Source organism: Skermanella aerolata KACC 11604, assembly GCF_000936425.1.
Lineage (GTDB): Bacteria > Pseudomonadota > Alphaproteobacteria > Azospirillales > Azospirillaceae > Skermanella > Skermanella aerolata.
The window spans coordinates 112,763-170,433 of sequence record NZ_AVFK01000005.1 but is presented as its reverse complement, the minus strand read 5'-3'; the positions used below and the strand labels follow the sequence as shown (position 1 = coordinate 170,433).

47 protein-coding genes and 1 tRNA gene (2 of these 48 running past the window's edge) are annotated in these 57,671 nt (G+C 64.5%); 31 read left to right on the top strand and 17 right to left on the bottom strand.

The features are described 5' to 3' along the window. A protein-coding gene (locus N826_RS08865; protein ID WP_044427772.1) for a hypothetical protein crosses the window boundary here: on the top strand, positions 1-847 show its 3' portion. Its footprint begins 362 nt before the window's first position; the window shows 847 of its 1,209 coding nt (coding positions 363-1,209); its start codon lies beyond the left edge, outside the window; its stop codon occupies positions 845-847. A 22-nt stretch (positions 848-869) separates the two neighbouring features. On the opposite strand, the gene N826_RS08860 is transcribed toward N826_RS08865, so the two are convergent. Then, a complete protein-coding gene (locus N826_RS08860; protein WP_052830942.1) occupies positions 870-3,908 on the bottom strand; it encodes a PAS domain-containing protein in 3,039 nt (1,012 codons plus the stop codon). 248 nt (positions 3,909-4,156) lie between these two features. On the opposite strand from N826_RS08860, the gene N826_RS08855 reads away from it, so the two are divergent. The 7 genes from N826_RS08855 (at position 4,157) to N826_RS08825 (ending at position 11,793) form a co-directional block, all read left to right on the top strand. Continuing rightward, entirely contained in the window at positions 4,157-4,939 is a 783-nt protein-coding gene (locus tag N826_RS08855; RefSeq protein ID WP_244619566.1) for a histidine phosphatase family protein, read from the top strand. Next, entirely contained in the window at positions 4,936-5,823 is an 888-nt protein-coding gene (locus N826_RS08850) for an NAD(P)H-hydrate dehydratase (RefSeq protein WP_044427770.1), read from the top strand. The genes N826_RS08855 and N826_RS08850 overlap by 4 nt, the downstream gene beginning before the upstream one ends. Before the next feature lie 107 nt (positions 5,824-5,930). Beyond that, positions 5,931-6,809 carry a 50S ribosomal protein L11 methyltransferase gene (locus N826_RS08845; protein ID WP_044427769.1) on the top strand — a complete coding sequence of 293 codons (879 nt, stop codon included), beginning with the start codon at positions 5,931-5,933 and terminating at the stop codon, positions 6,807-6,809. Positions 6,810-6,925: 116 nt separating this feature from the next. Beyond that, the gene (locus N826_RS08840; RefSeq protein WP_244619567.1) at positions 6,926-8,974 is read left to right on the top strand and encodes an aminopeptidase P family protein; all 2,049 of its coding nucleotides are present in this window, start codon (positions 6,926-6,928) and stop codon (positions 8,972-8,974) included. Positions 8,975-9,338: 364 nt separating this feature from the next. Continuing rightward, positions 9,339-9,707, top strand: coding sequence for a chemotaxis response regulator CheY (locus N826_RS08835; RefSeq protein WP_044427767.1), 369 nt, complete (start codon positions 9,339-9,341; stop codon positions 9,705-9,707). Between the two features lie 33 nt (positions 9,708-9,740). After that, a complete protein-coding gene (locus tag N826_RS08830) occupies positions 9,741-10,886 on the top strand; it encodes a protein phosphatase CheZ (protein ID WP_044427765.1) in 1,146 nt (381 codons plus the stop codon). A 136-nt stretch (positions 10,887-11,022) separates the two neighbouring features. Then, positions 11,023-11,793, top strand: coding sequence for a protein phosphatase CheZ (locus tag N826_RS08825; RefSeq protein WP_244619568.1), 771 nt, complete (start codon positions 11,023-11,025; stop codon positions 11,791-11,793). Positions 11,794-11,893: 100 nt separating this feature from the next. On the opposite strand, the gene urtE is transcribed toward N826_RS08825, so the two are convergent. From urtE to N826_RS08795, 6 genes are all read right to left on the bottom strand, one after another. After that, positions 11,894-12,589: an urea ABC transporter ATP-binding subunit UrtE gene (gene urtE / locus N826_RS08820; RefSeq protein WP_044427762.1), complete on the bottom strand. Its 696-nt coding sequence runs from the start codon at positions 12,587-12,589 to the stop codon at positions 11,894-11,896. A gap of 6 nt (positions 12,590-12,595) precedes the next feature. Next, the gene (gene urtD / locus N826_RS08815; protein WP_084720598.1) at positions 12,596-13,417 is read right to left on the bottom strand and encodes an urea ABC transporter ATP-binding protein UrtD; all 822 of its coding nucleotides are present in this window, start codon (positions 13,415-13,417) and stop codon (positions 12,596-12,598) included. Beyond that, positions 13,392-14,549: an urea ABC transporter permease subunit UrtC gene (urtC, locus tag N826_RS08810; RefSeq protein ID WP_052830941.1), complete on the bottom strand. Its 1,158-nt coding sequence runs from the start codon at positions 14,547-14,549 to the stop codon at positions 13,392-13,394. Before urtC ends, urtD begins: the two co-directional genes overlap by 26 nt. Positions 14,550-14,553: 4 nt before the next feature. Continuing rightward, the gene (urtB, locus tag N826_RS08805; RefSeq protein WP_244619569.1) at positions 14,554-16,272 is read right to left on the bottom strand and encodes an urea ABC transporter permease subunit UrtB; all 1,719 of its coding nucleotides are present in this window, start codon (positions 16,270-16,272) and stop codon (positions 14,554-14,556) included. 83 nt (positions 16,273-16,355) lie between these two features. After that, positions 16,356-17,654 (bottom strand): urea ABC transporter substrate-binding protein, encoded by a 1,299-nt coding sequence (urtA, locus tag N826_RS08800; protein ID WP_186818085.1) that lies wholly within the window; start codon positions 17,652-17,654, stop codon positions 16,356-16,358. 211 nt (positions 17,655-17,865) lie between these two features. Then, entirely contained in the window at positions 17,866-18,294 is a 429-nt protein-coding gene (locus tag N826_RS08795) for a CBS domain-containing protein (RefSeq protein ID WP_044427955.1), read from the bottom strand. A 260-nt stretch (positions 18,295-18,554) separates the two neighbouring features. Here N826_RS08795 and N826_RS08790 point away from each other — a divergent pair, with 260 nt between their 5' ends. From N826_RS08790 to N826_RS08750, 9 genes are all read left to right on the top strand, one after another. After that, a complete protein-coding gene (locus tag N826_RS08790; RefSeq protein ID WP_244619570.1) occupies positions 18,555-19,160 on the top strand; it encodes a MotA/TolQ/ExbB proton channel family protein in 606 nt (201 codons plus the stop codon). Next, positions 19,153-19,758: a hypothetical protein gene (locus N826_RS08785; protein ID WP_044427757.1), complete on the top strand. Its 606-nt coding sequence runs from the start codon at positions 19,153-19,155 to the stop codon at positions 19,756-19,758. The genes N826_RS08790 and N826_RS08785 overlap by 8 nt, the downstream gene beginning before the upstream one ends. A gap of 97 nt (positions 19,759-19,855) precedes the next feature. Then, the gene (locus N826_RS08780) at positions 19,856-20,365 is read left to right on the top strand and encodes a hypothetical protein (protein ID WP_044427754.1); all 510 of its coding nucleotides are present in this window, start codon (positions 19,856-19,858) and stop codon (positions 20,363-20,365) included. A 161-nt stretch (positions 20,366-20,526) separates the two neighbouring features. After that, a complete protein-coding gene (locus N826_RS08775; protein WP_169789307.1) occupies positions 20,527-22,098 on the top strand; it encodes an ATP-binding response regulator in 1,572 nt (523 codons plus the stop codon). A 136-nt stretch (positions 22,099-22,234) separates the two neighbouring features. After that, positions 22,235-23,827, top strand: coding sequence for an ABC transporter substrate-binding protein (locus N826_RS08770; protein WP_044427752.1), 1,593 nt, complete (start codon positions 22,235-22,237; stop codon positions 23,825-23,827). Between the two features lie 125 nt (positions 23,828-23,952). After that, positions 23,953-24,966 carry an ABC transporter permease subunit gene (locus N826_RS08765; protein ID WP_044427751.1) on the top strand — a complete coding sequence of 338 codons (1,014 nt, stop codon included), beginning with the start codon at positions 23,953-23,955 and terminating at the stop codon, positions 24,964-24,966. Positions 24,967-24,968: 2 nt separating this feature from the next. Next, a complete protein-coding gene (gene dppC, locus N826_RS08760) occupies positions 24,969-25,886 on the top strand; it encodes a dipeptide ABC transporter permease DppC (RefSeq protein ID WP_044427748.1) in 918 nt (305 codons plus the stop codon). Between the two features lie 39 nt (positions 25,887-25,925). Beyond that, the gene (locus tag N826_RS08755) at positions 25,926-26,906 is read left to right on the top strand and encodes an ABC transporter ATP-binding protein (RefSeq protein ID WP_044427746.1); all 981 of its coding nucleotides are present in this window, start codon (positions 25,926-25,928) and stop codon (positions 26,904-26,906) included. Further along, entirely contained in the window at positions 26,903-27,919 is a 1,017-nt protein-coding gene (locus N826_RS08750; RefSeq protein ID WP_044427744.1) for a peptide ABC transporter ATP-binding protein, read from the top strand. The genes N826_RS08755 and N826_RS08750 overlap by 4 nt, the downstream gene beginning before the upstream one ends. A gap of 17 nt (positions 27,920-27,936) precedes the next feature. Here the strand turns inward: N826_RS08750 and N826_RS08745 are convergent, their stop codons facing one another. Then, entirely contained in the window at positions 27,937-28,281 is a 345-nt protein-coding gene (locus N826_RS08745) for a hypothetical protein (protein WP_044427743.1), read from the bottom strand. A 188-nt stretch (positions 28,282-28,469) separates the two neighbouring features. Here N826_RS08745 and glmS point away from each other — a divergent pair, with 188 nt between their 5' ends. Next, positions 28,470-30,299 carry a glutamine--fructose-6-phosphate transaminase (isomerizing) gene (gene glmS / locus N826_RS08740; protein ID WP_044427742.1) on the top strand — a complete coding sequence of 610 codons (1,830 nt, stop codon included), beginning with the start codon at positions 28,470-28,472 and terminating at the stop codon, positions 30,297-30,299. Between the two features lie 109 nt (positions 30,300-30,408). Here the strand turns inward: glmS and N826_RS08735 are convergent, their stop codons facing one another. Beyond that, positions 30,409-31,581, bottom strand: a complete 1,173-nt coding sequence (locus tag N826_RS08735) for a porin (protein WP_044427741.1) — start codon at positions 31,579-31,581, stop codon at positions 30,409-30,411. A gap of 289 nt (positions 31,582-31,870) precedes the next feature. Further along, a complete protein-coding gene (locus N826_RS08730) occupies positions 31,871-32,851 on the bottom strand; it encodes a S1C family serine protease (RefSeq protein ID WP_044427740.1) in 981 nt (326 codons plus the stop codon). 369 nt (positions 32,852-33,220) lie between these two features. On the opposite strand from N826_RS08730, the gene N826_RS08725 reads away from it, so the two are divergent. Both N826_RS08725 and N826_RS08720 read left to right on the top strand, forming a co-directional pair. Continuing rightward, positions 33,221-34,960, top strand: a complete 1,740-nt coding sequence (locus N826_RS08725; protein ID WP_052830939.1) for a multicopper oxidase family protein — start codon at positions 33,221-33,223, stop codon at positions 34,958-34,960. A gap of 45 nt (positions 34,961-35,005) precedes the next feature. Next, complete coding sequence (locus N826_RS08720) at positions 35,006-35,629, top strand: SCO family protein (RefSeq protein ID WP_052830938.1); 624 nt, start codon at positions 35,006-35,008, stop codon at positions 35,627-35,629. An 18-nt stretch (positions 35,630-35,647) separates the two neighbouring features. On the opposite strand, the gene N826_RS08715 is transcribed toward N826_RS08720, so the two are convergent. The 7 genes from N826_RS08715 to N826_RS08685 form a co-directional block, all read right to left on the bottom strand. Continuing rightward, positions 35,648-36,349, bottom strand: coding sequence for a hypothetical protein (locus N826_RS08715; RefSeq protein ID WP_044427739.1), 702 nt, complete (start codon positions 36,347-36,349; stop codon positions 35,648-35,650). 24 nt (positions 36,350-36,373) lie between these two features. After that, positions 36,374-37,045, bottom strand: coding sequence for a glutathione S-transferase family protein (locus tag N826_RS08710; protein ID WP_044427736.1), 672 nt, complete (start codon positions 37,043-37,045; stop codon positions 36,374-36,376). Positions 37,046-37,117: 72 nt separating this feature from the next. Next, complete coding sequence (locus N826_RS39760) at positions 37,118-40,042, bottom strand: PAS domain S-box protein (protein ID WP_052830937.1); 2,925 nt, start codon at positions 40,040-40,042, stop codon at positions 37,118-37,120. A 116-nt stretch (positions 40,043-40,158) separates the two neighbouring features. Further along, entirely contained in the window at positions 40,159-40,599 is a 441-nt protein-coding gene (locus N826_RS08700) for a GNAT family N-acetyltransferase (RefSeq protein ID WP_052830936.1), read from the bottom strand. A 248-nt stretch (positions 40,600-40,847) separates the two neighbouring features. After that, the gene (gene gltB / locus N826_RS08695) at positions 40,848-45,386 is read right to left on the bottom strand and encodes a glutamate synthase large subunit (protein WP_044427733.1); all 4,539 of its coding nucleotides are present in this window, start codon (positions 45,384-45,386) and stop codon (positions 40,848-40,850) included. Positions 45,387-45,614: 228 nt separating this feature from the next. After that, on the bottom strand, positions 45,615-47,072 hold the full coding sequence (locus N826_RS08690) for an NAD(P)-dependent oxidoreductase (RefSeq protein ID WP_044427730.1): 1,458 nt from the start codon (positions 47,070-47,072) through the stop codon (positions 45,615-45,617). Positions 47,073-47,493: 421 nt separating this feature from the next. Continuing rightward, positions 47,494-48,459 carry a complex I NDUFA9 subunit family protein gene (locus tag N826_RS08685; protein ID WP_044427727.1) on the bottom strand — a complete coding sequence of 322 codons (966 nt, stop codon included), beginning with the start codon at positions 48,457-48,459 and terminating at the stop codon, positions 47,494-47,496. Between the two features lie 218 nt (positions 48,460-48,677). Here N826_RS08685 and N826_RS08680 point away from each other — a divergent pair. From N826_RS08680 to hisD, 11 genes are all read left to right on the top strand, one after another. After that, positions 48,678-48,764, top strand: a tRNA-Leu gene (locus N826_RS08680). 93 nt (positions 48,765-48,857) lie between these two features. After that, positions 48,858-49,469: a ribonuclease D gene (locus N826_RS08675; RefSeq protein WP_044427724.1), complete on the top strand. Its 612-nt coding sequence runs from the start codon at positions 48,858-48,860 to the stop codon at positions 49,467-49,469. A gap of 307 nt (positions 49,470-49,776) precedes the next feature. Continuing rightward, positions 49,777-50,736 (top strand): KpsF/GutQ family sugar-phosphate isomerase, encoded by a 960-nt coding sequence (locus N826_RS08670; RefSeq protein WP_044427946.1) that lies wholly within the window; start codon positions 49,777-49,779, stop codon positions 50,734-50,736. Positions 50,737-50,740: 4 nt separating this feature from the next. Further along, positions 50,741-51,565: an LPS export ABC transporter periplasmic protein LptC gene (lptC, locus tag N826_RS39755; RefSeq protein WP_052830935.1), complete on the top strand. Its 825-nt coding sequence runs from the start codon at positions 50,741-50,743 to the stop codon at positions 51,563-51,565. Continuing rightward, positions 51,562-52,461, top strand: coding sequence for an LptA/OstA family protein (locus N826_RS08660; RefSeq protein ID WP_044427721.1), 900 nt, complete (start codon positions 51,562-51,564; stop codon positions 52,459-52,461). Before lptC ends, N826_RS08660 begins: the two co-directional genes overlap by 4 nt. A gap of 20 nt (positions 52,462-52,481) precedes the next feature. Then, complete coding sequence (gene lptB, locus N826_RS08655; protein WP_044427718.1) at positions 52,482-53,276, top strand: LPS export ABC transporter ATP-binding protein; 795 nt, start codon at positions 52,482-52,484, stop codon at positions 53,274-53,276. 16 nt (positions 53,277-53,292) lie between these two features. After that, positions 53,293-54,900, top strand: coding sequence for an RNA polymerase factor sigma-54 (gene rpoN, locus N826_RS08650; RefSeq protein WP_044427716.1), 1,608 nt, complete (start codon positions 53,293-53,295; stop codon positions 54,898-54,900). A 63-nt stretch (positions 54,901-54,963) separates the two neighbouring features. Next, positions 54,964-55,734 (top strand): ribosome hibernation-promoting factor, HPF/YfiA family, encoded by a 771-nt coding sequence (gene hpf, locus N826_RS08645; protein WP_308518241.1) that lies wholly within the window; start codon positions 54,964-54,966, stop codon positions 55,732-55,734. Positions 55,735-55,756: 22 nt separating this feature from the next. Further along, the gene (ptsN, locus tag N826_RS08640) at positions 55,757-56,215 is read left to right on the top strand and encodes a PTS IIA-like nitrogen regulatory protein PtsN (protein WP_044427711.1); all 459 of its coding nucleotides are present in this window, start codon (positions 55,757-55,759) and stop codon (positions 56,213-56,215) included. Between the two features lie 248 nt (positions 56,216-56,463). After that, entirely contained in the window at positions 56,464-57,123 is a 660-nt protein-coding gene (gene hisG / locus N826_RS08635; RefSeq protein WP_044427943.1) for an ATP phosphoribosyltransferase, read from the top strand. Then, a protein-coding gene (gene hisD / locus N826_RS08630) for a histidinol dehydrogenase (protein WP_044427708.1) crosses the window boundary here: on the top strand, positions 57,113-57,671 show its 5' end (the start). 743 nt of this gene lie beyond the right edge of the window; only the first 559 of its 1,302 coding nucleotides appear in the window; its start codon is at positions 57,113-57,115; its stop codon lies beyond the right edge, outside the window. The genes hisG and hisD overlap by 11 nt, the downstream gene beginning before the upstream one ends.

Genomic DNA, 57,671 nt, shown 5'->3' with positions numbered 1-57,671 from the left:
CGAGTTGCTGCACAACTGGACATATCTGCGGAAGCTGTCCGAGTCCGGCAACATGATGAGCACGGCGGCCAGCCAAGTCGCGATGGCCCAGGCGAACGAATTCAACATGCCGGCCAAGGACCGCATCCGCCACATCGAGGGCCTGATTCACAAGGGCATGACGAGGGCCAGGGACTTCTATGCCGAGCGCCGCCGGCTGCCGCGTTTCGACAAGGCCAATCTCGACCATGTCAGCAGCCGCATCCATGCCCGTGTCGGACCCGACGACTATGCCTTCACGATGCTCTGCCTGCTGGGCCAGTACCTGATGGGCTACGGATCGGTCGGCGGCAAGATGGAGATGCTGCTGCATATGATCACGGAGGACATGGACCCCGAACTGGTATCCCTTTTCGAAGGCGTGATCGCCGATGCGCTGGTAACTCCCGAGATGGTCAAGGACCTGCTGGGCTCCCACGCCAACCTGGCGGAATCGCTCTGCGCGCTGGCCGATTTCCTCCATGGCCGCAGCGATCCGGCGCGGCTCAACCCCAACTTGGCCAAGGTCGGGGACCTGATCCAGCGCGGTGCGGGCGAGGGCTGCCGGACCGTGCTGGTGGAACGCCTGCTGTTCGAACTGAAGCGCGACCACCCGCTCGACCGCAAATGCCCCGAAGCGGACGGCGCGCTGCTCGACAGCGTCGTCGAACATCTGCGCGGCCCCGACGGCAAGCTCCTGGGGGGCAGCGTTGCGGAGGCCGCCATCGCCAGCCGCATGGTGCGCCATCGGCAAGCCTTCCTCCGCGACCTGGGAATGGTCGAGGCGGCGGATCAGTTGCCGGGTAAGTGGAAACCCGCGAGCGTCTGACCAACCTAACCCGCGGCCCGACCTAACCCGCGGCACCCTCCAGCATGGTGCGGATCTTCGTCAGCAAGGTCTTCACCGCAAAGGGCTTGCTGATCAGTTGGGTGCGGGGGCCGAGCGGCTCGTCGCCGAGCGCCGCGTTGTGGGCATATCCGGTCAGGAACAGCACGCTGAGGTCGGGCCGCAAGGCGCGTGCGGCTTCCGCGAGTTGCCGGCCGTTCATGCCGGGTAGTCCGACATCGGTCGCCAGCAGGTCGACCTTCATGTCGGATTCCAGTATCAGCATGGCACCCTGGGCGTCGTGCGCTTCGATCACCCGGTAGCCCTTGTCCTCCAGCGTCTGCACCATCAGCATACGGACAAGACCCTCGTCCTCTACCACCAGGATGGTTTCGCCCTCGTTGGCGGCGGCCGGCTCCGGCAGCGCGGGCCCGGCATCCGCCGTCTCCGGGGTGCCGTGGTGGCGGGGAAGGTACAGCTTGACGGTCGTGCCATGCCCTTCTTCCGAATAGATCGCGACATGGCCGCCGGACTGGCGGGCGAAACCATAGAGCTGGCTGAGGCCCAAGCCGGTTCCCTGGCCGATCGGCTTGGTCGTGTAGAACGGTTCGAACGCCCGGCTCAGGACGTCGTGCGGCATGCCGGAACCGGTATCCGTGACCGACAGCAGCACGTATTGCCCCGGTTGAAGTCCCAGCTGCCCGCTGACATAGGCATCATCCAGATGGCTGTTGGCCGTCTCGATGGTCAGCTTGCCGCCCGACGGCATGGCGTCGCGGGCGTTGATCGCAAGGTTGAGCAGGCCGTTCTCGACCTGGTTGGCGTCCGCCCAGGTGCGCCAGAGACCGCCGGCCAGGACGGCTTCGACCTGGATCGCCTCGCCGACCGAGCGCTGGAGCAACTCCTGCATGCCGCCGACGAGCGCGTTGAGGTTCAGGCTGGTCGGGGCCAGCGGCTGGCGCCGGGCGAAGGCCAGCAGGCGCTGCGTCAGGGTCGCCGCCCGGTCGCCTGCCTGCATCGCGAACCTGATGTGGCGCACAAGGTCCTCCTGACCGGCGAGCTTGTCGCCCAGGATGTCCAGGTTGCCGAGGATCGCCTGAAGAAGGTTGTTGAAGTCATGGGCGACGCCGCCGGTGAGCTGACCCACCGCTTCCATCTTCTGCGCTTGCCTCAGGGCTTCCTGGGCCTGCTCGCGTTCCGCCACCGCCGACCGGACGCGTTCCTCCAGAGCGGCGTTCAGCAACCGCAGCTCATCCTCCGCCGCCTTCTGGCCGTCGATATCGACGGTGGCGCCGAACCAGCCGGTCACCTTGCCGGCCGGCGGGTTCTCCGGCGACGAACCGTTCCGCTGGTAAAGCGGGTTGGCCCGGGCCACGAACCACCGGTAGCCGCCGTCGCGTCCGCGCAATCGCAGTTCGACGTCGTAGAACTGGCCGCGCTCCCGCGCTTCGCTCCAGGTCGTGCGGACATGGTCGCGGTCTTCCGGGTGAATGGCGTCCCACCACCCCGACGGGAGGGCGTCGGCGGCGGTCTGGCCGGTGTAGTCGTACCAGCCGTCGCTCAGGTAGCTCAGCGATCCGTCCGGGTTGCCGAGCCAGACGGCGGTCGGCGCCAGATCCACCAGCATGCGGAAACGCCGCTCGCCCTGCTTCAGCTCATCCTCCGCCCGGGCGTGCTCGACGGCGGCCCAGGTGCGGTCGGCGATCTCGCGGATGAAGACCAGCTCGTCCGGCGCCCATTCACGCGGACGCTTGTCCTGGACCCAGAGAATGGCCGTTATCCGGCCCGCCTCCGCTATGGGAGCGCAGGCGAAGGAACGGGTCCCCTTGAGGCCGTATGATCCGGAATTCGCTGCGGTGCGCGGGTCCGACGTCACATCCGTCACCGCCACCACCTGACCGGCCTTCAGGTCGTCGGCGAAGTCGCGCCAGAAGTCTCCGCTCTCCGGGAGCGCGTTGCCGTGGGAATGGATCGTGGTGACACGATTCTCGCCCTCACCCTCGTCCCCGCCTTCGCTGATTTCTCCGTACCCGACATAGGGTGCGTTCAGCGTCTCCGCCAGGATATCGGCCGCCGCACGGGTAATCTCGGAAAGCTCCGTCAGGTCGCGCAGGCGGTCGCCGAACTCGAGCAGGGCCTCGTGCCGGCGTTCCGTCCGCTTGCGGTCGGTGATTTCCAGGAAGAGCACCGCCACCCGCTCGTCGCCGGCTTTCCGCGCCCGCGCTTCGTACCAGCGGTCGTCCAGGGCCGGGATGAACACCTCGAAGCGTTTCGGTTCGCCGGTGGCGATGACGCGTTCATAGTGCTCGATCAATTCGACCGGAATGTCCGGGATCACGTCGAGAACAGTGCGTCCCACGGCGTCGGATGCGGGAATGCCGGTAAGGGCGCCGAAGGCGGGGTTGACCTCGATGAAGCGGAAGTCGCGCATCCGGCCGTCGGCGTCGCGCAGCGCCTCCCCGACATAGAAGCCTTCCTGCATGCGTTCGAACAACCCGCGCCAGCGCGCCTCGCTGTCGCGCAGCCGGCGTTCGCCTTCGACCTGGCCCGTCGTTTCGGAGCAGGCGCAGAACATCCCGGCGACGCCGCCCGACTCGTCCCGGACGGGACTGTAGGAGAAGGTGAACCAGGTTTCCTCGGGATAGCCGTTGCGCAGCATCACGAGCGGCAGATCCTTGTGGAAGGTCGCTTCACCGGCCAGGGCGCGGTCCACCAGAGGACTGATCTCGGTCCAGATCTCCGACCATATCTCGGCGAAGGGCTGGCCGAGCGCCCTGGGGTGCTTGGCCCCGAAAATCGGCAGGTAGGCGTCGTTGTACAGGAATGCCAGATCCGGTCCCCAGGCGATGAACATCGGGAACTTGGAATTAAGCAGAAGGCTTACGACCGTGCGCAGGGATTGCGGCCAGGCTTCCGGGTGTCCGAGCGGCGAATCCGCCCAGTCGTACGAGCGCATCAGCGCACCCATGACGCCGCCGCCCGACAGGAAACCGGCGTCGGGTCGGTTGTCAGCTCCGCCATCCGGGTCGAAAGACGCGGACGGCTTGTCGCGGCGCTCCGTCAACGTGCCGGACTCCCCCCAGAAACCGGACGGATGGCCATGGACCTGGATCTCTCGTGCTTGGATATCGCATGTATCGACACGTGAATTGTCGAACGGGGATGTAAATCGGTGAACGTGCTGATTGTCGGCATGGTTCAGACCATATGGCCCGGCGCCCTTATAACGCAACGGAGGGGTCTTCGGCTTTTGGGAATAGGTCAGAACTGAAACGATTGCCGCTCCCGGTGGTTGATTGCGGGTCAGGCAATATGGGGACGGCCCTTACCATGCAGCAGCGCTGGCCAGAGAGACTTTGGATTATCCGCCATGGCGAAAGCTCCGGCAATGTGGCGCGGGAGGCGGCCGACGCCGCCGGACTGGGACGGATCGACATAGAGGAACGCGACGTCGACGTGCCGCTCAGCGCGCTGGGCGAGGAACAGGCGCAGGCACTGGGCGACTGGTTCGCGGAGATGCCGGAGGACCAACGGCCCGAGGTGGTGCTGACATCCCCTTATGTCCGCGCCCGGAAGACGGCCGAGATCGTCCAGGCCGGCGGTGGGCTGCATGTGGACGTGGCGGACTTCCTGATCGACGAGCGGCTGCGCGAGAAGGAGTTCGGCGTGCTCGACCGCCTGACCCGGCGCGGCATCGAGCAGGAATTTCCGGATCAGGCCGAGTTCCGCCGGCTGCTCGGCAAGTTCTACCATCGTCCGCCCGCCGGCGAGAGCTGGTGCGACGTCATCCTGCGCCTGCGAAGCGCCCTGGACACCATCAGCCTCCATCATTGCGGACGGCGGGTGGTGATCGTCAGCCATCAGGTCGTCGTCCTGTGCCTGCGCTACCTGCTGGAAAACATGACCGAAGAACAGATCCTCGCGATCGACCGGGAAGGCGACGTCGCCAACTGCTCGGTCACCGAATACGGCTTCAACCCCGACATAGGGAAGATCGGCGGCATGGAACTGCGCCGTTACAACTTCGTGGCGCCGCTGCGGGAAGCCGGTGCGCCCGTGACGGCCGAACCCGATGAAAACGTGGCCGCCCGATGATGGATGCCACCAGGATCACCCCGGAACTGCTGCGTGCGATGCCGCTGCCGCAGCCGGCCGGTTCCACCGACAAGAACGCCAGGGGCAGCGTCCTGATCGTCGCCGGCAGCGTCGAGGTGCCGGGTGCGGCGCTGCTCGCCGGCACGGCCGCGCTGCGGGCGGGGGCGGGCAAGCTCCAGATCGCCACCTGCTCCAGCATCGCGCCGCATTTGGGGCTGGCGGTGCCGGAAGCCCTGGTGCTGGGTCTGCCGGAGACTTCCGCTGGCGGTGTAGACCCAGATGCGGCCGAATTGCTGTGCGAGAGAGCCAAACGAAGCGACGCGGTCCTGCTGGGACCCGGCATGATGGACAAGGAAGCGGTGGCGGAACTGACGACCGGCATGGTGAAGGATCTGTCGGGGCCAGCGCTCGTTCTCGATGCCGAAGCGCTGGTCTGCCTGGACACCCTGCGGGACCCCCTGTGCGAGCGAGAGGGCCGGACGATCATCACGCCCCATGCCGGTGAGATGGCGAGCCTTCTGGAGATCGAGCGTGAGGCCGTCGAGGCCGATCCCTTTGCCGTCGCGAACGAGGTTGCCCGGCGCTTCCGGATGGTGGTCGCGCTGAAGGGTGCGACCACGTATATCGCGGCTCCCGACGGCGAGTGCTGGTTTTACGAGAGCGGCAATGTCGGGCTGGCGACATCCGGTTCCGGCGATACTCTCGCGGGTGTCGTGACCGGACTGGTGGCGCGCGGCGCCAGCCCGGCGCAGGCGGCGGTCTGGGGCGTCTACCTGCACGGACAGGCCGGCAACCGGCTTGCGCGCAGTCTGGGGCCGATGGGGTTCCTCGCCCGCGAGTTGCTGGCGGAAATCCCCGGCGTCATGGCGGAACTGGCGCATTGAAGTGGGCAGCAAGGCGGGGGGCGGCCTTGCACATACCGCTTCCTTGCTTAGATCGGTCCGATCGCCCATAAACGCCGCTTGCCCCCAACCCTGCGGCGTTCACTGTCATGTCCTCCATTCCCGATCTCTGGCGCATCGCGCTCATCGTGCCCGAAGCGCTGGTGGAGTTCTTCTCCGATGCGGTGGCCGACCATGTCGTGTCGGTTTCGACCTTCGAGATCGAGGAGGGCGGCAACTGGCTGGTCGAGGCGATCTCCCATGGCGAGCCGGACCGGGCGTGGCTGACCTCGCGGGTGGCCGTCCTGGCCGAGGCCGTCGGGATCGCGGAGCCGGAGATCACGTTCGAGCCGGTACCGAAGCTCGACTGGCTGACCAAATCCTACCAGAGTTTCCCGCCGATCCGCGCCGGCCGATGCTTCATCCACGGTTCCCACTTCGAGGGCAAGGTGCCGGCGTCCTCGATCGGTCTGCTGGTCGATGCCGCGACGGCATTCGGTTCGGGCGAACACGCGACGACCTTCGGCTGTCTCGTGGCGCTCGACCGGCTGTCCAAGCGCTTTCCGGTCAGGCGGGCGCTGGACATGGGCTGCGGGTCGGGCATCCTGGCGCTGGCCATCGCCAAGCTCTGGCACGCTCCTGTCGTGGCCTCCGACATCGATGCCGAATCGGTGCGGGTGGCCCGGCTGAACGCCCGTCGCAACAAGGTGGCGGGCTTGGTACATGCGGTCGGCGGCGTGGGCTACAAGGTGGCAGCGGTCCGGCGGGGCCGTCCCTACGACCTGATCGCCAGCAACATCCTGGCGCGGCCGCTGGCGCGGATGGCGCCCGACCTTCGCAAGGCGTTGCGGCCCGGTGGCTACGTCGTCCTGTCGGGGCTGCTCGACCGGCACGAGAACTGGGTGCTGGCGGCGCACCGGGCGCAGGGGCTTCGTCTGGTCGGCCGGATCCCGGTCGGGGAATGGCGGACGCTGGTCCTCCGCGGCTGACCGCCCAGCCTTCGAAAACGCCGGTTTACCGCCCTTTGACGCTTGCGCGCGCCTTGGGCGGGTTCTAGCCTTGTCCTCTTCCGCGTTCTTCCGCAACCACAGAAGAGGTTCCACCCGTGGACGGTATCGGCGAGGGTTCGAACGGGTATGGCGGTGACGACGCCCTGGATAGGCTGCTGGACGAAGCGGGGCTGAACCGGTCGGTCGCAGAGATCCGCGCGCTGGTCGAAGGCGTCAACGCCGCTCCAAGGGGAACCGATCCCGATGCATGGTTGGGCCTGTTCGACCGGCAACGGCTGACCGATCCCCTGCGGCTGCAACTGAAGGCCCTTCGCGACGAGTTGGCCCGGGCCGCCGATGCCAAGGACGCTCCGGACCATGCCGCGCGCCTCGCGGCGCTGCGGGCGGAATTGAGCAGGCGCGGGCTTGCCGGGTTCGTGGTGCCCAGATCCGACGAGCATCAGGGGGAGTACGTTCCGGCCCGTGCCGACCGCTTGGCCTGGATCTCCGGTTTCACCGGCTCCGCCGGGCTCGCCATCGTCATGCTGGATCAGGCCGCCATTTTCGTAGACGGCCGCTACACCCTTCAGGTCCAGGCGGAAGTATCGGCATCGCAATTCCAATACAAGCACCTGACGGACGATCCCCATGCCGAATGGGCCGCATCCGTGCTGCCCCAGGGCGGGCGGCTGGGTTACGATCCGTGGCTCCATACCGTCGGCTGGGTCGAACGGATGCGCTCGGTCCTCGCCAGGACGGGAGCGGACTTGCAGGCCTGTCCCGACAACCCGATAGACGCTGTCTGGCCGGACCAGCCGCCGACGCCGCTGGCTCCCGTGGTGCCGCACGACCTTCGCTATGCCGGAAAGCCCGCTTCGGAGAAGCTGGGCGACGTCGCGGCGTCGCTGCGGAGTGAAGGGCAGGCCGCCGTGGTCCTGACCCAGCCCGACAGCATCGCGTGGCTGCTCAATATCCGGGGTGCGGACGTGCCCCATACGCCGCTGCCCCTTTCCTTCGCGATCGTCGACGACGAAGGGAAAGCCGATCTTTTCATTGACCGGCGGAAGCTGGTGCCGGGGCTGGACGAGCACTTGGGCAACCGCGTATCGATTCGCGATCCCGGCGAACTCGGTGCGGCACTGGATGCGCTCGGCGCCGATCCCGCCGTCAAGGTGCGGGTCGATCCCGCGACGTCGGCCGCCTGGATATTCGACCGCCTGTTGCTGGCCAAGGCCAAGGTCGAACGCGGCGCCGATCCCACGGCCCTGCCCAAGGCGCGCAAGAACGAGGTCGAACTGGAAGGCACCCGCGCGGCGCACCTGCGCGATGCCGTGGCGGTCGCCCGCTTCCTGGCCTGGCTGTCGCGGACGGCGCCCGACGGCAACCTGGGAGAGATCGAGGCCGCCGCCCGCCTGAAGGAGTTGCGGCGCGAAGGAGACCTGTTCCGCGATCTCAGCTTCGAGACGATCTCCGGCGCCGGCCCGAACGGCGCGATCGTGCATTACAGGGTGTCGGAGAAGACCGAGCGACGACTTGCGCCGGGCAGCCTCTATCTGATCGACAGCGGCGCGCAGTATCTTGACGGTACGACTGACATAACCCGGACGGTGGCCGTCGGCGTTCCGACGGCGGAGATGCGGGAGCACTTCACGTTGGTGCTGAAGGGCCATATCGCCCTTGCCACGGCCCGCTTTCCCAGGGGCACGACCGGGTCCCAGCTAGACTGCCTCGCCAGGATGGCGCTCTGGCAGAAGGGCTTGGACTACGACCATGGCACGGGCCACGGCGTCGGCACCTATCTGAGCGTCCACGAGGGGCCGCAGCGGATCTCCAAGGTCGCGAATACCGTAGCGCTGGAACCGGGCATGATCGTTTCGAACGAGCCGGGATACTACCGGACCGGCGCCTATGGCATTCGGATCGAGAACCTGATCGCGGTGCGGGAGTGTCCGGACCTGCCGAAAGCCGAGCGGCCGATGCTGTCTTTCGAGACGCTGACCTTGGCGCCGATCGATCTGGCGCTGGTCGAGCCCGCCCTGCTGTCGCCATCCGAAATAGCATGGCTGAACGCTTATCATGCGTGGGTGCGGGACAGCCTTTCTGGGCGGCTGGACTCCGAGACCGAACAGTGGTTGCTGGTAGCGACGGACTCTATCACGTCATGATTGTTTCGGCCCCTTAGATACCTTCCAGGTCGCGACTAATCTAAGAACATGAAGGCCGCGGCAATTGCGCCGTGCCCTCTGCTATGCCAATTTCCCCGGTATGGTGGCCTGCTTGGTCCGCATTAGGAGAATGGGCATAGCGGGCTGGACATAAACGCAATATTTACGCTCCACCCGCATGGTTGAAACGTCGCAGCCGGCCGAAGCCGTCGGGCCGGGTGCTGCGAAGGTTCTTTCTTGAACAGTAATGCGGCGCCTTGGATCGGCGGTAATCCAGGCGTTGCTGGTGGATCGGCTGGGTTGCGGCGACTGAACGGATCGCGTCGGCACGGCCCTCGTCAACGGATGTATTTTGGAGCACACGATGAAGATCCTTGTGGTCGATGATTACGCAACCATGCGACGTATTGTTCGCAACCTGCTGACGCAGATCGGCTTCAGCGATATCGAGGAAGCGGGCGACGGCGTGACCGCGCTTGCCAAGCTACGCGAGAGCAAGTTCGGTCTGGTGATCTCCGACTGGAACATGGAACCGATGACGGGCCTTCAGCTTCTCAAGGAAATCCGCGCCGACAACAAGCTCAACGCCACGCCCTTCATCATGGTCACCGCCGAGAGCAAGACCGAGAACGTGGTCGCCGCCAAGGAAGCCGGCGTCAACAACTACATCGTGAAGCCGTTCAACGCCGACACGCTGAAGCAGAAGATCACGTCGGTCATCGGCGCGTTCTAAGGTCTGATGGGACAGATCTGACGGGACAGAACAGTGGACAAGCTGGCGCCGCTCACCGAAGACGAGTTCGAGCATATCGAGGACACCGTGGCGCGCACCGCCAAGGGGCGCGCCTTCCTCCGCCGCTATGCCCAGCGCGCGCAGGGCGGCGTCGCCGACGATGTCCGCATCATGCTCGACCAGATGCGCGCCCTCCTGAGCCAGAACTCTCAGGCTGGCGGCACTTCGTCACATATCGAGGTATTGCGGCGCGAGTTGCTGGAAATGGCCGGCTCGATCGAGAAGGCCCGGCGGGAGGTGGCGGCGCTCCAGCCACCCGATGCCGGCAACGACCGCATCATGACGGCCACCAGCGAACTCGACGCCATCGTCTCGTCCACTGAACGGGCTTCTTTCGATATCCTGAACTCCGCCGAGCGGTTGATGGACCTCGGGTCCAAGCTCCGCAAGGGCGGTGCCGACCCCGATCTGTGTTCCGAGATCGAGTCGGAGGTGTCGAATATCTTCACCGCCTGCTCGTTCCAGGACCTGACCGGCCAGCGCACCAGCAAGGTGGTCAACGCGCTGCGCTACATCGAGCAGCGCGTCACGGCGATGATAGCCATCTGGGGTGTCGAGGGTGTCAAGCCCAACACCGACGTCCCCGATGCCTTCGTCGACAAGAGGCCGGATGCCCATCTCCTGAACGGACCGGCATTGGAAGGGCACGGCGTCAGCCAGTCCGACGTGGACGCGCTTTTCGCCGACCCGCCCGAGCCGCCCGCCCCGCCGCCGAAGCCCAAGGTCGCGGCCGCGCCACCGCCTCCCGCTCCGACGCCGCAGCCGGCTTGGACACCTCCTCCGGCGCCGGTGGCTCCGCCCGTGCAGGCCGCGGCTCCGCTTCCTCCGGTCAAGGCCATGAAGAAAGCGGCGGCAAAGCCCAAGCCTGCGGTTGTGAAGCCTGCTCCCCCTCCGCCGGCTCCTCCGCCCCCAGCGCCGCCACCGCCTCCGCTTGTGGCGGTACCGCCACCGCCGCCACCGCCTCCGCCGCCGGTACCCAAGCCGGCGCCTCCTCCTCCTCCTCCTCCTCCTCCTGCACCGCCCCCGCCACCGGCGCCGCCGCCACCCCCTCCGCCGGCTGCGGCTCCGGCGCCAAAGGCGGCGCTCGATCAGTCAGCAATCGATGCCTTGTTCGGATGATCGCCCGAACAGGATTATCGGCGGCGCGATTCAAGTGATTTTAACACAATATGTCTATTTTTGACCGCGCAGTGAGGGAAAACAACCGACCGGGGCCTCCCGTCCATGGTCGAAGCAACGGCGAGAGCGACAGCGAATGACGGTCAAGACACCCATGCAAGGTGCGCGTAAGCCATTCATGGCCGAGTTGCAGAAGGCTCGCCGGGGCACGGCGCCCGGCGCCGGCTCTGCCGAGCCCTCGGGCCTGCTGGCACTCGCGGCACCCGAGCCGGCCGCCCAACTGGCGCCTGTTTCGGTCGAAGTCGATCACACGCCCGTCCTGCGCGCCGTGGCGGAACTGCATGCCAAGTTCGACCGCTTCATGAGCCATGACCGCAGCGACATCGATCAGATCCAGATCGAGATCGCCGATATCTCCGGCCGCATCAAGGCGACCAAAGCGGAAATGGCTGCACTGCGCCATCCGCTCGCCAGCGAGGACAGGTTCCAGCAGGCATCGGAGGAACTGGGGGCCGTGGTCAATGCGACCGAGGCCGCGACCAACACGATCATCACTTGCACCGAGGAAATCGAAGAGATCATCCACGAGCTGCGTGCCCAGTTGCCGGAGGGCTACCAGTCCAGCCGCGTCAACGACATGAACGAAGCAGTCGTGAAGATCTTCGAGGCCTGCAACTTCCAGGACTTAACCGGCCAGCGCATCACCAAGGTCGTCCGCGCGCTTTCCTTCATCGAGGAACGGGTGGAGGCGATGATGGGCGTCTGGAACAAGCGCGAGTTCGAGACGATGCCGCTGCCTCCCGGCATGGCCGCCAAGGACGGCGACTTGGATCTGCACGGCCCGAACAAGGTCGATAAGGACAAGGGCATGATCAGCCAGGCGGATATCGACGCGCTGTTCGGGTAAGGTTTTGCGGGGGCTATTTCCTTGTCTTTCTTCCCCCTCTCCCCCCAAGAGGGTGGAGAGGGGATTAAGCGAAGAGGGGACTAAGGAAAGAGGACCGCTGTTATACCGTCAGAAACTTCCTGACATCCGCCTCCACCATGCCGGCCTTCGGGCCGGCCAGCACGACTTCTCCCCGATCCATCACGGCGAAGTGGTCGGCGAGGTCGCGGGCGAACTCGAAATACTGTTCGACCAGCAGGATCGCCATGTCGCCCCGGTCGCCGAGCTTGCGGATCACCGCTTCGATCAGCTTGATGATGGAAGGCTGGATGCCCTCCGTCGGCTCGTCCAGGATGATCAGCCTGGGGCGTGTCACCAGGGCGCGGGCAATGGCGAGCTGTTGCTGCTGACCGCCTGAAAGGTCGCCGCCGCGACGGTGCAGCATGCTCTTCAGCACCGGGAACAGCTCGAAGATTTCATCCCCGATCCTGCGGTCCTTGCGGGGCAGGGGAGCGAAGCCGGTCTGGAGGTTTTCCAGCACCGACAGGCGCGGGAAGATCTCCCGGCCTTGCGGCACATAAGCGATGCCGCGCCTTGCGCGCTCGTGCGGGGACAGCTTGGAGATATCCTGACCTTCCCACAGGATGCGGCCGTGGCGGATCGGCTCCAGGCCCAGGACGGCGCGCAGCAGGCTGGTCTTGCCGACGCCGTTGCGCCCCAGGAGGCAGGTGACGCCCCCTTTCGGCGCATCCAGGCCGACGCGCCGCAGGATGTGGCTGGCGCCGTAGTAGAGATCGACGTTCTCGACGGTGAGCATGGTTCTTCAGCGCCCCAGATAGACTTCGATGACCCGGTGGTCGGCCTGGACAGTGTCGATGGAGCCCTCGGCCAGGACCGAGCCCTCGTGCAGGACGGTCACCTTGGCTCCCAATGCCCGCACAAACTCCATGTCGTGCTCGACCACGACGATGGAACGGTCTCGGGCGATTTCGAGTAGCAGGCTGGCCGTCGTCTCGGTTTCAAAGTCGGTCATGCCGGCGACCGGCTCGTCCAACAGCAGGAGCTGGCCTTCCTGCATCAGCAGCATGCCGATTTCCAGCCACTGCTTCTGCCCATGGCTCAACGCGCCCGCTTTCTCCTTGCGGCGGTCGCCCAGGCCGATCACACCGAGGATCTCATCGATCCGCTTGGCCTGTTGCCCGGTCAGGTGGAAGAACAGCGTGGCGAAGGTGCCGCGCTCGGTCTTCAGCGCCAACTCAAGGTTCTCGAACACGGTCAGATGCTCGAACACCGTCGGCTTCTGGAACTTGCGGCCAATGCCGAGATTGGCGATCTTCGCCTCGTCCAGCTTGGTCAGATCGACTTCGGCGTTGAACAGCACGTCGCCTTTGTCGGGCTTGGTCTTGCCTGTGATCACGTCCATCATCGTCGTCTTGCCGGCGCCGTTGGGGCCGATGATGGTCCGCATCTCTCCCTTGTTGATGACGAGGGACAGGTTGTTCAACGCCTTGAAGCCGTCGAAGCTGACCGAGACGCCGTCGAGGTACAGGATGGAGCCGGCGGGCTGGCGAGCCGTCCGGATCGGCGTCGCCTGGACCGGCGGTTCGAGTTCGGCCGTGTCAGGCGCGGTGCTTGCTCGCAGCATTGCCGACCTCCTCTGGTGCGGGTGTGGCTTTCCGGGCGATCCGGGCGCGCATCTGCGCCGCGAAGCCGACGATGCCCTGGGGCAGGAAGAGCGTGCAGACGATGAACAGGGCGCCCAGGAAGAACAGCCAGAACTCCGGCGCCGCCCCGGTGAAGAAGCTCTTGGCGCCGTTGACCGTGAAGGCCCCGATGATCGCGCCGAACAGCGTGCCACGCCCACCTACCGCGACCCAAACCGCGATTTCGATCGAGTTGCCGGGCGACATTTCCGACGGGTTGATGATGCCGACCTGCGGCACGTACAAGGCGCCCGCGATGCCGGCCAGGATTGCCGACACCGTGAAGACGAACAGCTTGGCGTTGGTCACCGAGTAGCCCAGGAACCGGACCCGGCTTTCGGCGTCCCGGATCGCCATCAGGACCCGGCCCAGCTTGGACGTGACGATGAACCGGCTAATCAGGTAACCGAGAGCCAGCACCACGGCGGAAGCGACGTACAAGCCGATGCGGGTTCCCTGCGCCTGGATATTGAAGCCCAGGATTTCCTTGAAATCGGTCAGGCCGTTGTTGCCGCCGAAGCCCATCTCGTTGCGGAAGAAGGCCAGCATAAGGGCGAAGACCATCGCCTGCGTGATGATCGAGAAATAGACGCCGGTGATGCGGGAGCGGAAGGCCAGCCAGCCCAGGACGTAGGCCAGCAGGGCTGGGACCGCCATCACCATCAGCGCCGCGAACCAGAACTGGTCGAAGCCCCACCAGTACCACGGCAGTTCGGTCCAGTTGAGGAAGACCATGAAGTCGGGTAGGTCGGGATTGCCATAGACTCCGCGCGTCCCGATCTGGCGCATCAGGTACATGCCCATGCAGTAGCCGCCCAGGGCGAAGAACGCGCCGTGGCCGAGGCTCAAGGCCCCCGCATAGCCCCAGATCAGGTCGAGGCTAAGCGCCAGCAGCGCGAAGCACAGGTACTTGCCGAGCAGGCTCAGCATGTATGTCGGAACGTGGAACGGACTTTCCGGCGGCAGCGTCAGGTTGAGTACCGGGACCAGGACGATGGTCAGAACCAGCAGGATCAGGAAGACCTGCCAGCCCCTGCGGGACTCCAGGCTTGCGAGGCGGGACATCAGCAGCATGGTATCAAGCCTCCGCGGCCCGGCCCTTGAGCGCGAACAATCCGCGTGGCCGCTTCTGGATGAACAGGATGATGAAAACCAGGATCAGGATCTTGCCGAGCATCGCGCCGGCATAGGGTTCCAGGAACTTGTTGAAGATGCCGAGCGTCATCGCTCCGGCCAGCACGCCCCACAGGCTGCCGACCCCGCCGAACACCACGACCATGAAGCTGTCGACGATATAGCCCTGGCCCAGATTGGGGCTGACGTTGCCGACCTGGCTGAGCGCCACGCCCGCGACGCCGGCAATACCGGAGCCGAGGCCGAAAGTCATCGCATCGACCCAGCCGGTACGGATGCCCATGGCGGACGCCATGCTGCGGTTCTGCGTTACGGCACGCATCTGAAGACCGAACGGGGTGTAGCGCAGCAGGGCAGCCAGACCCGCCAGCACCATGATCGCGAAGACGATGATGGCGATGCGGTTATAGGTCAGGACCATGCCGGGCATCGCCTCGACGGCGCCGGTCATCCAGCCGGGGTTGGAGACTTCCTTGTTGGGAGCGCCGAAGATCGCGCGGACCAGTTGCTGAAGCATCAGGCTGATGCCCCAGGTCGCCAGCAGGGTTTCCAGCGGACGGCCGTAGAGGAAGCGGATGATGCCGCGCTCCATCGCGACGCCGACGGCGCCGGCGACCAGGAAGGCGGCGGGGATCGATATTATCAGGTAGAGGCCGAAGAACTCCGCCGGGATGTATTCGCGGAAGGCCTGCTGGACGACGACGGTGGTATAGGCGCCCAGCATGATCATCTCGCCATGCGCCATGTTGATGACGCCCATCACTCCGAAGGTGATGGCAAGGCCAATGGCGGCCAGCAGCAGGACGGAGCCCAGGCTGATGCCCTGGAACAGGTTCAGCGCCAGTTCGGTCAGCATCAGCCGGGTGTCGATGCGTCCGAGCAGTTCGGTCGCGGCTGCGCGGATCTGCGGATCGGGTTCGGCGAAGGTGCCGTCGGGCTTGGTCAGGGTAAGCGGTGTTACCAGCGCCCGGACCTCGGGGGTCAGGCGGCTCGACAGGTCCTTGATGGCGGTCAGGCGCTCGCCGGGGTCGGCGCTGCTCAGGCTCAGCTTGGCCAGCGTCAGGGTCAGGGCGGCGCGGACGTCCTCGACCTGCTCGCGGGCAAGGGCATCACGGAGTAGCGGGACGGTATCGGGGCTTTCCGAGCGGACCATGGTCTCGGCGGCGGCGAGACGCTTGGCCGGATCGGGGTCGCCGATCTGGAGCCGGCCGACCGCCGCGCCGACGGCTGTTCTGATCGCGTTGTTCGCGTTGATGCGCGTCAGGTCGCGGCTGGTGGCCGGTCCCAGCGCCTCGCCGGTCGCGGCGTCGGTCAGGGTGATGTCCCGCCCGCCGCTGCCGGTCACCAGCCGGCCGTCGGCCTTGCGGGTATAGAGCTGGTTGTCGGCCATCGCTTCCAATACCGGAATGGCGCGGCTGTCGCCCAGCCTCCCCAGCGCCTCGATCGCGGCCGCCTTCTCGGCGAACCCCGGCGACGCCAGACCCGCGATCGCGTCGGTATACGCGTCGGCCCTCGCGGTCGAGGCCGCGAAGGCGCCCAGCGTGATGCCGCAGACGACGAGGCCGGCAATCATGAACGCGGCCATGAAGGTGGCCATGAAAGCGGCGCGGAGGCTGTGCCAAACGCGTCCGGCATTCGATGGGCTGGAATGTGACTCGGTCAAAGCGCTTATCCCCCGGCACGACCCGGTTACGACCACGCCCTTCCCACGGCGTCAGCCACGGGAAGGGCGGAGGTGATGTACTGTTACTTCGCGTAGGCGCCGAACTTCGGCTCGGTGCAGTTGCCGCAGACCCAGGGGAAGGTCCAGTCGGCGGTCAGCTTTGCGGACTCGGGGATGTAGGGGCTCCAGGCGGCGCCCTTGATCGCGTCGTCGGTCTGCGACACGACCGAGAACTGGCCGTCGGACTGGATCTCGCCGATCATGACGGGCTTCGACAGGTGATGGTTGGTGTTCATCACGACGTCGTAGCCGCTGGGGCTGCGCACCTTCTGGCCGTACATGGCTTGGCGGACGGCGTTGACGTCGGTCGTGCCGGCCTGGAGGACGGCCTGGGTCCACATCTTGAAGCCGATGTAGTGGGCTTCCATCGGGTCGTTGGTGACGCGCTTGTCGTTCTTGGTGAAGGCGTGCCACTGCTTGATGAAGGCGGCGTTCTCGGGAGTGTCGACCGACATGAAGTAGTTCCAGGCGGCAAGGTGGCCGACCAGATTGGACGTGTCGATGCCGGCCAGTTCTTCCTCGCCGACCGAGAAGGCCACGACCGGGATGTCGGTCGCCTTTATGCCCTGGTTCGCCAGTTCCTTATAGAACGGCACGTTGGCGTCGCCGTTGATGGTGGAGACGACGGCGGTCTTCTTGCCGGCGGATGCGAACTTCTTGATATCGGCGACGATGGTCTGCCAGTCGGAATGACCGAACGGCGTATAGTTGATCAGGATGTCGTCCTTGGGCACGCCCTTGGAGATCAGATAGGCTTCCAGGATCTTGTTGGTCGTGCGCGGATAGACGTAATCGGTGCCGGCCAGCACCCAGCGCTTGACCGATCCGCCTTCAGGGCCCATCAGGTATTCGACCGCCGGGATCGCCTGCTGGTTGGGAGCGGCGCCGGTGTAGAAGACGTTGCGGGAGGATTCCTCGCCTTCGTACTGCACGGGATAGAACAGCAGGCTGTTGGTCTCTTCGAAGACCGGCAGGACCGACTTGCGGCTGACCGAGGTCCAGCAGCCGAACACCGCCACGACCTTGTCCTTCTGGACCAGTTCGCGCGCCTTTTCGGCGAACAGCGGCCAGTTGGACGCGGGATCGACCACGACGGCCTCGACCGGCCGGCCGAGCAGTCCGCCTTTCTTGTTGAGGTCGTCCACCATCATCATGATGGTGTCTTTCAGCGTCGTCTCGCTGATCGCCATGGTGCCGGAGAGCGAGTGAAGCACCCCGACCTTGATTGGTTCGGCTGCCTGTGCGGCGCCGGCCAGCAACGCTGAAACGGCCACCGCGCAACCCATCGCGGCGGCCCTGATCCTGCCACTTATACGTACCATGCTCTCAGCCTCTTGGTTTTTTAGTTTGTTCCAAGCTGCTGAGAGCAAATTCGAGGCCAATGCATTTTTAGGGCGGGCAACAGCTTGCTGCCTTGCTGCCCGCCTTATCATTCCGAGGTATGCCTCGAATGAAGCGCCTAAATTACAAGCATCAGGTCAAATTTCGGGCATTTCGCCCGAAATCGTATGCAAATTGGCCTATGCTGTCTCGTTAGGTGTTGGATGGTGAACTGGATATGTCCTGCACCGTCTGGCCGACGATATCGTCGTCGCCGGTCCTGGCCGCCAGATCGCCGAGTGAAACGATGCCGACCAGCCGCTTTTCGCTGTTCAGCACGGGCAGGCGGCGGATATCGTTGTTGGCCATCAACTCGGCGGCTTCGCTGCTGTCCTGGTCCTCGAAGCAGTAGACCAGCCCCTCACCCATCGCTTCGCGAACGCGCACCACCTTGGGATCGTGGCCTTCGGCGACCGCGCGGATCGTGATGTCGCGATCCGTCAGCGTGCCGACCAAGCGGTCGTCCTGGCCTACCGGCAGGAAGCCGGTATCGGCGTCGCGCATCTTCCGCGCGGCGTCGCGGAGCAGCGTGTCGGGATGGACAAGTTCGATGTCCGTGGTCATCAGGTCCCGGATCTTCATCGTCTTCTCCATTCGTGTATCGGATGGTTGTCCCGGACAGGCGTCTCCGGCGACGCCGTCCGGTCTTGCGCGCTCCCAACCGGAGGTTCCGCCCGATAGTTCCCAGGAACTTTCATCCATCCATTCCGTTGCTGGTGTGACGGCCCAGGTCTGTACTTTCGATCGGACGGACTAGTCGCGGCGCCTGAACCGCTTAAAACAAAGTCCGCAACCCGAGTGACCCCGTCGTGCCTCAATTCCAATCATGGAGGGGGTTGCGCATGCACCACTGGTTATTGTGGAGCCGATTCGTCGCTTTGAACATGGTCGGCGTCGCCGGACTTTTCCTTGTATGGGTAAACGGTTGGGTAAACCGGATCCTGGTCGCCGACAGCAGCGGCATCAGCGTCCTGATCTTCGCGATCTTCCTCGTGGGCCTGATCGCCAGCGGATGGCGCATCAACAAGGTCACGCAGGAACTGGACAACCTCAGGAACGGCAAAGGTTCGCTGGAAGAGGGCGGCAGGCTGTCCGCTTACCGCCGTGCCCTGGAAACCGGCGGAAGCAGCGCCACCCGCGCGCTGGAACTGCGGCTGTTTTCCCGGATCGCCTTCATCCGTCACTTGGCCAACGTACTGGTCCTGCTGGGTCTTGTCGGCACCGTCGTGGGGTTCATCGTGGCGCTGGCGAACGTCAACGCACAGAGCGCCGGCGACGTCAACGCCATCGGCGGCATCGTCGGCTCGCTGATCGAAGGCATGGGCATAGCGCTCTACACGACCCTGGTCGGCTCGGTGCTCAACCTGTGGCTCGCGGCGAACTATCAGCTCCTCGCCACCGGTACAGCCAATCTCGCCGCAGCACTGATCGACGCCGGCCATGCATGATCCATGGGACAGCGGCGACGACAGCGGCACGGTCTTCCGGGACGTGATCCTCCTGGCACTGGCGGGCTTCGTCTTCATCACGGTGCTGCTGCTGCCGCACATCAACCCGAAAGCCAAACAGGGGGAGGGCTCGACCGATCCTCCCGGCAACGTGATCGCCGAGATGCGCTGGGACGACAAGCTGCGCACCGACGTGGATCTTTGGGTGCAGGCGCCCGGCGACGTGCCGGTCGGCTACTCCAACAAGAGCGGGCTGATCTTCAACCTTCTGCGCGACGATCTCGGCAGTCACGCAGATCCGACCGATGTCAATTTCGAGACATCCTTCAGCCGCGGCATTCCTCCTGGCGAATACACGGTTAACGTCCATCTGTTCCGGAACCTCGAAAACACTTACCCTATCAATGTGCGGGTCGTGGTGCGGGTGAAGACCGACAACGAGGCCGGAGCCCGGCCGATCGCGGCGACCACGGTAAGACTTGACCGGGAGGGGCAGGAACTAACCGCTTTCCGGTTCAGTTTGACCGAGAAAGGCGAACTCGTACCAAATAGTATGAACAGCGTGTTCAAACCGCTGCGATCGGCAAAGACTTACTGAAGAGAAAGACTGTTTTAAGAAAAAACGTACCTAAACAAAACTCATGGGGCATTCGTTGAGACGCTGAACCGACACTCGACCTCGTCAGGAACCCGACATGGAAAACTTGACTTACCTGTTCGTCTTCGTCGCGTCCGTCAGTCTGATGCTTGTTCTGGTGGCATTGCGCTGGACCCACTCCCGCCTTGCCAGGGCCTTGATCCTCGCACTCTTCGCCTTGCTGCTTCCTGCCGCCTATGCCGCTCCCGCATCGCTGCTGGGACGCGCCAAGCCGGTCAGCCTGGAATGGCTCGGCGCCCACGTGCAGGAGGCTTCGATCCTGAGCGCATCCTATGTCGAGGGTGAAGCGATCTACCTGACCCTTCAGTGGGGGCAGGTCCCCAACCTCTACCGCATTCCCTGGGACCGCAACACCGCCGAGCAGCTTCAGCAGGCGATGCGCGATGCTCAGCGCGACGGCAGCACCGCCATGATGCGCCTGCCATTCGAGCCGAGCTGGGACCGGAGCGAACCGCGCTTCTATGCCCTGCCTCAACCGAAGATGCCGGACAAGCCGGCGCCGGACGGAAACGGGATCGAGTATAAGCGGCCTGGTCAAGCCGCCTGACCTCCGCCCGGACCTGTCGAGTGTCTGGACCTAAAGTATAGCGTCCCTCAACCGTATGGGCATATTCCGGTGCTGCTCCCAACGATGATGCGTGTTAGGCTAAATCGGGTAGGATCGGCAACAAAGATAGTTTCCCGGATATGCAAATGGATAATGGGGGCGTGGCAAAGACCGGTAAGGCTTTCCACCATTCCCTTGTCGGCTTCGTCGAACTGGCTGCGCAGGTGATGAATGCGCGGGCGGCGGTACTTTGGATAGCCGGCAACGACTCTGCCGGTGTCGCGGCCGCTACCGGTTTAGGCATGGATGGAGCGGACGAGGATATCCAGACCTTGGGCCGCTCCATCGCCGATTGGGACAGGCTGCTGGACGAAGACGCCGCGGACGATCAGGTATCGGGACAGGACTTGGCGGGATACCGGGTTCTGGCCGGCGTGCCGGTCGCCGATCCGGACGGCGAGCGGCTGGGCAGCCTGTGGGTCTTCGGGCCGTCCTTCGGGAAGTCGGACGACGACGGGCGGATCGCCGATGCGCGGGAGAGCATAAGCCGGATCGCCGGACTGATCGGCACCGACATCGCCAGCCGCGTCGCATCGGACGGACAGCTGGCGGCGGCGCGTGCCGAAGCGGAGCGTGCGACGCGGTCGAAATCCCGGTTCCTGTCTGCCGCCAACCATGATCTGCGCCAGCCCTTCCAGGCGATCCACCTGTTCCTCCACCTGCTGCAATCCAAGGTCAGCGATCCGTCGCAGCAGTCGCTGGTAACCCGCATCCAGGAAGCGGTTCAGTCGGGCGAAACGCTTCTCACGTCTTTGCTGGAACTGTCGTCGCTGGAGGCCGGCAACGTCCGTCCGGCTGTCGTCCAGGTGCCGGTGAACGACGTACTGGAGAAATTGATCCGCGAGTTCGACGGACCCGCCGTCGCAAAGGGACTGCGCCTGCGCTTCATGCAGTGCGGCGCCGTCGTCACGACCGATCCCGCACTGCTGGAGCGGATGCTGCGCCACCTTATCGGCAACGCGATCCGCTTCACCGCCAAGGGCAGTGTCATGGTCGGCTGCCGGCGGCGCGGCAACCGGATCAGGATAGAGGTGTGGGACACCGGCTATGGCATCCCGGAAGACCGGCAGGCCGCCATCTTCGAGGAATTCACCCAGATCCCCGGTCCGGGATCGCGCGATCGGGGCCGTGGCCTGGGGTTGGGACTTGCCATCGTCGAGCGGATCGCCAACCTGCTCGGCCACTCCATCGCAGTGCGGTCCGTTCCCGGCAGGGGATCGGTATTTTCAGTGACGTTGCCGGCACACCGGGAAGTCTCTGAAGCGAACGGCAATTCCGCGGCACCCGTTTCGGTCCTCGTGATCGAAGACGATCCCGTGCAGCTGATGGCGATCCGGTCCGTTCTCGAAAGCTGGGATTGCCGCGTGCTGAGCGCGTCCAGCGGGGCGCGCGCGCTGGCATCGATAGGCATGAAGGATCAGCCCGCTCCCGATCTGGTGATGGCGGAACTTCGCCTGAACGGCGGGCATTCGGGCTTGGAGGTATTGGCGGAAATCCGGCGCCAGATGGTAGCGGAGGTGCCGGCGATCCTGATGACGTCCGACAGTGCCCGTGAACGTACGGCGGAGCTGACGGGAGCCGACGTGTCCGTGCTGGTCAAGCCTTTCGGTCCGGAGCACCTCCGCAACGCGATGGAAGCGATGCTGGCGCGGCCGATCGGGGCAAGACGGTAAATTACTATTTGAAACTATCGCCGGACATTGACAGTTAAGCTCCCGGTAAGGTTATTCTACGGCTTGTGGCGTTTCGGCGCGTCTTAAATGATGGCCAAAAGAGCTGACAAGAAAAGACCCTTACAGGAGGCTTATAATGCATCATGCACTGCGCGGGGCTGCTTTCGGGCTGGCTATCGCGGCGGGCTTCGCTTCACCGCTCGCGGCTAAGACACTCGTTTATTGCTCCGAGGGCAGCCCGGAGGGTTTCAATCCTGCTTTTTTCACCGCAGGAACGACTTTTGATGCCACGTCCCGGCAGGTGTTCGACAAGCTGGTCCAGTTCGAGCGCGGGACGACCAAGATCGTGCCGGGCTTGGCGGAGTCCTGGAGCGTGTCGGAGGAAGGTCTGGAATACACCTTCAAGCTGCGGAAGGGCGTCAAGTTCCACACATCGAAGACCTTCAAGCCGACCCGCGACTTCAACGCTCAGGACATCATCTTCACGTTCGAGCGCCAATGGAAGAGCGACAACCCGTATCACACCGTTTCCGGCGGCGCGTACGAGTATTTCAACAGCATGGACATGCCCAAGCTGCTGAAAAGCATCGAGGCGGTGGACGACTATACCGTCAAGATCACCCTGAACGAGCCGGAAGCGCCTTTCCTCGCCAACCTCGCGATGGACTTCATGTCGGTCCAGTCGGCCGAGTACGCCGACCAGATGGCAAAGGCCGGCACCCAGACCAAGGTGGACCAGGAGCCGATCGGAACGGGACCTTTCCAGTTCGTCGGCTACCAGAAGGACGCCGTCATCCGCTACCGGGCCAACGAAGCCTATTGGGGCGGCAAGGCTCCGATCGACACCCTCGTCTTCTCGATCACGCCGGACGCTTCGGTCCGCTACGCCAAGCTGAAGGCGGGCGAGTGCCACGTGATGGCCTATCCGAACCCGGCTGATCTGGCGGCGATGAAGACCGACCCGACGATCAACCTGATGTCGCAGGAAGGCCTGAACGTCGGCTACCTCGCCTTCAACACCGAGAAGGCTCCCTTCACCGACGTCAAGGTCCGTCAGGCCCTGAGCATGGCGGTCAACCGCGACGCCATCATCGAGGCGGTCTACCAGGGCGCCGGCAAGAAGGCCAAGAACCCGATCCCGCCGACGATCTGGTCGTATAACGACAAGGTCGAGGACACCAAGTACGATCCGGAAGCGGCCCGCAAGCTGCTGGCGGATGCCGGCTTCCCGAACGGATTCGAGACCGACCTGTGGGCGATGCCGGTCCAGCGTCCCTACAACCCCAACGCCCGCCGCATGGCCGAAATGGTCCAGGCCGACTGGGCCAAGATCGGTGTGAAGGTGAAGATCGTCAGCTACGAGTGGGGCGAGTACCTGCGCCGCACCAAGGACGGCGAACACCAGACCATGCTGATGGGCTGGACGGGCGACAACGGCGATCCTGATAACTTCCTGTACGTCCTGCTCGGCTGCGAAGCCGTCGGCAGCGCCAACCGTGCCCGCTTCTGCTACCAGCCGTTCAACGAGTTGCTGATCAAGGCGAAGCGGACGCCCGACGTGGCCGAGCGCACCAAGTTCTACGAACAGGCCCAGGTCGTGTTCAAGGAGCAGGCGCCCTGGCTGACGGTGGCTCACTCCGTCGTCTACGAGCCGATCCGGAAAGAGGTCAAGAATTACAAGATCGATCCGTTCGGCGGCCATATCTTCTACGGCGTGGACATCAACTAGCAGCAACTAGCAACGTTCAAGAGATGTTGTTGGGCCACGGCCCAACCTACGGGCATCCGCTTTGTAGGTTGGGTCGTGGCCCAACAACTTGACGCCCCGGCTTTTCCGTAACCTAAAAGCTGACCATGTTCCGTTTTTTCCTGACCCGGTTCAGCCTGATCATTCCGACATTCATCGGCGTGACACTGCTGACCTTCGCGCTGATCCGGCTGGTCCCCGGCGACCCGGTCGAACTGATGGCCGGCGAGCGCGGCATTTCTCCGGAACGCCATGCCGAGTTGCGGGCCGCCATGGGGCTGGATAAGCCCCTGCTGGTCCAGTACGGCGACTACATCCTCAACGTGGTCCAAGGGGATCTCGGCAACTCCGTCGTGACCAGGACTCCGGTGCTGGACGAGTTCATGACGCTGTTCCCGGCGACCATCGAACTGTCGGTCTGCGCGATCCTGTTCGCCATGATCGTTGGATTGCCGCTCGGCATCCTGGCGGCCGTCAAGCGCGGCTCGATCTTCGACCACAGCCTGATGGGCATCAGCTTGACCGGCTATTCGATGCCGATCTTCTGGTGGGCGCTGCTGCTGATCCTGCTGTTCTCTGTCAACCTTGGCTGGACGCCGGTCTCGGGCCGCATCTCAGTCATGTACTGGGTCGAGCCGGTCACCAACTTCATGCTGATCGACGCCCTGCTGTCGGACGAGGAGGGGGCCTTCAGCTCGGCGCTGTCGCACCTGATCCTGCCCGCGATCGTGCTCGGCACCGTCCCGCTCGCCGTGATCGCACGCATGACGCGCTCGTCGATGCTTGAGGTGCTGGGGGAGGACTACATCCGTACCGCCCGTGCCAAGGGGCTGGCTCCCCTCCGGGTCGTGGCCCAGCACGCGCTGCGCAACGCGCTGATCCCCGTCGTGACCGTCATCGGCCTTCAGGTCGGCGTCCTATTCGCCGGCGCCATCCTGACCGAGACCATCTTCGCGTGGCCGGGCATCGGCAAGTGGCTGATCGAATCCGTCGCTCGCCGTGACTATCCCGTGCTTCAGGGCGGTGTCCTGCTGGTCGCCGCCGTCATCATGATCGTCAACCTGCTGGTCGACCTGACCTATGGCGTTCTCAATCCGCGCATCCGCCATGGGGGGCACTGACCATGACCGTCGAATCCCAGATCGACGCCACGCCACGGGAACCTCTCCCCACAGCCCGGCCGCCCTCCGCCTTCGGTGAGTTCTGGCACTACTTCGCCCAGAACAAGGGCGCAGTCGCCGGGTTGGTGGTGATCCTGATCGTCACCTTCGCGGCTGTCTTCGCCGACCTGATCGCACCCTATTCGCCGAACGAGCAGTTCCGCGACGCGATCCTCCAGCCGCCGTTCTGGGCGGAAGGCGGCTCGTTCCAGTACCTGATGGGGACAGACGACGTCGGCCGGGACATCCTGTCGCGCATCATCCACGGCGCCCGCCTGTCGCTGCTGATCGGCGCCATCGTCGTCACCCTGTCGCTGGCGGTCGGCGTCGTCCTGGGGCTGATCGCGGGCTTCGCGCGCGGTGTTACCGATGTCCTGATCATGCGCCTGTGCGACATCATGCTGGCGCTGCCGTCGCTGCTGCTCGCCATCGTCATCGTCGCCGTCCTGGGTCCCAGCCTCACCAACGCGATGATAGCGATCTCGCTGGTCGTGCTGCCGCACTACACCCGCCTGACCCGCGCCGCCGTCATCACCGAACTGTCCAAGGACTACGTGGTGGCGAGCAAGGTGAGCGGCGCCGGCGTGCTGCGCCTGATGTTCATCACAGTGCTGCCCAACTGCACGGCGCCGCTGATCGTGCAGGCGACGCTGGGCTTCTCCACCGCGATCCTGGACGCGGCGGCTTTGGGCTTCCTCGGCCTCGGCGCCCAGCCGCCGACGCCCGAATGGGGCACCATGCTGGCTTCGGCGCGGGAGTTCGTCAGCCGGGCGTGGTGGGTCGTGACCTTCCCCGGCCTAGCGATCCTGATCACGGTGCTGGCTTTCAACCTGCTGGGCGACGGGCTGCGCGACGCGCTGGACCCCAAGCTGAAGCGATGAGTTCGTTCAACGGAACCCGATACCTGATGAAGGGCTGTCATGCCTTTGCTTGATATCCGCAACCTTTCCGTCGAGTTTTCGACCCGCGCCGGCAAGTTCCGCGCGGTCGACGGGATCGACCTGACGGTGGACGAGGGCGAAGTCCTCGGCATCGTCGGCGAGTCCGGCTCCGGAAAGAGTGTGACCTCGCTGGCCGTCATGGGCCTGATCGCCAACAACGGCCGCGTCGTCGCCGACAAGATGGAGTTCGACGGGCGGGACCTGCGCACCCTGACCGAGCGGCAGCGCCGCAATCTGACCGGCAAGGACGTGGCCATGGTGTTCCAGGAACCCATGACCAGCCTCAATCCGTGCTTCACCATCGGCTTCCAGATCATGGAAAGCCTGAAGGTGCATGAGAAGCTGGGCCGGTCCGACCGCCGCCGCCGCGCCATCGAACTGCTCGAGAAAGTCGGCATCCCGGCGCCCGAAAGCCGGCTGTCGTCGTTCCCGCACCAGCTTTCCGGCGGCATGAACCAGCGCGTCATGATCGCCATGGCGATCTCCTGCAACCCGCGCCTGCTGATCGCCGACGAGCCGACGACCGCTCTCGACGTGACGATCCAGAAGCAGATCCTGGACCTTCTGCTGGACCTCCAGAAGGAGCGCGGCATGGCGCTGATCCTGATCACCCACGATATGGGCGTGGTCGCGGAAACCGCCCGCCGCGTCTCCGTCATGTATGCGGGGCAGGTGGTCGAGACGCGCTCCGCCCGCGACCTGTTCACCCATCCGCAGCATCCCTATACCGGAGCGCTGCTCGACGCGCTGCCGGAGCGGGCGCTGGGCAAGCGCCGACTGCCGACCATACCCGGCGTCGTCCCCGGCATATCGGACCGTCCCAACGGCTGCCTGTTCAACCCGCGCTGCCGGTTCGCTCAGGACAAGTGCCGTCGCGAAGGCGTACCGCTGTTCCCGGATGAAAGCGGGGCCGCGCGCTGCTTCTATCCGTTGCAGGTAACAGGAGGAGTGGCAGCATGACCGCCGTTTACCAGACACCCGCCGCTCCGACCGCCCGCGTCCAGCGCGAAACCGTGCTGGATGCCGTCGACTTGAAGAAGCACTACCGGCTGAAGCGCGGTCTGTTCCGCGCCGACGCCACCGTCAAGGCGGTGGACGGCGTCTCCTTCGTGCTCCAGACCGGCAGGACGCTGGCGGTGGTCGGCGAGTCCGGCTGTGGCAAATCGACGCTCGCCCGCATGGTGACGCTGATCGATCCGCCCACATCCGGGGAACTCCGGTTCGACGGCAAGGACATGACGGTGGGGAGCCGCGAGGAAGCGCGCACGCTCCGCCGCAAGGTCCAGATGGTGTTCCAGAACCCCTATGGATCGCTGAACCCGCGTAAGCGCATCGGCACGATCCTGGAAGAACCGCTGGTCATCAACACCAAGCTCAGCCGCGCCGAGCGGCGCGAACGCGCCGTCGAGATGATGGGCAAGGTGGGTCTGCGCCCGGACCAGTACGAGCGGTACCCGCACATGTTCTCCGGTGGACAGCGCCAGCGCATCGCCATCGCGCGTGCCCTGATGCTGAACCCGCGCGTCGTGGTCGCGGACGAACCAGTCTCGGCCCTGGACGTCTCGATCCAGGCCCAGGTGCTGAACCTGATGGTGGACCTTCAGGAGGAGTTCGATCTCGCCTACCTGTTCATCAGCCACGACCTCAGCGTCGTCCGTCACATCGCCGACGACGTCATGGTGATGTATCTGGGCCGGCCGGTCGAGCACGGCCCGAAGGAAACCATCTTCGCCCATCCGCGCCATCCCTATACGCGGGCGCTGATGGCGGCGACGCCGCGCGTCAATCCTGCATTGCGCCAGGACGCGTCACCGCCGCGCGGCGAGCTGCCGTCGCCGCTCAACCCGCCGTCGGGCTGCCACTACCACAAGCGCTGCCCGCACATGACGGACCGTTGCGCCGTGGAAGTGCCGCCGCTGCGCGAGGTGGATGGCAGGCGGGTCGCCTGCCATTACGCCGAGCAGATGGAGTAGGAGGGGACTGCCGCCGCTCAGTGGTCCGAGCGGTGCAGGATCTTGTCGGCGAGGCCGGTGTCGTAGCCGACGCCTTCGGGCGTCAGGACAAGGGCGCGGGGGAACTGGGACTTGATCAGGCCCTTGCGCTCCAGCGCCACCCAGACGGCGGGATTGGCCAAACCGTTCGCGTCCGAAGTGGAAACGACGGCGTCGCCCATATGGAAGTGATTGCCGTGGGCATGCGGGAACTGATCGACCAGCAGCGAGCCTTCGGCCTCCTCTGGTGCTGGCTGGCCGATCAGGCGCCCGAGTTCCTGGATCAGCGTCAGGGTCTTGAGCTGCAAGGGATTCAGCTTCAGCGGGTTGGTTCTGGGCGGCATGGTCGGCCTCGGCTTCTGATGAAAAAGAGTTACAGGGACATACCGAAAGACCGGCGCCGAATCCAGCGCTCCCCGAGCGGTCGCCAATGCGCAACAAACTGAAACATAAGTTTACTTGGGCCAAGACATCGCGCTATGGCAGTAAGGTGCGGTGCAAAATCGAAGTTTAAGATTTAGGCGAACATAAAATGTGCGGTATTATCGGTATCATCGGCAAGAACGAGGTCGCTCCCCTTCTGATCGAGGGTCTGCGGCGGCTGGAGTATCGCGGATACGACAGTGCCGGCGTTGCGACGCTGGTCAACGGCCGGATCGACCGACGCCGGGCGGAAGGCAAGCTGGTCAACCTCGATCGCCGCGTCCAGGAGCAGCCGCTGTCCGGGACCATCGGCATCGGCCACACCCGCTGGGCGACCCATGGCGGTCCGACCGAAACCAATGCCCATCCCCACGCTACCCGCAAGGTCGCCGTCGTTCACAACGGCATCATCGAGAACTATCAGGACCTGAAGGCCGAACTGGAAGGCCATGACCACCTGTTCGAGACCGAAACCGATACCGAGGTCATCGTCCATCTCGTGACCTACTACCTGGACCGGGGCCTGGGTCCGGTCGAGGCGACGGCTGAAGCTCTCAAGCGCCTGGAGGGCGCCTTCAGCCTGGCGCTGATCTTCGCCGGGGAGCACGACCTGATGATCGGCGCGCGTCGCGGCACGCCGCTGGCGGTCGGCTACGGCAACGGCAATGGCGAGATGTATCTGGCGTCCGATGCCTTCGCGCTGGCGCCGCTGACCAACCGCCTCACTTATCTGGAAGACGGCGACTGGGTCGTCCTGAACCAGGGCAACGTCGTGGTCCGCAACGCGACGGGCGAGCAGGTGGAGCGCCCGATCAAGCTGTCGGCTGTGTCCGGCGCCATGATCGGCAAGGGCGAACACCGCCATTTCATGCTGAAGGAGATCTACGAGCAGCCGCAGGTGATCGGCGACACGCTCAACGCCTTCGTCCAGGCGACGACCGGCCATATCACGCTGCCCGACCTGCCGTTCGATCTTGCGGCCATCCCGCGCGTGACGGTAGTCGCCTGCGGCACCGCCTTCTATGCCGGCATGGTGGCGAAGTACTGGCTGGAGCAGATCGCCCGCGTTCCGGTCGAGCTGGATATCGCATCCGAGTTCCGTTACCGGGAAGCACCGATGCCGGAAGGCGGCCTGGCCTTGTTCATCTCCCAGTCGGGCGAGACGCTGGATACGCTGGAGGCGCTGCGCTACGCCAAGCGGCAGAAGCAGCATATCCTATCCGTGATCAACGTCGCGGAAAGCACGATCTCGCGCGAGAGCGATGCGGTGCTGTCGACCCTGGCCGGTCCCGAGATCGGCGTCGCCTCCACCAAGGCCTTCACGACGCAGCTGACGGTGCTGGCCTGCTTCGCCATCGCGGTGGCTCGCGCCCGCGGCACGATCACCCGCGAGCAGGAAGCGGAAATGTCCACGGCGCTCCGCGAGGTGCCGGCCCGCGCGGTTGACGTGCTGAACCACGACGAGCGCCTGCGCCAGCTGGCCCACGACGTGTCGGAAGCCCGCGACGCCTTGTATCTGGGACGCGGCACCAGCTATCCGATCGCCCTGGAAGGTGCCTTGAAGCTGAAGGAAATCTCCTACATCCACGCCGAGGGCTATGCCGCCGGCGAGATGAAGCACGGCCCGATCGCCCTGATCGACGAGAACGTCCCGATCATCGCCCTGGCTCCGAACGATGTCCTGTTCGAGAAAACAGCGTCGAACATCATGGAAGCGGCGGCCCGGGGCGGCAAGGTGCTGCTGCTGTCCGACGCCAAGGGCGTCGAGCGGATGGGTTCCAAGGTGACCTGGACCGTGACGCTTCCCGAAGTCCACGCCTTCGTCGCACCGATTCTCTACGCCATCCCGATGCAGTTGCTGGCCTATCATACGGCGGTGATCAAAGGCACCGATGTCGATCAGCCGAGAAACCTCGCGAAGAGCGTCACGGTGGAGTAATCCGGAAACATCGCCGACGGCATACTGGCGATGAGACGGACATGAAAAATGGCGCGGCAACCGAATGCCGCGCCATCGTCCGATCCGTCCGGGACTGTCGTGAGCCGGATTAGAAGTCGAGGCGGGTGCTGAAGACCGCCACGAAGCCTTCGTTGCTCGCGGTCGTCACGCCACCAAGGGCATCGACGTTCCGCAGGTCCTCGTCCACATACATCACGTCCGCCTGTACCGTCAGGCCGGCCGCGATCGTGTAGGCGACGCCGCCGCCATAGGTCTTGTAGGACGAGGCGTAGGTGGACGGCAGGCCGGTGCTGACATCGGGACCGCCCTTGAAGCCTTCGGCATCGGCATAGGTGAGACCGATCGCGACCGGGCCGGCCGTGTAGCTGGCGCCGACATGCCAGGCCGTGCTGTCGCCCGATGTCGCGGGGGCACCGGAAACGGCGTTGTAGTCGTCGGCGTCGATATAGCCGCCGCCGACCTTGAACCCGCCGTAGCCGACCTGGGCACCGGCCTGCCAAGCGAAGAAGTCTTCCAGCGACGGCCCGCCGACGGTACCGAGGTCCTGACCCGTCGCCGTGCTGGCGGTGGCGCCCAGCGCCAACGAGAAGCCGGAGAACTCACCGGTGTAGTTGGCGCCGAATTCCCAGAAGTCCTTGTAGCCACCAGCCGTCTTCAGCGGCACCACGTTCTGCGCTTCGCTGTCGCTCTGGGTGGCATAGCTGACACCGGCCTGGATACCGGCGAAACGCGGCGTGATGTACATGACCTTCGTGGAGTCTCCGGCGTCCGGTGCCTGAACGAGGCTGCCGGTCGGTGCGCCGCCAAGGGCGAAGCCGGCCAGCGGACCGGCATCCGGGGTTACGGCCAGGAAATCGTAGGCGTCGCCGTCGATCTGCTCGATGCCGACCAGGGGAGCATAGATGGCAAGCGTGTCGGCCGCGCCGTCGAAGTCGCCCAGTTCGATACGGCCCCAGGTGCCGCCGATGTAGACCGAGGCTTCGTCGGTGCCGACCCCGGTGTCGCCGCCGCCGCCCGTGCTGTTCTGCAACTCGATCTTGGCGCCGTACAGCAGGCCGTTGTCGGCCTTGCCATCGGCGCGGACGACGATCTCGGTCTCAAGCTGGAACTCGCGGCTGGTCCGGTTGGAAGCGTCGTCGTCGTAATAGGCGCCGAAGAACTCGGTATAGCCACCCAGGCTGACGACAAGCTGCGCCTGGGCGCTTTGCGCATACAGAGCCGCGGCGGTAATGGCCGTGCCGGCGAGAAGAGCTTTTTTCATGACAGGTCCCTGATCGGATCGGAAAGTTTCGGCTTCACGAGGTAGATGAAACTCACGATTTGGATCAGACGCAACAATAACAACAAACGATGATGATCAAGCTGCATTCATGGTGCAATACGGCAACAATATGATAGAATTACGATAAAAGGCACCTGAGTAAGAGCCGATTTTAGTCAATATTGCCGTTTAATGATGCGCCATTACTAGTGGTTTATTGAGCTCTATATTTGGTAACTCGGTCGGGTGTGTTGGGGTATGATCTTTATCACTACGACAAGCTGGAGCCTTAATGTAGGGGGGCAGCTTTCAAGAACCGCGCCCGGTCGGCCGAAGTGACCTTGACATCGAACACGTCCCCTTCGCGGTCGAGCGTCAATGGAATATCGACACCCGCTTCGCCCAAGGCCCACATCGCGCGGTAGAAGCCCGCTACGGACTTGATCGGATTGCCCGCCACCGCGCGTATGGCGTCGTCGGCCTTCAGGCCCGCCCGGCGCGCCGGCCCATCGCCAGCCAGTCCGATGACGATGACCCGGTCGTTCGCATCCTCGCTCGTGTAGAGACCGAGCCAGGGGCGAACGGGACCGGCAACCCGGCCGATCGTCAGCAAATCGTCCAGGATCGGCTTCAAGGGATCGATCGGCACGATCATGTTGAGCGGCAGGATATCGCCACCTGGGGCCTGATGCTGAAGTTGAAGCGATCCGATGCCCAGCAGGTCGCCATGCGGGCCGATCAAGGGCGCGCCGCCCCAATGCGGATGGGCCGGAGCGGTGAAGATCGCATCGTCCAGCAGGTATTCCCAGTAACCGGCGAATTCCTGACGTGCGACCACCTGCGCCGCGATCGAGCGGGTCGGCCCGCCCGCGCCTCCGATGACGACCTTCGTGCCCGGCTTCAACTTGCCGGAGTTTCCCATCAGCATGGCTGGCACGCCCAGCGGCGCCAGCGCCTGAACAAGTCCGAAACCCGAGGTGTAATCGTAGGCCAGTACATGGCCCGCCACCGCACGCCCATTCGCCGCCGTCAGCCAGACCTGCTCCGCTTCCGTGATCAGGTACCCGATTGTCAGCACGAGACCGTCGTCGCGGATCACGACACCCTGGCCCAATCGCTCGGTGCCCAGAGACTCCGCGGTGAAGGCATCGGCCGGTATCGTGGCACGCAAGGATACGATCGAGGAAAGCGCGATATCGAGGTTATAGTCCAGCGACCGGGGGTCAGGCTGAAACTCCGGCGGGATTTGCCAAGAATCAGATGATCGCATCGAATACCTCGCAGTCGGCGGCCCCCGGCGCGGGAGCACCTTCATAACAAGGTAGGGCGCCGATAATGTCCTGTGTAGGGAAAATTAACTGCCGGGAGGAATGCGGACATCCGAACCAAGCGCACAACAAGACACTGCATCACTTTTCCAGCGTCGGAACAAACCCGATTGCGCATTCTTAAATTAATTTAATCCCATAATTTCCGCTAACGTTCCCCGGATGTTTTACCTCCCTGAAATCCGGAATTTTCGCCGCTCGTGGCACGTCGCCTTGGAAACCGCCTGGTGAAAGACTTTTAGACAAGTCTTCCTGATCGAGGCGTTCAAACCGCCTTAGTGGCGGTCGGTATCCACGGATGGAGGCGATAAGTGGTCAGGCACGACATCGAGAGCCAGCGGGAGCGCGCCCGCCTGAACCGGATGGAAATCATCGACGCGAAGCTGTCCCGGCGCGAAATGATGAAGTACGGCCTGCTGACCGCGGGGGGCGCGCTGGTCGCCAAGAGCGGGCTCAGCATCCGGGCGGCCTCCGCCGGCGGCGCCGTAACAAGCCCGGCCACCACTCCCTTCATCGAGCCGATGCGCGTGCTGACGCCGCATTCCGGATCGCGGTTGCAGGACGATCTGGATCATTGCACCGCCACGGTATCCGACGATCCCAAGGAGGCCGCTCGCGCCGCCCACCAGCTCTGGAAGGGCAACGAGCCGCAGGTCGTCTACAATTTCACGCAGAAGCCGCGCCTGTACCGGCCCCATCCCAAGCTGGCCGAGCAGAACATCTGGACGTTCCGCGACTTCAACAAGGACACGGAGTCGCCGCTGACTATGATCCACGCTCGCTACGGCGAGCCGTCCATGGTCTACAGCCACAACGAATTGCCGGCGAACCACAAGGGTTACGGCAACCCCATGGTCACGACGCATCTCCACAACGCCCATAACGCGTCGGAAAGCGATGGCAACCCGACAGACTATTTCGGCCCCGGATCCTACAAGACCTTCCATTACCCCAACATGTACGCTGGCGGCGACGAGCGCGAAGCCCTGGGCTTCCTGTGGTTTCACGACCACTGCATGGACTATACCTCGCAGAACGTCTATCGCGGACTGGTCGGCACCTACCTGCTGTTCGACCGCTACGACAGCGGCAACGAGGAAGACACGGACTCCAAGGCCATCCGGCTGCCCAGCGGCAAATACGACGTGCCCCTGGTCATCGAGAACAAGGTCTATGACAAGAACGGCGTCGCCTATTTCGACCTGTTTAACCTGGACGGCATCATCGGTGACAAGTTCCTGGTCAACGGCAACGTCCAGCCGTATTTCGAGGTCGACCGCCGGCGCTACCGCTTCCGGCTGCTCAACACCGGGCCGTCCCGCTTCTACCAGTTCAAGTTCAGCAACGGCATGAAGTTCTGGCAGGTTTCCAACGACGGCAACCTGCTGCCTTTCCCGATCGAGCGCGACAGCGTCAGCATGTCGGTCGCCGAGCGGATGGACATCGTCGTCGATTTCTCGGGCGTTACAGACAACATCGTCTATCTGGTCAACGTGCTGGAGCACAAGGACGGCACCGGCCCGACCGGCAAGATCCTGTCGACCGGCGTCGGCGACAAGATCCTCCAGTTCCGGCTTGGCGCCAAGGTGACCGACAACAGCCGCGTGCTGACCAAGACGACCGAATTGCGGCGGCTGCCCGACATCAACATGAGCGAGGTCAAGAAGGAGCGGAACTGGACTTTCAACCGCCGCAACGGCGCCTGGGTGGTCAACGGCGAGCTGTTCAACCGCAACGTCGTCAATGCCCGCTGCCAGAAGAACACGGCTGAGATCTGGAACATCACCAACGCCTCGGGCGGCTGGTCGCATCCGATCCACATGCATTACGAGGAATTCCAGATCCTGTCGCGCAACGGCGTCCCGATCAAGGACGGCGATCCGGAGAAGTCCCGCAAGGACGTGATCTGGCTGCACCCGAACGAGACGGTGAAGATCTTCGTCCGGTTCCGCGACTTCACCGGCAAGTATCCGCTCCACTGCCACAACGTCGTCCACGAGGACCACGCCATGATGGCGCGCTACGACGTCGTGGACGACGCGTCCTCCTGATCCGGCGTTCGATTTTCACAGGTGTGGTTCAGGAGGGATGAAGCGATGGACATGCGCAGACGGCAATTTCTGGTGAGCAGTGCGGTGATCGTCGGTGGCGTCCTCCTGGGCACCACGATGGCGGACCTGATCGCCCCGGCGGAGGGCGAGAGCTTCGACGGTTCTCCTGACGGCAGGTTCCCCAATATCGTGCTCCACGGGCACGATGGCGGGGCCTACCGCTTCTATGACGACTTGATCCGCGACAAGATCGTCCTGATAAACATGTTCTTCACCGGCTGCGGCGACATCTGTCCGCTCAGCACCCAGCATCTGGTTCAGGCCCAGGAGATGCTGGGCGACCGGGTCGGCCGCGACATCTTCATGTATTCCATCACTCTCAACCCCGAGCTGGATACCGAGCCGGTGATCAGGGACTACGCGGAGACATATGGCGTCGGACCCGGCTGGCTGTTTCTGCGCGCGTCGAGAGACGATACCGAACTGCTCCGCCGCGCCCTTGGCTTCGTCGATCCCGACCCGGCGCTGGATGCCGACCTGGAGACCCATATCGGCGTTGTGAAGTTCGGCAACGACGCCATAGGCCGGTGGGGGGCATGTCCCTCCTTCGCCGACGCCGAGGAGATCGTCGCCGGCGTGCGGACGCTGGACCCGATCAAGCGGACTTGAAGCCGCCGGCCGGGGTTTCTACTCGCGCGGGGCCAGCGCCGACAGCACCACGCGGGCTCGGACCACCAGCTTTTCCGATACGTTGACCGGTCCGTCCTGGCCCGGCGCCGCGGCCATCGCCATCGGCTGCATGTCCTCGCGGGTCTTGCGGGCATAGGCCATCGGCGGCTGGTCGGCGAAGTCGATGTTGCCCATGCGGAACTTGCGGCCGGGGAAGCTCCGTTCCAGCGCGTCCAGTTCGGAGGCCGCCTTGCCGTAAATCTCCGCGCGGAGGCGGGCGCGGACCGCTTCCGTCTCGCCGAGCGTTGGGGTGAACTCGATCGATCCGATCCGGAGCTGCAAGCCAGGCCGGCTGGCCTGCTTGGCCTTATCGGCCAATCCTCCCAACGCGTTTTCCGCCAGACGGGCCTCGGCGACGGCGCGCCAGCGTTCCAGGCCGGCCTGATCGGTCGAACGATCGAAGCTGACGATCTTCCAGTCGGCGCCGGGCGTCAGCCCGCCGATCGCCTTCAGGAGATCGGACCGCTGGGTGCCGGCGTCGGCTCCCGAGGCGGCGGCGTCGGCGGAGACGGTCACGCGGGCGGTTTCCGTGCCGACCCAGTCTTCCGCCGTGAGGTCGAGCACGACCTGATCCATCACGGGAGGCGGGACCTGCGCCGATGCTGGAAGCGTCAGCGCCAGGGTCAGGCAGAATGCCAGCGGGGAAAGGACTCGCATCATCGGGAAGGAACTCCGGATTGCGGCTCAGAAATCCAGGTCCGCATAGTGGGACGGCGGTGGATTTCCGGGCAGGGCGTCGGACAGCAGGGGGCGGAAACTCCGGCGTGACTTGATCCGCGAGTACCAAAGGCGTGCTTCGGGATGTTCGTCCCAGGGCACGTCGCCCAGATAGTCGACCGTGGACAGGTGTGCTCCAGCGGCGATGTCGGCCATGCTGAAGTCGTCACCCGCCAGCCAGTTCCGCCGTTCCGCCAGATAGGCGATGTAGTCTAGATGGTAGTGGATGTTCTGTAATCCCGCCCGGATCGCCGGGGCGTGCGGATAGCCCCAGCCGAGATAGCGCTTGATCAGCTTCTCACCGACAAGGTTCTCGGTCACTTCCGAATTGAACTTGTTGTCGAACCAGGCGGTCAGACGGCGCGTCTCGGCTCGCTCCGCCGGGTCGGAACCCAGCAGCGGCTTTTCCGGATAAGCTTCGTCCAGGTATTCGCAGATGGCGTTCTGATCAGCCAGGATCGGGCCGTCGTCCGGCTCGACCAGCACTGGGATGTCGCCAGCAGGGTTCATCGCCAGGAACTCGGGCCGCCGGTCGGAGATCTTCTCGACCTGCATTTCGAAGTCGAGCCCTTTCTCGCCCAGTGCGATGCGCACTTTGCGGGAGGACGGGGAGAGCCAGAAGTGAAACAGAGTTCGCATGGGGTCGGGACAATACCGCAAGCTTTCCCCCAAACATAGAGTCCGGTAGAGGACATATGCCCATTGATGTGACTAAACGGCGGCAATCAGGCGTTGCTGCACGACCCGAAGGGCTGGAAGGCGTATGGTGACCGTGGTCCCGACGCCCAGGACGCTGTCGATGGCCAGCGAACCGCCATGAAGATTGACCAGCGAACGGGTGATCGGCAGACCGAGGCCGGTCCCCGATTCGCCCGCCATATAGGCGTTGCGCGCCTGACCGAAAGGTTCGAGCACTTTGGGGATCTGGTCCGCGGCGATGCCGATGCCGGTATCGCGGACCGCCAGCACGACATCGCCGTTCTCTTCCTGACAGCCCGATACCTCGATCTCGCCGCCGCGCTCGGTGAACTTGACGGCATTCGTCAGCAGGTTGATCAGGATCTGCTTCAGCGCCCGCTCGTCACCCATCACGACGGGCAGCGGCTCGATCTCGGAGCGTAGCGTCAGGTCCTTGCGCAGCGCCCTCTCCCGGACCAGCCGGACGACGGGTTCTATGATGCGGCTGAGATCGACCTGTTCTTCCTCCAGCTCGTAGCGGCCGGCCTCGATCTTGGACAGGTCGAGGATGTCGTTGATCAGGCTCAGCAGGTGGCGGGCGCTGTCCAGGACGTTGCGGTTGTATTCGCTGTAGCGTGGCGAGCCCAGTGGGCCGAAATAGCCCTGGTCCATGATCTCGGAGAAGCCCAGGATGGCGTTCAGCGGAGTCCGCAGCTCGTGGCTCATATGGGCCAGGAACTCCGACTTGGCGCGGCTCGCCGCTTCGGCCAGGCCGCGCGCCTCTTCCGCTTCGCGCCGCGCCTGATCCAGCTTGCGGGCGAGGACCGACAAGTCGGCGGCCTGCTGCTCCAGCCGGTCGCGAGCCTGGAAGATCTCCTGTTCGCGCCGTTTCTGATCGCTGATGTCCATCAGCACGCCGACCGACATGCTCTTGCCGTCGTCGACATAGTCGCCGACCGCGATATAGGCCGGGAAGGTCCGTCCGTCGCGGGTCCGCGCCATGACTTCCCTTGCTACCCCCAGATGGGGCAGGTTGGCCAGCGCCGCGCAGGGCATCGGCGGGATCAGGGTATCGATGGTCAGCCCCTTGGCTTCCGCCGCCCTGTAGCCGAACAGCTGCTCCGCCGCCGGGTTGAACAACTGGATGCGTCCCTGGTCGTCATGGACGATGATGCCGGTAACCGCGACGTCGAGCACAGCGCGCAGCCTTGCCTTGCTGTCGGCCAGTGCCCGCTCGTTCTGCCGCAGTTCGGTCACGTCCTGGATGATGCCGAACAAGCGCATGGTCTGGTCGGTTTCGTCCCGGCTGCGGGTGAACTCCTCGCGGACGTGGCGTTCGGTCCCATCCGGGCGGACGATGCGGTACTCACGGGTGCTGTCGGGACCGTCGGTCGGATCGCCGTCGTTGAGGCGTGCCCTGTCTTCGGGATGGATCGAAGCACGCCAGCTTTCCAGCGTCGGCAGGGAGCCGGGGTCCCAGCCCCAGATGTCGTACAGCGTGTCGGACCAGACCACGCGTCCGCTGGTCAGCTCGATCGTCCACCAGCCGATGCCGGCGATCCGCTGTGCCTGCCTCAGCCGCCGCTCGTTCTCGCGCAGCCGCTCTTCCTGCCGCTCCCGTTCGGTCACGTCGTTGGCGGCGACCACGAGGAACAGCCGGCCCGAGGCGTCGGAGAAAGCGCCGGCCGTGATCAGGACGCGTCGGGACCGCCCGTCGGAATGGCGAAGCTTCAGGATCATGGGAGCCTGGGTTTCGCCCGCACCGGCGGAACGCAGCAGCTCATGCGCCCGGTTGCGGTCGTCGGGCGGGAAGATCTCGGTGAAGGGGCGATAAACCAGTTCGTTTTCGCCGACGCCGCACAGCGCGCCATAGGCGGCATTGGCCCTGACCACGCGTCCGGAGCCGTCCACCATGCAGAAGCCAGTACCCGCCGCGTCATAGGTCTCCGACAGCAGGCCGTGGGCAAGCACGTGCTTGCGGTATTGCCGAAGCATCACCAGCACCAGGCCGGTAAAGCTCAGCAGGACGACGGCGGTCATGAAGACGTGGTTGTTGAGCGCCTCTCGCCATTCGGCGAGCACGTCCTTCTCCGAAAGGCCCACCGCCACATAGAGTGGCAGCGTGCTGATCTGGCGCGATGCGATGATACGGGCGGACCGATCGAAACAGCATTCGGATGCCAGCTGGGCTCCGGTATGGGTGCCTGAAGCATTCTGGCCGCGGATCTCCTCCAGCAGTTTCTGGTTCGCAAGCTTGTGGCCGATCAGATCGCCCCTGAATGGGTTCGACGACAGGATCGTGCCATTCGCGTGCATCAGGAACAGAATGCCCTCCTGGCCCGCGCCGAGGGATTCGAAGAAGCGATTCGAGATTTCCGGCCTGATGGCAGCGGCGACGACTCCGCTGAAGGCGCCGCTGTCAGGACGCCCGATGCGGCGGCTGATGGGGAGGTAAAGTTCCGTTCCGCCTTCCTCTATCCTCGGTTCGCCGATGAAGAGGGGACCGGCGGTGCGCAGTTTGGGGATGGCGGCCTGCACATCGAAGAAGTCCGAGCCCTTGACACTCTGGGGTTCCGCCGGAAAGCGGTGAGAGTGCAGGCGGACGACTCCGTCGGCGGCGATAATCAGCATGTAGCGGACCTGGGAAACTTCACCGGCGATGCCGCTTCCCTCCAGATGGGCCAGGTTGTGCCAGTCCGCCCAGATGCCACCGGACTGTTCGACGTCCCGAAGCGAGAAGTATTTGATCGCGTTGCGGAGTGCTATGTCGTTGATCTCGACCATGCGGAGCATGTGCTCCGCGGCGAGGTTTGCCAGGGCGCGCGATTTCTCCTGCGCCTGCACGATGGTATCGTCCCGCGTCTTCAACTCGTTGAAGCCAAGAAGCCCCGCGACCAGAAGCACCAATCCGGCATATAGACTCAGGAAAATCGTCGGCGTTACGCGCTGCTGGTTCACGAGCAATCCAGGGCTGGGGCTCACCGGAGGTACGGCTGCCAGAAACCGGAAGCTCCGTTTTTAGCACAAAAGGATAGGCCCTGGTCAATCGGTTGGGTTGCGACCTATTGCAGCAACTACTTGCGATAGAGGATGAAAGGGTCTTGGGGCGGTAGAGGCGGAGCCTCCACCACCCATCCATTGCGCTCGTAGAACGCCCTCGCACTCCGGTTGGCCGCGAGGCAGCGCAGGCGCACGGGCTGCGAGAGATGGGCGCAAGCGCGGTCGAGAAGGGCGGTGCCGATACCGTGGTGCTGCCAGTCCGGATCGACGAACAGGTTCTGGATGAGGCCGGCCGGCGGGTAGATGGAGGCGAAGCCGACAACCAGATTGCCCAATTCGGCGACCCAGACTTCTTCGTCCTCGACCGAGCGGCGATAATCATCGAGGTCGAAGGGAGCGGCAGGCTGCCAGTGGAAGGTCGCCCGGCGGGTCGAAAGGAAGATCTCGGCACAGCGCGGCTCGTCGCCGGTCGTGGCGGCCCGGATCATGACAGCGGTCTTCCAGCGCTCGATCATGTGCTCGCTCCCCCGTGCGACATCCCCGTCCGTCGATAAACGGAACGGGAAGATGCTTTATTCAGGAAAGGCGAACCGGAGAGTGCGCCGTCCTTGGCAGAAGGGCTAGCGCACGCCGCCGTCCGGTACAAGTAGTCGACGGAAGGGAAAAAGTAGCATGGGACGTCCGATAACCAAGTAATCAGACAGGTCTGATCAAAGTTATCGGCCGTCCCGTCGCATCTCCACCTGATCCACTGCGGGATCGATCAGTCCGCTGCCTGGGGCGCACGCACCGGGATATCGAGCCGGTGGACCATTTCTTTCGGCACGACCTGCCAGAAATGGTTCCGGACCAGATGCCAGTCGTTGAGCAGGCGCTCGGCGAACTTGCTCTGCGTCTCCTCGACATGTTCGGCGATCAGGCTCTTCAGCAGCGTCTCGTAGTGCGGCACTTCGATGCGCTGGAAGATCACGTTCTCCTCGTTGACCTTGCGGGCGAAGCTGCCGTCCTCGTCATAGATGAAGGCCATGCCCCCGGTCATGCCGGCACCGAAGTTCTCGCCGACCTTGCCCAGGATCACCGCGGTTCCGCCGGTCATGTATTCGCAACCGTTGGAGCCGCAGCCCTCGACCACGACCAGGGCGCCGGAGTTGCGGACGGCGAACCGTTCGCCCGCCTGACCCGCCGCGAACAGCTTGCCGGCGGTGGCGCCGTAGAGCACGGTATTGCCGATGATCGTGTTCTCGTTCGAATTCAACGTGCTGTTAGTGCTCGGCCGGACCGTGATGGTGCCGCCCGACAGGCCCTTGCCGACATAGTCGTTGCTGTCGCCCAGCACTTCCAGCTTGATGCCCTGGACCGCGAAGGCGCCCAGCGACTGGCCGCAGGAGCCGCGCAGCTGCACGGTGACGTGGCCGGGCTTAAGCCCGGTCATGCCGAACTTGCGGGTCACCATGGCGGAAAGCCGCGTGCCGATGGCCCGGTGCGTGTTGCGCACGTTATAGGCAAGCTGCATCTTCTCGCCCTCGTCGAACAGCGGACGGGCATCCGCGATCATCCGGGCGTCGAGGGTGTCCGGGACCTCGTTGCGGCCCTGCATCGTGCAGTAGCGGGCGCTGTCGCCGGGATCGGCCTGGGCCAGCAGCGGGTTGAGATCCAGGTCGTCCAGGTGGGCGGCGCCCCGGCTGACCTGATGGAGCAGGTCGGTGCGGCCGATCACCTCGTTCAGCGTCTTGAAGCCGAGCTGGGCCAGGATCTCGCGCACTTCCTCCGCCAGGAAGCTGAACAGGTTGACCACCCGCTCCGGCGTCCCGACGAACTTCTTGCGCAATTCCTCGTCCTGGACGCAAACGCCGACCGGGCAGGTGTTGCTGTGGCACTGCCGGACCATGATGCAGCCCATCGCGATCAGGCTGGCGGTGCCGACGCCGTATTCCTCGGCGCCCAGCATGGCGGCGATGACGATGTCGCGGCCGGTCTTCAGGCCGCCGTCGGTGCGCAGCCGGACCCGGTGGCGCAGACGGTTCAGCGTCAGCACCTGGTGGACCTCGCTCAGGCCCATCTCCCACGGCACGCCGGCATACTTGATCGAGGTCTGCGGGCTGGCTCCCGTCCCGCCGACATGGCCGGACACCAGGATCACGTCGGCGTTCGCCTTGGCGACGCCGGCCGCGATGGTGCCGATGCCGGAGCGCGAGACCAGCTTGACGCAGACCTTGGCGTCCGGGTTGATCTGCTTCAGGTCATAGATGAGCTGGGCCAGATCCTCGATCGAGTAGATGTCGTGGTGCGGCGGCGGGCTGATCAGCATGACGCCGGGGGTGGAGTGGCGCAGCTTGGCGATCATCTCCGTGACCTTGAAGCCGGGCAACTGCCCGCCTTCGCCGGGCTTGGCGCCCTGGGCCACCTTGATCTCGATCTCGCGGCACTGGTTCAGGTACTCGGCGGTGACGCCGAAGCGGCCCGACGCGATCTGCTTGATCGCGGAGTTCCAGTTGTCGCCGTTCTTGTCCGGCTTGAACCGCGCCGGGTCCTCGCCGCCCTCGCCGCTGTCGGACTTGGCGCCGATCCGGTTCATCGCGACGTTGAGCGTGCCGTGCGCTTCCGGCGACAAGGCGCCCAGCGACATGCCCGGCGTGATGAAGCGCTTGCGCAGCGACGTGATGCTCTCGACGTCGTCGAGCGGGATCGCCTCCCGCGTGGAGCGGAAGTCCAGCAGGTCGCGGAGCTGGATCGGGGCGCGCTTGTTGGTCGCTTCCGTGTACTTCTTGAAGGTCGGATAGCTGTCGGTCGCCACCGCCTGCTGAAGCATGTGGATCAATCCTGCTTCCCAGGCATGCCGCTCGCCGTTGCGGCGGTACTTGTAGAAGCCGCCGATCGGCAGAGCGATGATGTCCTCGGCATAGGCGATGGCGTGCTGTTCCAGCACCTTCTTCTGGATGCCGGCCAGCCCGATGCCGGAAATGCGGCTGACCATGCCGGGGAAGTGCTCGGCCACGAGCGCACGGCTCAGGCCGACCGCCTCGAAGTTGCAGCCGCCCCGGTACGAGCTGATGATCGAGATGCCCATCTTGGACATGATTTTCAGCAGACCCTCGTCGATCGCCTTCTTGAAGCGGTACATGCACTGGTCGAGCGACAGGTCGCCGAACAGCCCGCGGCGGTGGCGGTCGGCGATCGCCTCCTGCGACAGGTAGGCGTTGACCGTCGTGGCGCCGACCCCGATCAGGACGGCGAAGTAGTGTACGTCCATGCACTCCGACGAGCGTACGTTCAGCGACGTGAAGGTGCGAAGCTGCTGGCGGACGAGATGGGTATGGACGGCGCCCGTCGCCAGGATCATCGGCATGGGCGCGCGGGCGTCGCTGACATGCTCGTCCGACAGGATGACGTGGGTGGCGCCGCCGCGGACGGCGTCCTCGGTCTCCTGGCGGATGCGGCGCAGCGCGTCGCGCAGCGCGTTGGGACCGGCGCTGACGTCGAAGGTGCAGTCGATCTCCGCCGCCGTTTCACCCATGTAGCCGCGCATGGCGCGCAGCTCGGCCGTCGTCAGCACGGGGCTTTCCAGCTGGAGCAGGCGACACTGGCCCGCATCCTCGTCCAGGATGTTGCCCAGGTTGCCCAGCCTAGTGCGCAGGCTCATGACGCGCCGTTCGCGCAAGCTGTCGATCGGCGGATTGGTGACCTGACTGAAGTTCTGGCGGAAGAAGTGATGCAGGCCGCGGTACTTGTCCGACAGCACGGCCATCGGGCTGTCGTCGCCCATCGAGCCGATCGCTTCCTTGGCCTCGTCCACCATGGGATGGAGGACCGTTTCCAGGTCTTCCATCGTAATGCCGACGGAAAGCTGGCGGCGGCGCAGCTCTTCCTTGGCGAGCACGGCGGGTTCCGCCGGCGCCGCCTTGACGAGGCTGTCCAGTTCTGTGATCTCGCCGACCCACTTGTCGTAGGGTTTTTGGGCGGCAAGGTAGTCCTTGATCTCGCGGTCGTGGTACAGCTTGCCCTCGGCAAGGTCCACCGCGATCATCTGTCCAGGCCCGAGCCTGCCCTTCTCGACGACCGTCGTCTCGTCCGTCTTCACCATGCCCGTTTCCGAACCGGCGATCAGCAGGCCGTCGTTGGTGATCGTGTAGCGCATCGGACGCAGGCCGTTGCGGTCCATGCCGCCGACGGCCCAGCGGCCGTCGGTCATCGCCAATGCCGCCGGTCCGTCCCACGGCTCCATCACGGCGTTGACATAGCCGTAGAGCGCCCGGTGTGGCGCCGGCATCGTGTCGCCGGCCGCCAGCGCTTCCGGAATCAGCACGGTCTTCGTCATCGGGGCGGAGCGGCCGGCGCGGGCCACGACCTCGAATACCGCATCGAGCGCTCCGGAGTCCGAGGATCCGATCGGGATCACCGGCTTCAGGTCGTTGATGTAGGGACCGAAGCACTCGTGGTCCATGCGGGTCTCATGGGCCTTCATCCAGTTCACGTTGCCCTTCAGCGTGTTGATCTCGCCGTTGTGGGCGAGCATGCGGAAGGGCTGGGCGAGCGGCCATGTCGGGAACGTGTTGGTCGAATAGCGCTGATGGTAGATCGCGACGTTGGAAACGAAGCGCTCGTCCAGCAGGTCCGGGTAGAAGGAGGTGAGCTGTTCCGCCAGGAACATGCCCTTGTAGACGATCGAGCGCGAGGACAGGGTGCAGATATAGAAGTCGTTGATCTGCTCGGCCCGGACGGCGGCCTCGATCCGGCGGCGGATGATGTAAAGCTCAAGCTCGAACTTGTCGTCGGCTTCGCCCTTGGCGTTGCCGATGATGATCTGCTCGATTTCCGGCCGGGTCGCGTTGGCCTTCTCGCCGATGATGTCGACGTTCACCGGTACCTGACGCCAGCCATAGATATAGTAGCCGAAGTTCAGGATCTCGGTCTCGACGATGCAGCGGCAGCGCTCCTGCGCTTCCAGCGACAGGCGCGGCAGGAACACCTGGCCGACCGCGAGCGGACGGTCCGGCGGAATGTGGCCGATCAGCTTGACGTAGTCGTGGAAGAACTGCTGCGGCACCTGGATGTGGATGCCGGCGCCGTCGCCGGTCTTGCCGTCGGCATCGACGGCGCCCCGGTGCCAGACCGCCTTCAGCGCCTCGATGCCCTTTTCCACCACCGACCGGCGGGGCTTGCCGTCGATCGCCGCGATCATGCCGACGCCGCAGGCGTCGTGCTCGTCCGCCGGGTCATAGGCGTGGGCCGCCGCCAGCGCTTCGACGTTCGCCTTGTACTCGGTAACGAACTGCTCGCCCTGGTTCAGGATTTCATCAGTCATGGGCGTGATCCTTTCTGAGTGCGGCGTCGACGTCGACGGAGAGGGCGCCACGCTGCGATAGCTGGCGAAAATTTACGATGGATTGCCGTGCCGTCATGGTTTCAACCCCGTGACGAATGCGTGTGTCCGGTTATGGCCAAACCCGATGTCGGTGTCCGGCAAGACCTCCGGGATGGCCGGGCAGGGCAGGCGGCAGCCCGGAAGTGCCGGGCTGCCGCCTTGCGCTTCCTACTCCGCCGCGACAGCGGCTGCGGTAGTGCCGGCTTCGGCCTTCTGGAGCAGGTAGCTGTGCATGTGCTCCGCCACGTCGCGGCCGTCGCGGATGGCCCAGACCACGAGGCTGGCGCCGCGCACGATGTCGCCGGCGGCGAAGACGCCGTCCAGGCTGCTCATCATGGTGCGGAAGTTGACCGTGACAGTACCCCAGCGGCTGACCTTCAGCCCGGCTTCACCGAACAGGGCCGGCAGGTCTTCCGGGTCGAAGCCCAGCGCCTTGATCACGAGATCGGCTTCGAGGACATATCCGGAACCGTCGATCACCTGCGGGGTCTGCCGGCCGCTGGCGTCGGCGACGCCAAGGTGGATGCGGTGCGCGCGGACGCCGGTGACGACGCCGTCCTTGCCCTCGAACGCTTCCGGCGCGGACTGCCAGACGAACTCGACGCCCTCTTCCTCGGCGTTGTGGACCTCGCGCTGGGAGCCGGGCATGTTGGCCCGGTTGCGGCGGTAGAGGCACTTGACCGACTTGGCGCCCTGGCGGATCGCCGTGCGGACGCAGTCCATCGCAGTGTCGCCGCCGCCGATCACGACGACGTTCTTGCCGGACGCGTTCAAAGCGCCGCTGTCGTAGTCCGGTACCGTATCGCCGAGACCCTGGCGGTTGCTGATCGTCAGGTACTTCAACGCCGGGATGATGTTGCCCAGCTCGGATCCCGGCGCATCGAGGTCGCGCGCCTTGTAGACGCCGGTCGCGATCAGGACGGCGTCATGCTTTGCCCGAAGGTCGGCCAGCGTGGCGTCGCGGCCTACTTCGAAGTTGGTGTGGAAGATCACGCCCTGGTCGGCCAGCAGCTTGACCCGGCGGTCCACAACGTACTTCTCCAGTTTGAAGCCGGGGATGCCATACATCATCAGGCCGCCGATACGGTCGTAGCGGTCGTAGACGTGGACCTCGTAGCCCTTGGCGCGGAGCTGTTCCGCCGCCGCCATGCCGCCGGGACCGCCGCCGATGATGCCGACCGATTGCGCGCGTTCGCGTGCGGGGATGCGGGGCTTGACCCAGCCGCGGTCCCAGGCCGTGTCGTTGATGTACTTCTCGATCGAGCCGATCGTCACGGTGCCGTGGGTGGACTGCTCGATCGTGCAGTTGCCTTCGCACAGGCGGTCCTGCGGACAGATGCGGCCGCAGATCTCCGGCAGGTTGCTGGTCGCCGACGACATCTCGTAGGCTTCCTCGAGGCGGCCTTCGGCCGTCAGCTTCAGCCAGTCCGGGATGTTGTTGTGGAGCGGGCAGTGGACCTGGCAGAACGGCACGCCGCACTGCGAGCAGCGGCTCGACTGTTCCTCGGCACCGCTTTGATCGAACTCGCCATAGATTTCATCGAAGTCGTGCCGACGCGCCGCGGCTTCCCGTTTATCGGGCATGCGCTTCTCGGTGCGGACGAACTGCAACATCTTCTGCGCCATGGCGAACAATCCTTCAGCTCAACCTCCGCCGCGAACGCATGGCTGCGATTGCCCCGTTCGACTTAGGAGATTCACGGCCGCATCGGCGTAACCGCGTTGAGGTGGAAACAAACTTGTCCAGACTACGTCGGATACCGACCGTATACGTCAAAAACCTAGAGCTTGCCAGCAAAAAACAACGAATAGGACACGGTTGTTGACTAAATTTATGAGTGAGGCCCGATCTGCTGAATATATAGGCGCTCAGACCATTTCGTTTTCAGTCTAATAGGTCCGAAATGAGACTATCTGTTCCGGGCGACAGAAGCTGCCGGTTACCTTAACCGCAGGTGCAGCAAAATGTCTTGCGCCGTATCAAAAACCCGCCGTTTAAACCCGGCGTTCGGATGAATGCCGGGTTGTCGCGGGCAGCAGGGTGGCGTCAGGTCGAGTAGCCGCCGGCGCGCTGGGAGAAGCGGCCGCCGACGCGGAAGCGGTCGAGATAGGTCGGGATGATGACCTCGGCGGCCGTCGGCTCGACGCCGAGATCGGCGAGCGTGGCGGCACCGGGAGCCACCACGTTGTCGCGCTTCAGCAGTTCCACCTGATCGACGGTAAGCAGCGGCTTAGGAAGTTTGCCCAGGATCTTGCCCTGAAGTTCCGCGACGCCCCACGGCACCGTGACCATGATGCGCTTGCGGCGGGTTTCGGTCAGCACCAGGCCCATGATCTCCTTGAAGGAGTAGACGCGCGGCCCGCCCAGTTCATAGGTCTTGCCCAGTGCAGCGGGGTTTTCCAGCGCCTTCATGATCGCATCGGCGACATCGCCGACATAGACCGGCTGGAACTTGGTGTGGCCGCCGCCGATCAGCGGCAGCACCGGCGAGATGCGGGCCATCGCACCGAAGCGGTTGAAGAAGCCGTCTTCCGGGCCGAACACGACGCTGGGGCGCAGGATCGTCGCTTCCGGGAACGCCTTGAGCACCGCCTGCTCGCCGGCGGCCTTGGAGCGGGCGTATTCGGCAGTCGATCCGGCATCGGCGCCGATCGCCGAGATCTGGACGAAGCGCTGGACACCAGCCGCCTTGGCGGCACGCGCGATGCGGCCCGGCGCGTCGCCCTGGGTGCCGCGGAACGTATTGACCCCTGATTCGTACAGGATGCCGATCAGGTTGATGACGATGTCGGCATCGCGCACCGCCGCGGCGACCGAGGCGTCGTCATGGATGTTGGTGGCGATCGGGATGATCTGGCCGACCGCGCCGTTGGTCCGCAGGAAGTTGGCGTTGCTCGGGTGACGGGTCGCGACCCGGATGATCGTGCCGGTCTTCGCCAGCCTCTTGATCAGGTGGCGGCCGATGAACCCGGACCCGCCGAAAACCGTGGCTACCCGATACCGAAAGGACATCGCTTTCTCCAAAACCTGATTTTTGCCTGCGCCTCTCTGGCCTTGGTAAGGGCGATCGGAGGCTGTTGGGCAGTGCTTATAACGAAATGATGAGCGGGGAGCCAGCGTCCAGGCAATGCCGGAGCACTGGTGCGGCAGAGGGGCGCGACCGTCCTGTTGATTTCGGCAAAAAGCGATTGACAGGAACCGCCCGGCCCAATAAATACCCGCTCCACGTCGCCCAGGTGGCGGAATTGGTAGACGCGCAGGTTTCAGGTACCTGTGGCAGAAATGTCGTGGAAGTTCGAGTCTTCTCCTGGGCACCAATTCCTCGGTAACGGCCGCTAGATCGCAGGTATCCCGAATACAGGGATATAGGCGGATCGAAGCGGCCGTTGTCGCTTTCGGGATGCAGCGCAGTGCCTATAGAGCTTTACGACGGCGATCTGCCGGACGGCCTCGATTTCGGCGACACGGTCGCCATCGATACCGAAACCATGGGTTTGAACCCCGTTCGGGATCGCCTGTGCCTGGTGCAGCTATCGGCCGGCGACGGCAATTGCCACATGGTGCAGCTTCGGCAGGGCCGCTACGAGGCTCCCAACCTGAAGCGGCTGCTCACCGACCCCGATGTCACCAAGCTGTTTCACTTCGCACGGTTTGACATCGCGGCCATCCAGGCTTACCTGGGAGTCGTGTGCCAGCCGGTCTATTGCACGAAGATCGCGTCCCGGCTGGTCCGCACGTTCACGGACCGTCATGGACTGAAGGACCTGTGCAAGGACCTGCTCAACGTGGACCTGTCGAAGCAGCAGCAGTCTTCGGACTGGGGTGCGGCGGAACTGACGCCCGAACAGCTCAAATACGCGGCTTCGGACGTGCTCCATCTGCACGAGATGCGCGCCAAGCTGAATGCCATGCTGGAGCGCGAGGGACGCACGGAGCTGGCGCGAGAGTGCTTCCGTTTCCTACCGACCCGGGCCGCTCTCGATCTTGCAGGTTGGGAAGATCAGGATATTTTCGCACATTAGTAGAGAAGCCCAGGTCCTTGTTCACGACGGAAGGGAAACGAGGTCTCATTGTTGCCCAATTTTGGTGCAGAATGGCCCGTTCCGCGGCAATTTAACAAAGGTGCGGGTTTGACCGCACCAGGGCTGAGCGGCATACTGCGGCCACCGCCCGCCGGTAGTTGCGGTAAGCGACGCTGATACCGTGCAGCTTCGGTGCCCCGGAGTTGCAGCCCGTCGACTGTTTGCCTACCAGATGCTTGGGAGTTCGTCAGCCTTGGACCATTCCACCGCCCCCGACAGCGCGCTCAGCGACAAGGCGCAAGCCGACATGTCCGCCGACGGCGACATCGCGGTGGCGCGGCGGGTGCTCCGCGTGGAAGCCGAAGCGCTGATGGATATGGCCGCCGGCCTGGACGACAGCTTTGCTCGCGCCGTCAAGGCACTTGCCGGCATCACCGGCCGCGTCGTCGTCACCGGCATGGGCAAGAGCGGCCATATCGCCCGGAAGATCGCGGCGACGCTGGCGTCCACCGGAACACCGGCCCTGTGGGTCCATCCGGGCGAAGCCAGTCACGGCGACCTGGGCATGATCGCGCGCGACGATGCGGTCATAGCGTTGTCCAACTCGGGCGATACAGCCGAGTTGTGCGACATAGTGGCCTATGCCAAGCGTTTCCGCATTCCGCTGATCGGCATCACGCGCCGGACACATTCGTCGCTGGCGGAGCAGTCCGACGTGGCCCTGATCCTGCCGCAGTCGCCGGAAGCCTGCCCGCTGGGGTTGGCGCCGACCACGTCGACGACGCTGATGCTGTCGCTGGGCGATGCGCTGGCGGTGGCGCTGCTGGAGCGGCGCGGTTTTTCCGCAGCCGACTTCAAGGTCTTCCACCCCGGCGGCCAGCTTGGACGTCAGCTTCTGCGTGTCACCGAGATGATGCATACGGGGGCCGAACTCCCGCTGGCACCGCTCGATATAAAGGTATCGGAAGCGATCCTGGTCATGACGGCCAAGCGGTTCGGCTGCGTCGGACTGACCGGCGCCGATGGCAGGCTCGCCGGTATCATCACGGACGGCGACTTGCGGCGCCACATGAACCCCGATCTCCTGTCGCTGCCGGCGCAGACCGTCATGACATCCGATCCCAAGACGATCCGCCTCACGACGCTGGCCGGCGAGGCGCTCGGGATCATGAATGCGCTGGCGATCACCAGCCTCTTCATCACCGACGACGGGCGTCCGGTCGGCATCATCCACATCCACGATTGCCTGCGGGCCGGTGTGGCCTGACGCCATGGATACGATCCGGTCGGGAACATCATCCGGCGCCGCCATACCGAACCCTGACGCCGCGCCCGCGGCGGCAGCCGCGCAGGTGGCCGACCATGAGCGCCGGATGGCGCGCGCCGGCGGCGGCTATTCCCATTTCGTTAAGTTCCTGAAGGTGGTGCTGCCGCTGCTGGCATTTGGCATCATCGGACTGCTGGCGGCATGGCCGCGGATCCAGGGCGGCGATCAGTCGGAAAACCGGCGCGACACCGGCGAACTCGAAATGATGCGGGCTCTCTATGTCGGCACCGACACCCAGAATCGTCCTTTTTCGCTGACGGCGGACCGGGCGGTGCAGTCGACCAGCGAACCGGGCGTGCTCGATCTGGTTCGTCCTCAGGGGGAATTGACCCTCCAGGACGGCACATGGATCGCGGTCAAGGCTGACAGGGGCCGGTACAACGACAAGACGGGCAAGCTGCTGCTGCTTGGCAATGCCAACCTGTTCCATGACAAGGGCTACGAGTTCAAATCCGACGAAGCGCATATCGACGTCAAGGCCGGCAACGCCTGGGGCGATCTGCCGGTGACGGGGCAGGGACCGTTCGGAGAGATCTTCTCGCGAGGATTCCGTCTGTTCGACAGCGGCGCCACCATCGTCTTCAACGGTCCGGCCCATCTCGACCTCGCCGCCGGCCTGACGGACTCCGGCGGACCTGCCGGTGCCACCAAATCGTCGCCAGGGCCCTCGGGGGCTGCAACGACGGATCCTGAAATTCCGGAAGCGCCGCCCACGGTGGCGGAACGCCCGGCGCCCGAGCAGCCCACAGCGGAGCAGGTCCAGCGATGAAGACGCGTTTTCGCAACAAGGCCCTTGCTCCGGTATTGGCCGCCTTGACAGCCCTGCTGCTTCAAACTGTCCCGGTGCCGGCACAGGTGCCGGGTGCCGGGTCGAGCCAGGGCCTTCCCATCGCCGTCGATGCCGATCAGGCGATCGAGTGGCACCAGGAACAGAAGGCCTATGTGGCGCGCGGCAACGCCGTCGCCAAGCGCGGCGACGTGACGATATCAGGCGATACCCTGGTGGCCTATTACCGCGACATTCCGGCCGGCGGAACCGAGATCTTCCGGCTGGCCGCCGACGGCAAGGTCCATATCTTCTCGCCGACCCAGAACGTATACGGCGACCGCGCCGTATACGATGTCGACAAGCTGGTCGCGGTCGTCACGGGTTCCGATCTCAAGCTGGTCACGCCGACCGACGTCGTAACCGCCAAGGACAGCCTGGAGTATTGGGAAACCCAGAAGCTTGCCGTGGCGCGCGGCGACGCGATGGCGGTGCGCGAGCAGAACCGCGTCAACGCGGATGTCCTGGTCGGCCTGTTTGCCGACGGAGCCGACGGCAGCATGGAGATGACGCGCATCGACGCCCAGGGAAACGTCGTGATTACCACCCCGACCGATGTGGCGCGGGGGCGGCAGGGCGTCTATAACCTGAAGACCGAAATTGCGACCCTGACCGGTGACGTGCGCCTGACCCGTGGCGAGAACCACCTGAACGGCCAGACCGCCGAGGTGAACATGAAGACCGGAATCAGCCGACTGCTCAGTACCGGTGACCGCAGCGGCGGACGGGTGAAGGGATTGTTCATTCCCGGTCAGCAGCCGGGTGGCGGCCAGCCCCCCGCTCCGAGGGCCGCTCCCCAAACAACTTCCCCGACGGCACCCGGAGGTGCGACGAATTGAGCATCCGGGAATTCAAGAGAATGGATCGCCAGGATGCCCCGCCGGGCCTGACCAAGGCTGCCGGCGGACCGGGGCCGCGGCTGATCGCCGACAACCAGGGACTGACCGCCCGCAACCTGGGCAAGCAGTACAAGAAGCGGCCGGTTCTGCGGGATGTCAGCATCACCGTCCAGCGCGGCGAGGCGGTCGGGCTGCTGGGACCGAACGGCGCCGGCAAGACAACCTGCTTCTACATCATTACCGGTCTGATCTCGCCGGATTACGGCACGATCAGCCTCGACGGCCAGGATATCACGGCCCTTCCAATGTACCGCCGGGCCCGGCGCGGCATCGGCTACCTGCCGCAGGAAGCGTCGATCTTCCGTGGCCTGTCGGTCGAGAACAACATCCGGGCGGTGCTCGAAGTTGTCGAGTCGGACCGCGATGCGCGCGAGTCGAGGCTCGACGAGCTTTTGGCCGAGTTTTCGATCTCGCATCTCCGGCGGACGCCGGCGCTGGCGCTTTCCGGCGGCGAGCGGCGCAGAGTCGAGATCGCGCGGGCGCTCGCCTCGCAACCCCACTTCATTCTGCTGGACGAACCACTGGCCGGCATCGATCCGATCGCGGTCAACGACATCCGCGAGCTGGTCACGCATCTGCGGGACCGGGGTATCGGCGTACTCATAACTGACCACAATGTAAGAGAAACGCTGGAGATCGTCGATCGGGCATACATTTTGCACGATGGTATGGTACTGATGGAGGGAGAGCCGTCGGAGATCGTGGCCCACAAGGATGTGAGGCGGGTCTACCTCGGCGAAAGGTTCAGTCTCTAACCACCTCCCTGGTACCATGGCGCTTTCACAACGTCTCGACCTCAGGCAGACCCAGTCGCTTGTCATGACTCCGCAGTTGCAGCAGGCTATCAAGCTGCTGCAACTGTCGAACATGGAACTGTCGGATTACGTCGATCGCGAGGTCGAACAGAATCCTCTGCTGGAGCGGGACGACTCTGAGTTCGGCGGTGGCGACGGTTCCGCTTCACCCGAAGCGGGCGGGGGAGGAGGCGGCGACGGGAGCCAGGGCGGGGCCGAGGGTGGCGCCGGGGTCAACAGCCCGAACCAATCCGACCAGGGGCCGGCGATCAACCCCGCCGACCAGCGTCAACGCGACACCCATGAGCTTACGACGTCGGACCACATGGCTGGCGGCGCCGACTCCCCTCTCGATACCGATTTCGAGAATGTCTGGACCAACGGCAGCGCCGCCGACGGCAGCTTCGACGGCGCGGAGGCATTCGGCGACTGGTCGTCGCGTGGTGGTGGCGGCAGTTTCGAGGATGGGGATTTCAACCTCGAACAGACGCTCAGCGGCGACCTCAGCTTGCGCGACCACCTGATCGGCCAGATGAACGTCGATCTGATCGATCCGGTGGACCGCCTGATCGGGCTGGCGCTGATCGACCTGCTGGACGCGGCCGGCTACGTCACGGGCAGCCTTGCCGATCTTGCCGAGCAGCTCAACTGCGATTTGGCCGATATCGAGCGCGTGCTGCTGCGCGTGCAGCGCTTCGACCCGCCCGGTATCTTCGCCCGCAGCCTCAGCGAATGCCTCGCGATCCAGCTGCGGGAGCGCAACCGGCTGGACCCGGCGATCCAGGCCCTGCTCGACAATCTGGAACTGCTGGCGGCGCGCAACGTGCCGGCCCTGCTGAAGGTCTGCGGCGTCGATGCCGAGGATCTGTCCGACATGGTGTCGGAGATCCGGACGCTCGACCCCAAGCCGGCGCTCCGGTTCGACCATCAGGTGGTCCAGACCGTGACGCCGGATATCCTGATGCGGGTGCAGCCGGGCGGCGGCTGGCTGATCGAGCTGAATACCGAAACCCTGCCGCGCGTGCTGATAAACCAGCGCTACTTCGCCCAGGTCAGCGGGGAGTGCCGCAACAAGGCGGAGAAGGAATACGTCGCCGAGCGGTTCCATTCCGCCAACTGGCTGGTCAAGTCGCTTCATCAGCGCGCCAATACGATCCTGAAAGTTGCAACCGAAATCGTCCGCCAGCAGGATCTGTTCTTCGTCAAAGGCGTCCAGTCGCTGCGTCCGCTGATCCTGCGCGACATCGCGGAAGCGATCGGCATGCACGAATCGACCGTCAGCCGGGTTACCACCAACAAGTTCATGGCGACTCCGCGTGGCGTTTTTGAGTTGAAGTACTTCTTCACGTCATCGATTTCCGGAGCGGACGGCGAAGCGTCCCACTCGGCGGAGGCTGTAAGGTTCCGGATCAAGGCGCTGATCGATGGAGAACCGCCCAGCGGCATTCTTTCGGATGATCGTATCGTGGAGATTCTCAAATCCGATGGGATCGAGATTGCGCGTCGCACGGTGGCAAAGTATCGTGAGGCTATGCGCATCCCGTCTTCCGTACAGCGCCGCCGCGAAAAGTGCATGCGACTGTGAGAACCAGATCGGCGGAACCGGACGGAGGATAGGGGTTCGCCAATCCGGGAACGGTTTGCAGCCATGAGGCTGTATGAAAACTATAGGGAGGCGTCATTATCGTCACGGCCCAGCAGTGACGCCACCCTGCTTGATCCCAAAAATACGGGCCCAGAACACCGGACAACCTACGTCATGCACCTATCCGTCAAAGGCAAACAGCTTGACGTCGGGGACGCCCTGCGTACCCACGTCGATGAAAGCCTAACCGCCATCGTAGGCAAATACTTCGGTCGCCCGATTGAAGCCAATGTGGTCTTCTCGCGTGAGGCGCACCTCTTCAAAGCCGACATTTCGGTGCATGTCGGCCGCAATATCCTTCTGCAAAGCAATGCGGAGGCCAGCGAGCCGTACCCAGCCTTCGATACGGCTGCCGACAAGATCGCCAAGCGCCTGCGCCGCTACAAGCGCCGCCTGAAGGATCACCACAAGGGTGGCGACAACGGTGTCGACGGTGCCGTCGCGTTCGAGACGCTTCCCGCTACCAACTACATTCTGGAAGCGGAGCCCGAAGACGCCCATATGGACGGGCATGACGAGGATACGCACGACGCCGTCCCGGCATCGTCCGGCGCCGGCCAGGACGACAGCAACCAGCACGTTGTCATCGCCGAGATGACGACAGCCATCGATACCCTTACCGTGAGTGAGGCTGTCATGCGTTTGGACCTTGCGGAGCTTCCGGCTCTGATGTTCCGCAATCGTGCCCATGGCGGCCTGAACATGATCTATCGCCGGCAGGACGGTAACGTCGGCTGGATCGATCCCGCAGGTTCTCAGGGAGCCGGTGCCTGATCGGGCACCGCTTTAGACGCTTATGATAGATTTGATTACGCCCCAGAGCATCATCGCCAACCTGCGCGCCGGCAGCAAGAAGCAGGCGTTGCAGGAATTGGCGAAAAAGGCGGCGGAACTGACTGGGCAGCATGAAAGAGCTGTTTTCGACGTGCTGCTCGAGCGTGAAAGGCTTGGTACGACCGGCGTGGGGCATGGCATCGCCATTCCCCATGGCAAGCTGTCCAACCTGGAGCATGTCTATGGTGTTTTCGCCCGGCTGGAACGACCGGTCGATTTCGATGCCATCGACGATCAGCCCGTCGATCTGATGTTTCTGCTGTTGGCGCCCGAGGCGGCCGGCGCGGATCACCTGAAGGCCTTGGCCAGGGTGTCCCGCCTGCTGCGCGACGGCTCCATGTGCGACAAACTGCGGGGCTCCGACAGTGCGGAGGCGATCTACGCTCTGCTGACGCAGTCGGAAACCAGCCACGCGGCCTGAGTGTGAACGAGTAGACCGGCGGCGGGCCGATGCCCGCCGCCGGAGAGTTCATCAACGGACGACGAGACGCTGCCTATATTACGGTGACAGTTTACGTATGCCGTTCCTGGATACGGAGGTGGCTCCCGAGATATACCGGGAGTGACAACCGCGCCGTTTGTGCTATCACACCCCGGAACCGCGCAGTTCTGGAGACACAGTTGCCAACCCCGTCCACATCGGCACCCGTCACGCCGACCCCGGCCACACTGGCGAACGAGCCGCTGGTCCTGGCTTTGCCGAAGGGGCGAATCCTGAAGGAGGTCCGGCCCATGCTGGACCGCGTCGGGATCGTGCCGGAACCGGCCTTCGACGACGAGAACAGCCGTCAGCTCCGTTTCGCCACCAATCTGGGGCACGTGACCATCATCCGCGTCCGCTCTTTCGACGTGGCGACCTTCGTCGCCTTCGGCGCCGCCCATCTGGGCGTGGCAGGCAACGACGTGCTGATGGAATTCGACTATCCGGAAATCTACGCACCCCTGGATCTGCGCATCGGCGCCTGCCGGTTGAGCGTCGCGGAGCCAAAGGAAATGGTGGAGGGGGACGATCCGGCGCGGTGGAGCCATATCCGTGTCGCGACCAAGTATCCGGAGATAACCCGGCGGCATTTCGCCGCGCGCGGCGTCCAGGCGGAGTGCATCAAGCTGAACGGAGCGATGGAACTGGCTCCTACCCTCGGTCTGTGCCGCCGGATCGTCGATCTGGTGTCCAGCGGCTCGACCCTGAAGGCCAATGGCTTGGTGGAAATCGAGAAGATCGCCGAGGTAACATCCCGCCTGGTCGTCAATCGGGCAGCCTATAAAACCCGGCCGACCGAAATCGGCGGCTGGATCGACCGTTTCCGGGAGGCAGTGGATGCCGCTTGAGCTGAACCATGGCGACGCGGGCTTCGAAGCCGCCTTTACCGGCCTGCTCGCCGCGAAGCGCGAGACGCAGGAAGACGTGCAGAACGCGGTCGCCGCCATCCTGGCCGACGTACGCGCCCGAGGCGACGCCGCCCTGCTTGACTACACCGCCCGGTTCGACCGTGTCACCCTGACGGTCGAGACGATGCGCGTGACCGCCGACGAGATCGACCGCGCGCTGGCGTCGATCGAGCCCGGCCTGCTGGACGCGCTCAAGCTGGCGGCCGAGCGGATCGAGGACTTCCACCGGCGGCAGACTCCCGACGCGCTGTCCTATACCGACGCCGCTGGCGTCCGGCTGGGTGCGCGCTGGACGGCGGTCAATTCGGTCGGCCTTTATGTGCCCGGCGGGACGGCGGCCTATCCGAGTTCAGTCCTGATGAACGCGCTGCCGGCCAAGGTCGCCGGGGTGGAGCGCGTGACGATGGTCGTGCCGACGCCCGACGGCAAGCTCAACCCGCTGGTGCTGGCGGCGGCTCGTATCGCGGGCGTGCATGAGATCTACCGGA

Excerpts from the sequence above, each read along its gene's own strand:
- N826_RS08750 (WP_044427744.1), top strand. The coding sequence starts at position 26,903 with ATGACCGCCGTTTACCAGACACCCGCCGCTCCGACCGCCCGCGTCCAG.
- N826_RS08660 (WP_044427721.1), top strand. The coding sequence starts at position 51,562 with ATGAAGACGCGTTTTCGCAACAAGGCCCTTGCTCCGGTATTGGCCGCC.
- N826_RS08715 (WP_044427739.1), bottom strand. The coding sequence starts at position 36,349 with ATGATGCGAGTCCTTTCCCCGCTGGCATTCTGCCTGACCCTGGCGCTG.
- urtC (WP_052830941.1), bottom strand. The coding sequence starts at position 14,549 with ATGCTGCTGATGTCCCGCCTCGCAAGCCTGGAGTCCCGCAGGGGCTGG.
- urtA (WP_186818085.1), bottom strand. The coding sequence starts at position 17,654 with ATGGTACGTATAAGTGGCAGGATCAGGGCCGCCGCGATGGGTTGCGCG.
- N826_RS08730 (WP_044427740.1), bottom strand. The coding sequence starts at position 32,851 with ATGCGATCATCTGATTCTTGGCAAATCCCGCCGGAGTTTCAGCCTGAC.
- N826_RS08790 (WP_244619570.1), top strand. The coding sequence starts at position 18,555 with ATGCACCACTGGTTATTGTGGAGCCGATTCGTCGCTTTGAACATGGTC.
- N826_RS08720 (WP_052830938.1), top strand. The coding sequence starts at position 35,006 with ATGGACATGCGCAGACGGCAATTTCTGGTGAGCAGTGCGGTGATCGTC.
- dppC (WP_044427748.1), top strand. The coding sequence starts at position 24,969 with ATGACCGTCGAATCCCAGATCGACGCCACGCCACGGGAACCTCTCCCC.
- N826_RS08855 (WP_244619566.1), top strand. The coding sequence starts at position 4,157 with ATGGGGACGGCCCTTACCATGCAGCAGCGCTGGCCAGAGAGACTTTGG.
- rpoN (WP_044427716.1), top strand. The coding sequence starts at position 53,293 with ATGGCGCTTTCACAACGTCTCGACCTCAGGCAGACCCAGTCGCTTGTC.
- N826_RS08755 (WP_044427746.1), top strand. The coding sequence starts at position 25,926 with ATGCCTTTGCTTGATATCCGCAACCTTTCCGTCGAGTTTTCGACCCGC.
- N826_RS08765 (WP_044427751.1), top strand. The coding sequence starts at position 23,953 with ATGTTCCGTTTTTTCCTGACCCGGTTCAGCCTGATCATTCCGACATTC.
- N826_RS08825 (WP_244619568.1), top strand. The coding sequence starts at position 11,023 with ATGACGGTCAAGACACCCATGCAAGGTGCGCGTAAGCCATTCATGGCC.
- N826_RS08850 (WP_044427770.1), top strand. The coding sequence starts at position 4,936 with ATGATGGATGCCACCAGGATCACCCCGGAACTGCTGCGTGCGATGCCG.
- N826_RS08710 (WP_044427736.1), bottom strand. The coding sequence starts at position 37,045 with ATGCGAACTCTGTTTCACTTCTGGCTCTCCCCGTCCTCCCGCAAAGTG.
- N826_RS08770 (WP_044427752.1), top strand. The coding sequence starts at position 22,235 with ATGCATCATGCACTGCGCGGGGCTGCTTTCGGGCTGGCTATCGCGGCG.
- N826_RS08785 (WP_044427757.1), top strand. The coding sequence starts at position 19,153 with ATGCATGATCCATGGGACAGCGGCGACGACAGCGGCACGGTCTTCCGG.
- glmS (WP_044427742.1), top strand. The coding sequence starts at position 28,470 with ATGTGCGGTATTATCGGTATCATCGGCAAGAACGAGGTCGCTCCCCTT.
- N826_RS08780 (WP_044427754.1), top strand. The coding sequence starts at position 19,856 with ATGGAAAACTTGACTTACCTGTTCGTCTTCGTCGCGTCCGTCAGTCTG.
- N826_RS08700 (WP_052830936.1), bottom strand. The coding sequence starts at position 40,599 with ATGATCGAGCGCTGGAAGACCGCTGTCATGATCCGGGCCGCCACGACC.
- urtD (WP_084720598.1), bottom strand. The coding sequence starts at position 13,417 with ATGCTGCGAGCAAGCACCGCGCCTGACACGGCCGAACTCGAACCGCCG.
- N826_RS08670 (WP_044427946.1), top strand. The coding sequence starts at position 49,777 with ATGTCCGCCGACGGCGACATCGCGGTGGCGCGGCGGGTGCTCCGCGTG.
- N826_RS08685 (WP_044427727.1), bottom strand. The coding sequence starts at position 48,459 with ATGTCCTTTCGGTATCGGGTAGCCACGGTTTTCGGCGGGTCCGGGTTC.
- hpf (WP_308518241.1), top strand. The coding sequence starts at position 54,964 with ATGAGGCTGTATGAAAACTATAGGGAGGCGTCATTATCGTCACGGCCC.
- N826_RS08745 (WP_044427743.1), bottom strand. The coding sequence starts at position 28,281 with ATGCCGCCCAGAACCAACCCGCTGAAGCTGAATCCCTTGCAGCTCAAG.
- lptB (WP_044427718.1), top strand. The coding sequence starts at position 52,482 with ATGGATCGCCAGGATGCCCCGCCGGGCCTGACCAAGGCTGCCGGCGGA.
- N826_RS08690 (WP_044427730.1), bottom strand. The coding sequence starts at position 47,072 with ATGGCGCAGAAGATGTTGCAGTTCGTCCGCACCGAGAAGCGCATGCCC.
- N826_RS08795 (WP_044427955.1), bottom strand. The coding sequence starts at position 18,294 with ATGAAGATCCGGGACCTGATGACCACGGACATCGAACTTGTCCATCCC.
- lptC (WP_052830935.1), top strand. The coding sequence starts at position 50,741 with ATGGATACGATCCGGTCGGGAACATCATCCGGCGCCGCCATACCGAAC.
- ptsN (WP_044427711.1), top strand. The coding sequence starts at position 55,757 with ATGATAGATTTGATTACGCCCCAGAGCATCATCGCCAACCTGCGCGCC.
- gltB (WP_044427733.1), bottom strand. The coding sequence starts at position 45,386 with ATGACTGATGAAATCCTGAACCAGGGCGAGCAGTTCGTTACCGAGTAC.
- urtE (WP_044427762.1), bottom strand. The coding sequence starts at position 12,589 with ATGCTCACCGTCGAGAACGTCGATCTCTACTACGGCGCCAGCCACATC.
- N826_RS08845 (WP_044427769.1), top strand. The coding sequence starts at position 5,931 with ATGTCCTCCATTCCCGATCTCTGGCGCATCGCGCTCATCGTGCCCGAA.
- N826_RS08835 (WP_044427767.1), top strand. The coding sequence starts at position 9,339 with ATGAAGATCCTTGTGGTCGATGATTACGCAACCATGCGACGTATTGTT.
- N826_RS08735 (WP_044427741.1), bottom strand. The coding sequence starts at position 31,581 with ATGAAAAAAGCTCTTCTCGCCGGCACGGCCATTACCGCCGCGGCTCTG.